Annotated in this window: 52 protein-coding genes, 1 pseudogene and 1 riboswitch (2 of these 54 only partly in view); of the genes and pseudogenes, 35 read left to right on the top strand and 18 right to left on the bottom strand. The window is 68.5% G+C overall.

Annotated features, from left to right (window positions below):
- The 6 genes from OMP39_RS11710 to OMP39_RS11685 all read right to left on the bottom strand — a co-directional run.
- Positions 1 to 248 carry the beginning of a phosphoglycerate kinase gene (locus tag OMP39_RS11710; protein ID WP_264894552.1) on the bottom strand. 946 nt of this gene lie to the left of the window's left edge, so 248 of the gene's 1,194 nt are visible here — the first part of the coding sequence; the start codon lies at positions 246 to 248; its stop codon lies beyond the left edge, outside the window.
- A 114-nt stretch (positions 249 to 362) separates the two neighbouring features.
- Positions 363 to 692 carry an AzlD domain-containing protein gene (locus OMP39_RS11705; protein WP_264891899.1) on the bottom strand — a complete coding sequence of 110 codons (330 nt, stop codon included), beginning with the start codon at positions 690 to 692 and terminating at the stop codon, positions 363 to 365.
- Positions 689 to 1,429: an AzlC family ABC transporter permease gene (locus OMP39_RS11700; protein ID WP_264891898.1), complete on the bottom strand. Its 741-nt coding sequence runs from the start codon at positions 1,427 to 1,429 to the stop codon at positions 689 to 691. Before OMP39_RS11700 ends, OMP39_RS11705 begins: the two co-directional genes overlap by 4 nt.
- Positions 1,430 to 1,547: 118 nt before the next feature.
- The gene (locus OMP39_RS11695; RefSeq protein ID WP_264891897.1) at positions 1,548 to 2,582 is read right to left on the bottom strand and encodes an SLAC1 anion channel family protein; all 1,035 of its coding nucleotides are present in this window, start codon (positions 2,580 to 2,582) and stop codon (positions 1,548 to 1,550) included.
- Positions 2,582 to 2,935 carry a hypothetical protein gene (locus OMP39_RS11690; protein WP_264891896.1) on the bottom strand — a complete coding sequence of 118 codons (354 nt, stop codon included), beginning with the start codon at positions 2,933 to 2,935 and terminating at the stop codon, positions 2,582 to 2,584. The genes OMP39_RS11695 and OMP39_RS11690 overlap by 1 nt, the downstream gene beginning before the upstream one ends.
- 20 nt (positions 2,936 to 2,955) lie before the next feature.
- The gene (locus OMP39_RS11685; protein ID WP_264894638.1) at positions 2,956 to 3,372 is read right to left on the bottom strand and encodes an NAD(P)/FAD-dependent oxidoreductase; all 417 of its coding nucleotides are present in this window, start codon (positions 3,370 to 3,372) and stop codon (positions 2,956 to 2,958) included.
- A 10-nt stretch (positions 3,373 to 3,382) separates the two neighbouring features.
- Between OMP39_RS11685 and OMP39_RS11680 the strand changes: the two are divergent.
- Positions 3,383 to 4,282 (top strand): annotated as a pseudogene (locus OMP39_RS11680) (sigma-54 interaction domain-containing protein); the annotation flags it as partial.
- Between the two features lie 36 nt (positions 4,283 to 4,318).
- Here OMP39_RS11680 and metF read toward each other — a convergent pair.
- From metF to ahcY, 3 genes are read right to left on the bottom strand one after another with little or no spacing between them, the layout of a single operon-like run.
- Positions 4,319 to 5,176, bottom strand: coding sequence for a methylenetetrahydrofolate reductase [NAD(P)H] (gene metF / locus OMP39_RS11675; protein WP_264891895.1), 858 nt, complete (start codon positions 5,174 to 5,176; stop codon positions 4,319 to 4,321).
- Positions 5,173 to 5,976 carry a TlyA family RNA methyltransferase gene (locus OMP39_RS11670; protein WP_264891894.1) on the bottom strand — a complete coding sequence of 268 codons (804 nt, stop codon included), beginning with the start codon at positions 5,974 to 5,976 and terminating at the stop codon, positions 5,173 to 5,175. The genes metF and OMP39_RS11670 overlap by 4 nt, the downstream gene beginning before the upstream one ends.
- A 44-nt stretch (positions 5,977 to 6,020) precedes the next feature.
- Complete coding sequence (gene ahcY / locus OMP39_RS11665) at positions 6,021 to 7,454, bottom strand: adenosylhomocysteinase (RefSeq protein ID WP_264891893.1); 1,434 nt, start codon at positions 7,452 to 7,454, stop codon at positions 6,021 to 6,023.
- Positions 7,455 to 7,479: 25 nt separating this feature from the next.
- Positions 7,480 to 7,591, bottom strand: a riboswitch (S-adenosyl-L-homocysteine riboswitch).
- Positions 7,592 to 7,809: 218 nt separating this feature from the next.
- Between ahcY and OMP39_RS11660 the strand changes: the two genes are divergently transcribed.
- Both OMP39_RS11660 and OMP39_RS11655 read left to right on the top strand, forming a co-directional pair.
- Entirely contained in the window at positions 7,810 to 9,423 is a 1,614-nt protein-coding gene (locus tag OMP39_RS11660; RefSeq protein WP_264891892.1) for a peptide chain release factor 3, read from the top strand.
- Positions 9,424 to 9,435: 12 nt separating this feature from the next.
- A complete protein-coding gene (locus tag OMP39_RS11655; protein WP_264891891.1) occupies positions 9,436 to 10,212 on the top strand; it encodes an HAD family hydrolase in 777 nt (258 codons plus the stop codon).
- 158 nt (positions 10,213 to 10,370) lie between these two features.
- Here OMP39_RS11655 and metK read toward each other — a convergent pair whose 3' ends face one another.
- Positions 10,371 to 11,549, bottom strand: coding sequence for a methionine adenosyltransferase (gene metK / locus OMP39_RS11650; protein ID WP_264891890.1), 1,179 nt, complete (start codon positions 11,547 to 11,549; stop codon positions 10,371 to 10,373).
- 178 nt (positions 11,550 to 11,727) lie between these two features.
- Between metK and OMP39_RS11645 the strand changes: the two genes are divergently transcribed.
- From OMP39_RS11645 to OMP39_RS11620, 6 genes are all read left to right on the top strand, one after another.
- Positions 11,728 to 12,603: a lysophospholipid acyltransferase family protein gene (locus OMP39_RS11645; RefSeq protein WP_264891889.1), complete on the top strand. Its 876-nt coding sequence runs from the start codon at positions 11,728 to 11,730 to the stop codon at positions 12,601 to 12,603.
- Positions 12,604 to 12,698: 95 nt separating this feature from the next.
- Positions 12,699 to 13,583, top strand: a complete 885-nt coding sequence (locus OMP39_RS11640; protein ID WP_264891888.1) for an LpxL/LpxP family acyltransferase — start codon at positions 12,699 to 12,701, stop codon at positions 13,581 to 13,583.
- Positions 13,584 to 13,654: 71 nt separating this feature from the next.
- Complete coding sequence (dapF, locus tag OMP39_RS11635) at positions 13,655 to 14,506, top strand: diaminopimelate epimerase (protein WP_264891887.1); 852 nt, start codon at positions 13,655 to 13,657, stop codon at positions 14,504 to 14,506.
- 40 nt (positions 14,507 to 14,546) lie between these two features.
- Entirely contained in the window at positions 14,547 to 15,224 is a 678-nt protein-coding gene (locus OMP39_RS11630) for a DUF484 family protein (protein WP_264891886.1), read from the top strand.
- A 16-nt stretch (positions 15,225 to 15,240) separates the two neighbouring features.
- Entirely contained in the window at positions 15,241 to 16,161 is a 921-nt protein-coding gene (gene xerC / locus OMP39_RS11625) for a tyrosine recombinase XerC (RefSeq protein WP_264891885.1), read from the top strand.
- Positions 16,162 to 16,176: 15 nt separating this feature from the next.
- A complete protein-coding gene (locus OMP39_RS11620; protein WP_264891884.1) occupies positions 16,177 to 17,358 on the top strand; it encodes a class I SAM-dependent rRNA methyltransferase in 1,182 nt (393 codons plus the stop codon).
- A 57-nt stretch (positions 17,359 to 17,415) separates the two neighbouring features.
- Here OMP39_RS11620 and lysA read toward each other — a convergent pair whose 3' ends face one another.
- Together lysA and lptM are read right to left on the bottom strand one after the other, a co-directional pair.
- Positions 17,416 to 18,690, bottom strand: a complete 1,275-nt coding sequence (gene lysA, locus OMP39_RS11615; protein WP_264891883.1) for a diaminopimelate decarboxylase — start codon at positions 18,688 to 18,690, stop codon at positions 17,416 to 17,418.
- Positions 18,687 to 18,872 (bottom strand): LPS translocon maturation chaperone LptM, encoded by a 186-nt coding sequence (gene lptM, locus OMP39_RS11610; protein ID WP_264891882.1) that lies wholly within the window; start codon positions 18,870 to 18,872, stop codon positions 18,687 to 18,689. Before lptM ends, lysA begins: the two co-directional genes overlap by 4 nt.
- Positions 18,873 to 18,897: 25 nt before the next feature.
- On the opposite strand from lptM, the gene cyaY reads away from it, so the two are divergent.
- Entirely contained in the window at positions 18,898 to 19,254 is a 357-nt protein-coding gene (cyaY, locus tag OMP39_RS11605; protein WP_264891881.1) for an iron donor protein CyaY, read from the top strand.
- Between the two features lie 85 nt (positions 19,255 to 19,339).
- Here cyaY and OMP39_RS11600 read toward each other — a convergent pair whose 3' ends face one another.
- On the bottom strand, positions 19,340 to 21,697 hold the full coding sequence (locus tag OMP39_RS11600; protein WP_425340630.1) for a penicillin-binding protein 1A: 2,358 nt from the start codon (positions 21,695 to 21,697) through the stop codon (positions 19,340 to 19,342).
- A 258-nt stretch (positions 21,698 to 21,955) separates the two neighbouring features.
- On the opposite strand from OMP39_RS11600, the gene OMP39_RS11595 reads away from it, so the two are divergent.
- From OMP39_RS11595 to OMP39_RS11510, 18 genes are all read left to right on the top strand, one after another.
- Entirely contained in the window at positions 21,956 to 23,035 is a 1,080-nt protein-coding gene (locus OMP39_RS11595; RefSeq protein ID WP_264891880.1) for a pilus assembly protein PilM, read from the top strand.
- Positions 23,032 to 23,655 (top strand): PilN domain-containing protein, encoded by a 624-nt coding sequence (locus OMP39_RS11590; RefSeq protein WP_264891879.1) that lies wholly within the window; start codon positions 23,032 to 23,034, stop codon positions 23,653 to 23,655. The genes OMP39_RS11595 and OMP39_RS11590 overlap by 4 nt, the downstream gene beginning before the upstream one ends.
- Positions 23,656 to 23,667: 12 nt before the next feature.
- Positions 23,668 to 24,378, top strand: coding sequence for a type IV pilus inner membrane component PilO (locus tag OMP39_RS11585; RefSeq protein ID WP_264891878.1), 711 nt, complete (start codon positions 23,668 to 23,670; stop codon positions 24,376 to 24,378).
- A gap of 2 nt (positions 24,379 to 24,380) precedes the next feature.
- Positions 24,381 to 24,914, top strand: coding sequence for a pilus assembly protein PilP (locus OMP39_RS11580; protein ID WP_395142539.1), 534 nt, complete (start codon positions 24,381 to 24,383; stop codon positions 24,912 to 24,914).
- Positions 24,911 to 27,073, top strand: coding sequence for a type IV pilus secretin PilQ (locus tag OMP39_RS11575; protein ID WP_425340629.1), 2,163 nt, complete (start codon positions 24,911 to 24,913; stop codon positions 27,071 to 27,073). Before OMP39_RS11580 ends, OMP39_RS11575 begins: the two co-directional genes overlap by 4 nt.
- 255 nt (positions 27,074 to 27,328) lie before the next feature.
- Entirely contained in the window at positions 27,329 to 28,222 is an 894-nt protein-coding gene (locus tag OMP39_RS11570) for an Ig-like domain-containing protein (protein ID WP_264891876.1), read from the top strand.
- 51 nt (positions 28,223 to 28,273) lie between these two features.
- A complete protein-coding gene (locus OMP39_RS11565; protein ID WP_264894547.1) occupies positions 28,274 to 28,831 on the top strand; it encodes a shikimate kinase in 558 nt (185 codons plus the stop codon).
- 176 nt (positions 28,832 to 29,007) lie between these two features.
- Complete coding sequence (gene aroB / locus OMP39_RS11560) at positions 29,008 to 30,123, top strand: 3-dehydroquinate synthase (protein WP_264891875.1); 1,116 nt, start codon at positions 29,008 to 29,010, stop codon at positions 30,121 to 30,123.
- 5 nt (positions 30,124 to 30,128) lie between these two features.
- Positions 30,129 to 31,238, top strand: a complete 1,110-nt coding sequence (locus OMP39_RS11555) for a deoxyguanosinetriphosphate triphosphohydrolase (RefSeq protein WP_264891874.1) — start codon at positions 30,129 to 30,131, stop codon at positions 31,236 to 31,238.
- Positions 31,239 to 31,297: 59 nt separating this feature from the next.
- Positions 31,298 to 32,011: a transposase gene (locus OMP39_RS11550; protein ID WP_264891873.1), complete on the top strand. Its 714-nt coding sequence runs from the start codon at positions 31,298 to 31,300 to the stop codon at positions 32,009 to 32,011.
- 154 nt (positions 32,012 to 32,165) lie between these two features.
- Entirely contained in the window at positions 32,166 to 36,920 is a 4,755-nt protein-coding gene (locus OMP39_RS11545; protein ID WP_264891872.1) for a glutamate synthase-related protein, read from the top strand.
- A 90-nt stretch (positions 36,921 to 37,010) separates the two neighbouring features.
- Complete coding sequence (locus OMP39_RS11540) at positions 37,011 to 38,477, top strand: glutamate synthase subunit beta (protein ID WP_264891871.1); 1,467 nt, start codon at positions 37,011 to 37,013, stop codon at positions 38,475 to 38,477.
- A gap of 206 nt (positions 38,478 to 38,683) precedes the next feature.
- On the top strand, positions 38,684 to 39,514 hold the full coding sequence (locus OMP39_RS11535) for an ABC transporter ATP-binding protein (protein WP_264891870.1): 831 nt from the start codon (positions 38,684 to 38,686) through the stop codon (positions 39,512 to 39,514).
- A 4-nt stretch (positions 39,515 to 39,518) separates the two neighbouring features.
- Positions 39,519 to 40,301: a lipid asymmetry maintenance ABC transporter permease subunit MlaE gene (gene mlaE, locus OMP39_RS11530; RefSeq protein ID WP_264894545.1), complete on the top strand. Its 783-nt coding sequence runs from the start codon at positions 39,519 to 39,521 to the stop codon at positions 40,299 to 40,301.
- A gap of 35 nt (positions 40,302 to 40,336) precedes the next feature.
- Complete coding sequence (gene mlaD, locus OMP39_RS11525) at positions 40,337 to 40,825, top strand: outer membrane lipid asymmetry maintenance protein MlaD (protein ID WP_264891869.1); 489 nt, start codon at positions 40,337 to 40,339, stop codon at positions 40,823 to 40,825.
- Positions 40,825 to 41,613 carry an MlaA family lipoprotein gene (locus tag OMP39_RS11520; protein ID WP_264891868.1) on the top strand — a complete coding sequence of 263 codons (789 nt, stop codon included), beginning with the start codon at positions 40,825 to 40,827 and terminating at the stop codon, positions 41,611 to 41,613. The genes mlaD and OMP39_RS11520 overlap by 1 nt, the downstream gene beginning before the upstream one ends.
- Positions 41,614 to 41,808: 195 nt before the next feature.
- On the top strand, positions 41,809 to 42,468 hold the full coding sequence (locus tag OMP39_RS11515; RefSeq protein ID WP_264891867.1) for an MlaC/ttg2D family ABC transporter substrate-binding protein: 660 nt from the start codon (positions 41,809 to 41,811) through the stop codon (positions 42,466 to 42,468).
- An 11-nt stretch (positions 42,469 to 42,479) separates the two neighbouring features.
- Positions 42,480 to 42,755: an STAS domain-containing protein gene (locus OMP39_RS11510; RefSeq protein ID WP_264891866.1), complete on the top strand. Its 276-nt coding sequence runs from the start codon at positions 42,480 to 42,482 to the stop codon at positions 42,753 to 42,755.
- Between the two features lie 9 nt (positions 42,756 to 42,764).
- On the opposite strand, the gene OMP39_RS11505 is transcribed toward OMP39_RS11510, so the two are convergent.
- The gene (locus OMP39_RS11505; RefSeq protein WP_264891865.1) at positions 42,765 to 43,619 is read right to left on the bottom strand and encodes a MurR/RpiR family transcriptional regulator; all 855 of its coding nucleotides are present in this window, start codon (positions 43,617 to 43,619) and stop codon (positions 42,765 to 42,767) included.
- A 50-nt stretch (positions 43,620 to 43,669) separates the two neighbouring features.
- Entirely contained in the window at positions 43,670 to 45,115 is a 1,446-nt protein-coding gene (gene zwf / locus OMP39_RS11500; protein ID WP_264891864.1) for a glucose-6-phosphate dehydrogenase, read from the bottom strand.
- 281 nt (positions 45,116 to 45,396) lie between these two features.
- Here zwf and tal point away from each other — a divergent pair, with 281 nt between their 5' ends.
- The 3 genes from tal to OMP39_RS11485 all read left to right on the top strand — a co-directional run bounded on the left by tal (position 45,397) and on the right by OMP39_RS11485 (position 48,686).
- Positions 45,397 to 46,344: a transaldolase gene (tal, locus tag OMP39_RS11495; protein ID WP_264891863.1), complete on the top strand. Its 948-nt coding sequence runs from the start codon at positions 45,397 to 45,399 to the stop codon at positions 46,342 to 46,344.
- Positions 46,345 to 46,446: 102 nt separating this feature from the next.
- On the top strand, positions 46,447 to 48,057 hold the full coding sequence (pgi, locus tag OMP39_RS11490; RefSeq protein WP_264891862.1) for a glucose-6-phosphate isomerase: 1,611 nt from the start codon (positions 46,447 to 46,449) through the stop codon (positions 48,055 to 48,057).
- A complete protein-coding gene (locus OMP39_RS11485) occupies positions 48,054 to 48,686 on the top strand; it encodes an HAD family hydrolase (protein ID WP_264891861.1) in 633 nt (210 codons plus the stop codon). Before pgi ends, OMP39_RS11485 begins: the two co-directional genes overlap by 4 nt.
- Positions 48,687 to 48,708: 22 nt before the next feature.
- On the opposite strand, the gene OMP39_RS11480 is transcribed toward OMP39_RS11485, so the two are convergent.
- The gene (locus OMP39_RS11480; protein WP_264891860.1) at positions 48,709 to 49,905 is read right to left on the bottom strand and encodes a M20 aminoacylase family protein; all 1,197 of its coding nucleotides are present in this window, start codon (positions 49,903 to 49,905) and stop codon (positions 48,709 to 48,711) included.
- Positions 49,906 to 50,218: 313 nt separating this feature from the next.
- Here OMP39_RS11480 and OMP39_RS11475 point away from each other — a divergent pair, with 313 nt between their 5' ends.
- The 3 genes from OMP39_RS11475 to OMP39_RS11465 are packed head-to-tail and all read left to right on the top strand — an operon-like array spanning position 50,219 to position 53,802.
- The gene (locus OMP39_RS11475; protein ID WP_264891859.1) at positions 50,219 to 52,294 is read left to right on the top strand and encodes a molybdopterin-containing oxidoreductase family protein; all 2,076 of its coding nucleotides are present in this window, start codon (positions 50,219 to 50,221) and stop codon (positions 52,292 to 52,294) included.
- An 18-nt stretch (positions 52,295 to 52,312) separates the two neighbouring features.
- Positions 52,313 to 53,425: an aminopeptidase gene (locus OMP39_RS11470; RefSeq protein WP_264891858.1), complete on the top strand. Its 1,113-nt coding sequence runs from the start codon at positions 52,313 to 52,315 to the stop codon at positions 53,423 to 53,425.
- Positions 53,426 to 53,451: 26 nt separating this feature from the next.
- A complete protein-coding gene (locus OMP39_RS11465; protein WP_264891857.1) occupies positions 53,452 to 53,802 on the top strand; it encodes a polyhydroxyalkanoic acid system family protein in 351 nt (116 codons plus the stop codon).
- Between the two features lie 23 nt (positions 53,803 to 53,825).
- Here OMP39_RS11465 and OMP39_RS11460 read toward each other — a convergent pair whose 3' ends face one another.
- Both OMP39_RS11460 and OMP39_RS11455 read right to left on the bottom strand, forming a co-directional pair.
- The gene (locus OMP39_RS11460; protein ID WP_264891856.1) at positions 53,826 to 54,080 is read right to left on the bottom strand and encodes an acyl-CoA-binding protein; all 255 of its coding nucleotides are present in this window, start codon (positions 54,078 to 54,080) and stop codon (positions 53,826 to 53,828) included.
- A 143-nt stretch (positions 54,081 to 54,223) separates the two neighbouring features.
- Positions 54,224 to 55,159 (bottom strand): helix-turn-helix domain-containing protein, encoded by a 936-nt coding sequence (locus OMP39_RS11455; RefSeq protein WP_264891855.1) that lies wholly within the window; start codon positions 55,157 to 55,159, stop codon positions 54,224 to 54,226.
- A gap of 165 nt (positions 55,160 to 55,324) precedes the next feature.
- Here OMP39_RS11455 and pobA point away from each other — a divergent pair, with 165 nt between their 5' ends.
- Positions 55,325 to 56,212: the 5' portion of a 4-hydroxybenzoate 3-monooxygenase gene (gene pobA, locus OMP39_RS11450; RefSeq protein ID WP_264891854.1), read on the top strand. It continues 294 nt past the right edge of the window; the window shows 888 of its 1,182 coding nt (coding positions 1-888); its start codon is at positions 55,325 to 55,327; its stop codon lies off the right edge, out of view.

The raw sequence follows: 56,212 nt of genomic DNA, 5'->3' as shown, positions 1-56,212 counted from the left end.
GCCACCGGGGCGAGCGAATCCTCGGGCTTGAACTCGCCCTCCGTGGGGCGGCCCAGGTGCGAGGTGACCATGACGGCCGCGCCCGCGTCCAGTGCCATGCGGATGCAGGGTACGGAGGCGCGGATGCGGGTGTCTTCGGTGATGCGGCCCTGATCGTCCTGGGGCACGTTCAGGTCGGCGCGGATGAACACGCGTTGACCGCGGACCTTGCCCTGGGCGATGAGATCGGAAAAGCGCAGGATGTTCATGATGTCGTCGAGGATGGCCAAAGTGAGAAGCCGTCGCCGACGAGCGCGGGCTCGCCGGCACCGCCCGACATTGTGCCGTGCCCGGACGTGAGGTCCGTCACGCGCGGTTGACCGTCACCAGCCCGCGATGAGGCGCAGCGGCAGGAACACCGCCATGCCGGTGACGATGGTGCCCAGGATGCCGCGTCGCCAGAAGTAGTAGGCCGCGGCCGCGACGATCGCCGGCAGCCGGGCATCCTGCCAGGTCGGCAGGAAATGCCCTTGTGTGAGCAGCACCTCGGGCGCGATCACGGCGGCCAGCGCCGCCAGCGGCGCATAGCGCAGTCCGCGCTTGAGCCAGCCGGGCAGCGGCAGGTCCTGCTCAGGCAGCAGGAAGAAGCTGCGCGTGACGACGGTGATGACCGCCAGGCCGAGGATCGTGACCAACGCCTCCCAGGGGCTCACGGGACCTCCTTCGCACTCGCGCGGGCGCGCACCCGATCCGCGGCTTCCATGGCGAGGCCCGTGGCGACCGCGGCGGCGATCGCCACGAGGATGTTCAGGCGCAGCGGCAGCGCATAGGCGGCCACCGCCGCCGCGCAGGCGACGGCCGCGGCCACCCAGGTGGCGCGGTCTTGCAGCAGCGAGCAGGCGATGCCCAGCAACGCCAGCACGCCGGCGAAACCCAGGCCCCAATGGGTCGGAATGGCGTTGGCCAAGCCGATGCCGATCATCGACGACACCTGCCAGCCCAACCAGTTGGTGGCGACGCCGCCCCAGTAGTAGGGGATCTGGTCGGGGTGCGGCTCGCCGTCTGGAAAGCGCTTCATGAACAGCACGTAATTGAGGTCGCCGCTGAAGTAGCCCAGCACGCAGCGTTGCCACCGTGGGAAACGCGCGAAGTACGGCCGCCACATCGCGCTGAAGATGACGAAGCGCAGGTTCACGCAGAAGGCGGTGGCCCACACCACCCAGATCGGCGCACCGCTCGTCATGAGCGGCAGCGCCGCCAGCTGTGCACTGCCGGCGAAGACCAGCAGCGACATGGCCACGGCGAGCGGCACCCCCAGTCCGCTCTTGACCATGGCGACGCCCGTCACCAGCCCCCAGGCAGCAATGCCGAGGGCGACATGGATCATGTCGACGGCCCCCCGCTTGAATTCGGGGTGGCGCAGCAGGGCAGAGGCGGCGTGATACATCATGCAGAGGGCCGCCATTGTGGCGGGCCCCGGCCATCGCGTCGATTCTGCGGGATCGCGTTCAGCTTGCCGTCAGCGCGGCCGCCCGCCTGCGCCCGGCCGCACTCAGGGCGAGCCGCGGTCAGGCCCTGCCGCTGGGGACGTCGGCGCCCAGGACCGGGGCCGCGGGCGCAGGTTCGGGCACGAGCAGCGTGCCCTGGCGCAAGCCGCGCGCCGTGCCGAGCACGAGACCGGCGATGACGAGGCTCGTCAGCGAGAGCGCCACGACCCCGAGCAGCTGCATCCCGCCGTGGCCCGCCTCGGAAAGACGCAAGGTGAGCCCCGAGAAGGCGGCGAGCGGGAAGGACATGGCCCAGTGGGGAACGCCGAAGGGCAGGGACGCGATACGCCGCACCTGCGTGGCGGCCCACAGCAGGAACACGAGCGCCATGCCCCAGGCGGCCCACACCACCAGCACCGGCGCGCCGAACTGCATCAAGGACAGGGCCCCCACGGCAGGCGGCGCGACATGGATGAACGCCGTGGGCAACAGACGCTCGGGCCACAGCCCGGTGGTGGCCTTGCGCACCATGATGAGTACCAGCACCACCGGCCAGAACACGAGCCCGATGCCGAACTGCGCGGCCGACCACTCGGGATGGCCGAGGGGCACGCCGGCCAACGGGGCGAGCACGTTGCCGACGATGGGGATGAACAGCGCGGGCGTGATGGCCGGCCAGACGAGGCCACCGGGTTGGTTGCCCTTCCACCACCGCGCGGTGACGGCCACGGTCACAGCCAGCTGGGCCAGGCTCGAGACCCACCACAGCGCCCGCGCGCCTTCGCTCGCGCCCCGATGCGCCACCCACAGCGTCGCCAGCAGCATCCCCGAGATGGGGATCGTGGCCCAGAAGGCGTGCCGGACGGGGTGATGGAGGTCCTCTCGCACCGCGTCCGGGTGCCGTTGCCAGCGCACGATGCTCAGGAGGGCCAGCAGCATGAACGCGAGGGCGGCGACCAGGGCGAGCAAGGCGGACACGCCCGCCGCCAACTCGCCCAGCGCATGCCGGGCCCCCCACCAGGCGAGTGCAAGTCCGCTCAGGCCCATCACGGCGGCGAACCATCCGGGCATCAGAAAACGCAGCGGCTGCGCCGCGTGGGGTGGGCGAGACGTCATCAGGACGGTTCTTTCCAGGGACAAGCGGTGCCTCGCAAGGCCAACAGCGGCCAGGCGTAGGCGAGCATGATCGCGCCGCCGGCCACAGCGATGGCGGCGAGGTTGGCCCAGTCTACCCAATAGCGCAGCTCACCGAACGAGGAGCGCGTGAGCGAGGGCAGCGTCGCGAACACCGCGATGGCGGCGAGCAATGCGAGTCCCGCGGCCGGGGCCAGGGCCTGTCGCCACTGTGCCCGCCTGAACACGGCGGTCCCGATCACCGCCAGCCACAGTCCCACGGCCGCCAGCACGAGGGGCGCCGCCGCGCGTGCCAGTTCCCAGACGATGTTCAAAGTCAACCAGAGTTCATACATGGTCTCGTCTCCGTCCGCGATCACACGCGGCCCTTCAGCACCGCGACATAGGCCGGCTTGAGCAGCCGGTACTTGAGCAGCCAGGCCATGTAGCTGTCCTGCAGCGGTTCGATCATGGGCAGGGAGGGCGTGAGCTTGCCCTCGTAGTTGAACTCGATGAGCATGGCCGAGCCTTCGCGCGTGATCATGGGGCACGAGGTGTAGCCGTCGAAGCTCGCGTCGGGAGCGCGCCCGGCGATGACTTGCACGAGGTTGTGCGCCACCAACGGAGCGCTCTTCTTGACGGTAGCGGCCGTCTTGCCGCGCGGTGTGCCGTTGATGTCCCCGATGCCGAAGACGTTCGGAAAGCGCCGGTGCTGCAGCGTGGCCTTGTCCACCTCGAGCCAACCGCCGGGAGCGAAGGGGCCTTCCTTCCACGACAGGTCGCTCTTTTTCACTGCGTCGGGGGCGCGCGTCGGTCCCTCGCGGGCGAGCGTGCTGTTGCTCGGGGAGTCGGGCACCGGCAAGGAGCTGGTCGCCCGCGCCGTGCACGAGGCCAGTGACCGGGCCGCTTCGCCCCTCGTGGTCGTCGACTGCGCGAGCTTGCCCGAGACCCTGTTCGAGAGCGAGTTGTTCGGCCACGAGCGCGGCGCCTTCACCGGTGCCTCCGCCAGCAAGCGCGGCCTGGTGGAGGCCGCCGACGGCGGCACGCTGTTCCTCGATGAGGTGGGCGACATCCCGCTCACCTTGCAGGTCAAGCTGCTGCGACTGCTCGAAAGCGGCACCTACCGGCGCGTGGGCAGCACCGACCTGCGCCGGGCCGACGTGCGCGTCGTCTCTGCCACGCACCGCGATTTGCGCGCGATGATCGCGCAGGGCCGATTCCGGGAAGACCTCTACTACCGCCTCAGCACGTTCCCGATCCGACTGCCCAGCCTGCGAGAGCGGGTCGAGGACATCCCCTTGCTGGCCGAGACGCTGCTGGCGCGCGTGTCGGGCCGGTCGCGCCGCCTGGCCCTGTCCGCCGACGCCTTGCGGCGCCTGATGAACTACCCCTTTCCCGGCAACGTGAGGGAGCTGCGCAACGTCCTCGAACGCGCCGCACTCTTGTGCGACGACCAGACGATCGAGGCCGAGCACATCGAGCAGTCGCTGGCCGACGTGGGCGGCACGGGGGAGCGCGCCACCCCGTCGACGGCGGGCGGCCCGGCCAAGAGCAAAGAGCCGCTCCTCAAGGAGATCGAGCTCTCCGTCCTGCGCGAGCGCCTGGCCCACCACCGTGGCACTCGCGCGCAGCTCGCCCGCGAGCTCGGGTTGAGCGAGCGCTCGCTGTACCGGAAGCTGCGCGCCCTCAAGAGCGCCGGGTGAACGAAGCCGCCCCGGGTGCCCGGTGCCTCGGCTGCGTCAGGCCAGTCCCAGTCGTCGGCAGATCTCGAGCGTCGCGCCGGCTTGGTTCATCGTGTAGAAGTGAAGCCCCGGCACGCCCGCGGCCCGCAGGCGCTCGCACAGCTGGGTGACCACGTCCAGGCCGAACGCCTGGATCGAGGCCTTGTCGTCGCCGAAGGACATCAGCCGCGTGCGGATCCACCGCGGCACCTCCGCACCGCAGGCGTCCGAGAAGCGCAGCAGCTGGGCCGAACTGGTGATCGGCATGATGCCCGGCACGATGGGGATGTCCACGCCCCGCGCGTGCACTTCGTCAACGAAGCGGAAATAGGCGTCCGGGTTGAAGAAGTACTGCGTGATGGCCGCATCGGCACCAGCCCGGACCTTGGTGACGAAGGCGTCGAGGTCGGCCTCCGGCGAGCGGGCTTGCGGGTGCATTTCCGGGTAGGCGGCCACCTCGATGTGGAAGTGGTTGCCGGTCTCCTCGCGGATGAAGGCGACCAGATCGCTGGCATAGCGGAATTCACCGAAGCCGCCGTAGCCTGAAGGCAGATCGCCGCGCAAGGCGACGATGCGCCGCACGCCGGCCGCGCGAAACTGCTGGAGCTTCTCGCGGATGCTGTCCTTGCTGGCGCCGATGCAGGAAAAGTGCGGTGCCGCGTCCACCCCTTCGGCCAGGATCGCACGCACGGTCTGCAGGGTGCCCTCTTGCGTCGACCCCCCGGCGCCGTACGTGACCGAGCAGTACTGGGGTTTCAGCGCATAGAGCTGCTGGCGCACCGCGGCGAGCTTGTCGACGCCTTCCGGCGTCTTGGGTGGAAAGAACTCGAAGCTCACGGCCAGCGAGCAGGCGGAGGTGTGGTGAGGAGTGCTCATGTCTCGTGTGTGTGCAAGCCCTGTCCGGTGTCGGACGGGGCGGGTCGGGCCGTGGCCCAGACGAAGAACTCGCGGTTGCCGTCGCCGCCGGTGATGGGGCTTTCGAAATAGTCGCGCACGGTCCAGCCCACTTCGGTGCAGGCGGCCCGGATGCGCTGCTCGATGGCCGCCCACTGCGCCGGGTCCTTCACCAGCCCGCCCTTGCCGACGTGGGCGCGCCCTGCCTCGAACTGCGGCTTGACGAGCAAGAGCACGTCGCCTTCCGGTGCCAGCCATGGGGCCACGGCGGGCAGCACCCGTGCGAGCGAGATGAAGGAGAGGTCGCCCACGACCAGGTCGAAGTGCTCGCCCTGGTGCCGCTGCCCGAAAGGACTGGCCGCCAGATCCTTGGCGTTGACCCCTTCGTACGCAATGACCCGCGGATCGCTGCGCAGCTTCTCGTGCAACTGGCCGTGGCCGACGTCCACGCCCACCACGACGGCCGCCCCTTGCTGGAGCAGCACGTCGGTGAAGCCCCCGGTGCTCTGGCCGAGGTCCAGGCAGCGTCGGCCCGCCACCTCGACTGTCGTGTGGCGCAGCGCCCCTTCGAGCTTGAGGCCGCCGCGGGACACATACCGCAGTTCCGCGTCGTCCACCAGCTCCAGTTCCGCGCTCTCGGGCAGCTCGTCGCCTGCCTTGCGGGGCACCTGCCAGCCGTGGGCGGCGAGCCAGCGCACGGCCCCGCGCTCGATGAGCCGCTGTGCGGCCGAACGCGTCGGCGCGAGGCCGCGTAGCACGAGGAGCTGGTCGACTCGGGGCATGGCTGCACCCGGGCGGCAGCGACGCCGCCCGGTCGGCGGGTGGATCAGTACCTGTACGTGTCGGGCTTGTACGGCCCTTCCTTCGGCACGCCGATGTAGGCGGCCTGCTCGTCGGTCAGTTCGGTCAGCATCGCGCCGAGCTTCTTCAGTTGCAGTCGCGCCACCTTCTCGTCCAGGTGCTTGGGCAGCGTGTAGACCTTGCCCACCTCGTACGCATCGCGGTGCGTGAAGAGCTCGATCTGCGCGATCGTCTGGTTCGCGAACGAGCTGCTCATCACGTAGCTCGGGTGGCCGGTGGCGCAGCCCAGGTTCACCAGGCGGCCCTTGGCGAGCAGGATGATGCGCTTGCCGTCGGGGAAGATCACGTGGTCCACCTGCGGCTTGATCTCTTCCCACTTGCACTTGGCCTCGAGCGCGGCGACGTCGATCTCGTTGTCGAAGTGGCCGATGTTGCAGACGATGGCCTGGTCCTTCATCAGGGCCATGTGCTCGAACGTGATCACGCCCTTGTTGCCCGTGGCGGTGACGAAGATGTCGGCCTTGTCGGCGGCGTAGTCCATCGTCACGACGCGGTAGCCTTCCATCGCGGCCTGCAGCGCGCAGATCGGGTCGATCTCGGTCACCCACACCTGGGCCGAGAGCGCGCGCAGCGCCTGGGCCGAGCCCTTGCCCACGTCGCCGTAGCCGCACACCACGGCGATCTTGCCGGCGATCATCACGTCGGTCGCGCGCTTGATGCCGTCCACCAGCGATTCCCGGCACCCGTAGAGGTTGTCGAACTTGCTCTTGGTGACCGAGTCGTTGACGTTGATGGCGCGGAACATCAGCTCCCCGCGGGCCGACATCTGCTTGAGCCGGTTGACGCCGGTGGTGGTTTCTTCGGTGACGCCGATGATGTGCGCGCTCTTGCGCGAGTACCAGGTCGGGTCCTCCGCGAGCTTGGCCTCGATGGCGGCAAACAGGATGCGCTCCTCTTCGCTGCCCGGGTTCGCGAGCACCGAGCGGTCCTTCTCGGCCTTCTTGCCCAGGTGCATCAAGAGCGTCGCGTCGCCTCCGTCGTCCAGAATCATGTTCGGGCCTTCGTGCTCGCTGCCCTTGGGGCCGAACTCGAAGATGCGATGCGTGTAGTCCCAGTAGTCGGCCAGGCTTTCGCCCTTGTAGGCGAAAACGGGCGTGCCGGCGGCGGCGATCGCGGCGGCGGCGTGGTCCTGCGTCGAGAAGATGTTGCACGAGGCCCAGCGCACCCGCGCCCCCAAGGCCTGCAGCGTTTCGATGAGCACCGCCGTCTGGATGGTCATGTGCAGCGAGCCGGCGATGCGCGCGCCCTTCAGTGGCTGGCTGGCGGCGTACTCCTCGCGGATCGCCATGAGCCCGGGCATTTCCGTTTCGGCGATGCGGATTTCCTTGCGGCCCCAGTCGGCGAGGGCCAGGTCGGCGACGATGAAGTCCTGGGTGGCGGTGTCGAGTACGGCGCTCATTCGCGCCCTCCTTTCCATGAAAGTCAGTACGCGAGCGCCGTTGCCTAGGAGCCGGCCCCCGCCACGAAGTGCCCAAGGTACCGGCCGCTTCGAGCCTGGCGCGGGCAGGCACCCGCGTTGCAACGCTCCTCGAAGCAAGAGGCCGCCATTCTACCCGGCCGCTTTCGAGGACTCAACGAAGCGACCGTGGCCGGCGCGCGCGCCCGGGCCTTCGGACCAGCGAGAGCCGCCGCGGTTTTCCTCACGCGCCAGAGGCCCCGGGGCGACGGGGGCTGGGCCCGGATGTCGGACAATGTCGGGTTTTCCTGCCCCTTCTGCGGGCGCCGGGCCCTCCGGCGCCCGCCGACTGCCTGCCATGAGCTTTCGCGCCGAAACCCAACGCCGCCGCACCTTCGCGATCATCTCGCACCCCGACGCGGGCAAGACCACGCTGACCGAGAAGCTGCTGCTCTTTTCCGGCGCCATCCACATCGCCGGCAGCGTCAAGGCGCGCAAGGCCTCGCGTCACGCCACCTCAGACTGGATGGAGATCGAGAAGCAGCGCGGCATTTCGGTGGCGAGCTCGGTGATGCAGATGCTCTACCGGGATCACGTCATCAACCTGCTCGACACGCCCGGCCACCGCGACTTCTCGGAGGACACCTACCGCGTGCTGACGGCGGTGGACTCGGCGCTCATGGTGATCGACGCGGCCAACGGCGTGGAGCCCCAGACGCGGCGGCTGATCGAGGTCTGCCGCCAGCGCGACACGCCGATCATCACCTTCATCAACAAGATGGACCGCGAGGGGCGCGACCCCATCGCGCTGCTCGACGAGATCGAGGCCGAACTGGGCATGCCCTGCGTGCCGATGACCTGGCCGGTGGGGCAGGGCAAGGCCTTCGGCGGCATCGTGGACCTGCGTGCCAAGCACATGCGCCTTTTCCGCGCCGGCGAGGACCGCGTGACCGAGCAGGAGATCGTGCCGCTATCCGAGGCGCAGGCGCTGCGCGAGCGCTTCGGGCACGACTTCGAGCTGGCCGAGCAGAACATCGAGCTGCTCACCGAGGCCGCGCCGGCCTTCGACCGTGAGGCCTTCCTCGCCGCCCGGCAGACGCCGGTCTTCTTCGGCTCGGCGGTGAACAACTTCGGCGTGCAGGAGGTGCTGGACGCGTTGGTCGATCTCGCGCCGTCGCCCGCGCCGCGCAACGCAGGCGTGCGCATCGTGCAGCCCGACGACGAGCACTTCTCGGGCGTCGTGTTCAAGGTGCAGGCCAACATGGACCCGTCGCACCGCGACCGCATCGCCTTCGTGCGCGTCTACTCCGGCCGCTACACGCAGGGCATGAAGCTCAAGGTGCAGCGTACCGGCAAGGAACTGCGCCCCACGAGCGTCGTCACCTTCCTGTCGCAGCGGCGCGAGGCCGTCGACGAGGCGTATGCCGGCGACATCATCGGTTTCACCACGCACGGGGGCGTGCAGCTGGGCGACACCATTACCGAGGGCCACGCCTCGCAGGCGGGGCTGCAATACACCGGGCTACCGTTCTTCGCGCCCGAGCTCTTCCAGGCCGTGGAACTGGCCAATCCGATGAAGAGCAAGCAGCTGCAGGCGGGTTTGCTGCAACTGGGTGAGGAGGGCGCGATCCAGGTGTTCCGTCCGCAAGAAGGCGGGCCGATGCTGCTGGGCGCCGTCGGCCAGCTGCAGTTCGAGGTGGTGCAGCACCGCTTGAAGGCCGAGTACGGCGTCGAGGTGCGGCTCATGCCCTCGCGCTTCGTCGGCGCCCGCTGGATCACCGCCGACTCGCCGGAGGAGCTCAAGAAGTTCACCGACGCCAACGCCAGCAAGCTGGCGCTCGACGCCGCCGACACGCTGGCCTACCTGCTGACCTCGCCCTACGACCTGCGGCTCACCCAGGAGCGCTTCCCGAAGATCCACTTCCACCCGTTGCGCGAGCACGCCGGGCTGGTCTTGGAAAAGGTGGCGTGAGCTTCGGCGCCGATGCGACCCTTGCGCGAGTGGCCCCTGCAGGCGCGCCGTCGGATCCGCGGTGTGTTCACCGACATCGACGACACGCTCACGCGCGACGGCGAGATCGAGCCCCCGGCGCTCGACGCTCTGGCATCGCTGCAAGCCGCCGGTGTCACCGTCATCGCGGTCACCGGGCGGCCGCTCGGCTGGTCCGAGCCGTTCGCCCGCCGCTGGCCGGTCGCGGCCATCGTCCCCGAGAACGGTGCGATGGCGGTGCTGCCCGACGGCAGCCGCCGCTATGTGCAGCCGCAGGGCGAGCGAGCCCGCAACGCCGAGCGACTGCGCGAGGTCGCCGCGCGCATCCTGCGCGAGGTGCCGGGCGCCACGCTGGCGCGAGACAGCGCCGGCCGCGAGACTGACATCGCCATCGACCACAGCGAGTTCTCGCATCTGCCACCCCAGGCCATCGAGCAGGTCGTGGCCTTGATGCGCAGCGAGGGGATGCAGGCCACGGTCAGCTCCATCCACGTCAACGGCTGGTTCGGCGACCACGACAAGTGGCGCGGCGCCTGCTGGGTGGCGCGGGAACTGCTGGGGGCCGACCTGGCCGCCGAGGTCGACCGTTGGGCGTACGTCGGCGACTCCACCAACGATCAGCTGATGTTCCGCCACTTCCCGCACAGCATAGGCGTGGCCAATATCGCGCGCTTCCTTGCGCAGCTGGAGCACCGGCCCCGCTACGTCACAGAGGGCGAACGGGGCGCGGGCTTTGCCGAGGTGGCTCGGGCGCTGCTGGAGGCGCGCTGAGGGGGCGCCTCGTAGTGCCACCCGGCCTCTATTGGAGGCCGGCCGCTGCGCGCAGTGCCTGGGCCTTGTGGCTGCGGCCGGCCGTTCCGGCCTTCACATCGCTGCGCGATGTGAGCCTGCGCCGCAAGGCGGCCGACCCGCGGGCGCGGGTGCCGGTCTTACAGCCCGGCCGCTGCGCGCAGCGCGGCCGCCTTGTCGGTGCGCTCCCAGGTGAACTCCGGTTCTTCGCGGCCGAAGTGGCCGTAGGCGGCGGTCTTCGAGTAGATGGGCCGCAGGAGGTCGAGCATCTGGATGATGCCCTTGGGGCGCAGATCGAAGAACTCGTTGACCAGGGCGGCGATCTTCTCGTCCGGGATCACGCCCGTGCCCTCGGTGTACACCGTGACGTTGATCGGGCGCGCGACGCCGATGGCGTAGCTCACCTGGATCTGGCACTGCCGGGCCAGCCCGGCGGCGACGATGTTCTTGGCGACGTAGCGCGCGGCGTACGCCGCCGAGCGGTCCACCTTGGTCGGGTCCTTGCCGGAGAAGGCGCCGCCGCCGTGCGGGCAGGCCCCGCCGTAGGTGTCCACGATGATCTTGCGTCCGGTCAGGCCGCAGTCCCCCTGCGGCCCGCCGATGACGAAGCGGCCCGTCGGGTTGATCAGGTAGCGGGTGTTGTGCAGCCACTCCTTGGGCAACACCGGCTTGATGATCTCCTCGATGCAGGCCTCGATGAACTCGGGCTTCATGTGCTTGCCGTCGCTCATCTCCGGGCTGTGCTGGCTCGAGAGCACCACGGTGTCGATCGAGTGCGGCCGCCCGTCCACATAGCGCATCGTGATCTGGCTCTTCGCATCGGGCCGCAAGAAGGGCAGGCGGCCGTCCTTGCGCAGCTGCGCCTGGCGCTCGACGATGCGGTGGGCATAGTAGATCGGCGCCGGCATCAGTTCGGGCGTTTCGTCGCAGGCGTATCCGAACATCAGTCCCTGATCGCCGGCGCCCGTGTTGAGATAGTCATCGGACGCGTGGTCGACGCCCTGGGCGATGTCGTTGCTCTGCTTGTCGTAGGCCACGAGCACGGCGCAGCCCTTGTAGTCGATGCCGTACTCGGTGTTGTCGTAGCCGATGCGCTTGATGGTGTCGCGGGCGATCTGGATGTAGTCGACGTGCGCATTCGTCGTGATCTCCCCCGCCAGCAGCACGAGGCCCGTGTTGCACAAGGTCTCGGCAGCCACTCGCGAGCGCGGATCCTGCTCGAAGATCGCGTCCAGGATGGCGTCGGAGATCTGGTCGGCCACCTTGTCGGGGTGGCCTTCGGACACGGATTCGGACGTGAAGAGGAAGTCGTTCGCCACTTGAGAAACTCCAGAGTTGTGGAACCGTGCCGCGTTTGCCGACTCGGTGGTTCTGGAGGTGCGGCGAACGCTTTAGCGGTATCGGATGATCCGGTCACCCCAGACGCTCGCTATGCTTCGCGCCTGCGTCGCCCCGCAAGTTGTTCCTTAAACCGGCGACGCGCGAATTATAGACGTCATGCTCGTGACCCTTTTCAAGTGTGCCGGGCGCCTGCCCCTGGCATGGCTGCAAGCCGTGGGTGCCGCGCTCGGGTGGTTGGTGTGGTGGGCTTCGCCCACCTACCGTCGACGCTTTCGCGACCACGTGGCGCAGGCCGGCGTGCCCTGGGGCCAGGCGCGCGAGGCGGTGGCTGCGGCCGGCCGCATGGCGCTGGAGCTGCCCTGGCTGTGGATGCGACCGGCCGACGAGCCGTTGGGGCCCCGGGTGCGCTGGGACGGCGCCGAACACATCGAGCACGCGCTTGCTCGCGGGCGGGGTGTGGTGTTCCTCACGCCGCACCTCGGATGCTTCGAAGTGACGGCGCAGGCGTACGCCGAGCGCTTCGGCGCCGCCCACGGGCCGATCACCGTGCTGTATCGGCCCCCACGCAAGGCGGCGCTGCGGCCCCTCGCAGAGGAGGCCCGGCGCCGACCGGGGTTGACCACCGCGCCGGCCACCTTGGCCGGCGTGCGTCAGATGATCCGGGCCTTGCGTGCCGGGCAGGCGGTCGGCCTGCTGCCCGACCAGGTGCCACCCGAAGGGTTGGGCGTGTGGAGCCCCTTCTTCGGAAGGCCGGCCTACACCATGACGCTGGCCGCGCGGCTGGCGCAGCAAACCGGCGCGCAAGTCCTGCTCGCCTGGGGCGAGCGGCTGCCAGGCGGGCAGGGCTACGTGGTTCACGTCAGCGAGTTCCAAGATCCCTTGCCGGCCGACGATCAGGGAGAATCGGCGGCCGCGAGCATCAACCACGCCATGGAACGACTGATCCGCCAAGCCCCCGGCCAGTACCTGTGGGGGTATCACCGCTACAAGGCCCCTCGCCGCGAGGCGGCGCTGCTGGGGAAGGACGCGTGAACCCCTTCGCACGGCCGCCCCGAGGAGGGCGCGAGACTTCACTCGCAACGGGGACACCGCAGGGGCCGGAGGACCGACCCGTCAGTGCTGTTTCCTTGAACGCTGCTGCATCCCGTCTGGCCGTGGGCGTGCTGTGGTTGCTGCATTGGCTGCCCTTGCCGGTGCTGGCTGCCCTGGGCAACGGGCTCGGGCGCGCGCTGTACCGCGTCGCCGGCTCCCGCCGGCGCATCGCCTTGCGCAACCTGGAGCTGTGCTTTCCCGGGCGCACGGCGTCCGAGCGCGAGGCGCTGGCGCGCGAGCACTTCCGCTGGCTCGCGCGCAGCCTGCTGGAGCGCTCGCTGTTGTGGTGGAGCAGCGAGGCCCGGTTGCGACGGCTCATCCACGTCGAAGGCGATGTGGGTCTGGCCGACCGCAGCGACAAGCCGGTGATGTGGCTCGTGCCGCACTTCGTCGGGCTCGACGTGGCTGGCGTGGCCGAGCAGCTGCATGTGCGCAAACACGCCGCATCCATCTACCAGGCGCAGAGCAACAAGGTGTTCGACGAGGTGATCCGCCGCGGGCGGCTGCGCTTCGGGCGCGCCGAGATCTTCGCGCGGCAGGAGTCTTCGCGGCCGCTCATCCGCTGCATCCGCCAGGGCCGGCCCTTCTTCAACCTGCCGGACATGGACTTCGGCATGCAAGATGCCGCCTTCGTGCCCTTCTTCGGGGTGCCGGCCGCCACGCTGTTGGCGCCCTCGCGCATGGCGCGGGCACTGGACATGGTGGTGCAGCCCGTCGTGGCCGAGATCCTGCCCCGCGGACGCGGCTACCGCGTGCGTTTCCTGCCGCCCTGGTCGGGGTTCCCGAGCGACGATCCGATGGCCGATGCCTTGGCGATGAACCGCTGGATCGAGTCCGAGATCGAACGCAACCCGGCGCAGTACCTGTGGGTGCACAAGCGGTTCAAGACCCGGCCGCCCGGCGAGCCGGGGCTGTACTGAGCGACGACTCTGGTTGCCGTGGACACGGCTGCCGCAGGGCGACCGCCGGGCCCTGCGGCGATAATCGCCGCATGAAGCTGCGGTTCACCAAGATGCAAGGCGCGGGCAACGATTTCGTCGTGCTCGACGCCACCCGCGCCCCGATCGAGCTCACGCCGCAGCAGTACCAGCGGCTGGCCGACCGGCGCTTCGGCGTCGGCGCGGACCAGATCCTCATCGTCGGCCCGGCGCCGTCGCCGCAGGTGGACTTCAGCTACCGCATCGTCAACGCCGACGGCAGCGAGGTCGAGCAGTGCGGCAACGGCGCTCGCTGCTTCGTGAAGTTCGTGCACGACCGCGGGCTCACCGACAAACGCCGCATCCGCGTGCAGACGCTGTCGGGAGTGATCGAACCCAGCCTGCAGCCCGACGGCCGCGTCACGGTCGACATGGGTCCGCCCGCCTTCGCGCCCGAGCGCGTGCCTTTCGATGCGGCGGGCCTCCAACCCCGCCTCGAGGGCGAGGGCGAACTGTGGCCCCTGGAGGTCGACGGCACCCCGGTGTGGGTGGCCGTGGCCTCGATGGGCAATCCGCACGCCGTGCAACGGGTGGACGACGTGCAATCGGCCCCCGTGGAGCGCCTCGGGCCGCTGATCGAGGGGCACCCTCGCTTTCCGCGCCGCGTCAACGCCGGCTTCATGCAGATCGTCTCGCGCACTCACATCCGACTGCGGGTGTACGAGCGCGGTTCGGGCGAGACTTTGGCCTGCGGCACCGGTGCCTGCGCCGCCGTGGCCGCGGGCATCCGCCTCGGCTGGCTCGACCGGCGCGTGGACGTGGACACCCGCGGGGGCCGGCTCTCGATCGAATGGTCGGGCGGCGGCACTTCGGTCTTCATGACGGGGCCGGCCGTCACCGTGTTCGAGGGCGAGATCGAGCTGTGAGACGACGCTCGCCCATTCTTTCCTTCCTCTTGCTTCAGCCATGAACGTCCAAGGCATCACCGAAGAAGACATCGCCAACTACCTGGCCAACACCCCGGGCTTCTTCGAGCGCCATGCCGAGTTGCTCGCCTCCATCCAGCTCACCAGTCCTCACGGGCATCGGGCCGTCTCGCTACAGGAGCGGCAGATGGAAATGCTGCGCGAGAAGATCAAGGGCCTGGAGCTCAAGATCGTCGAGATGATCCGACACGGGCAGGAGAACACGGCCATCGCCGACCGCCTGCACCGCTGGACGCGCAGCATCATGCTCACCACCGACCCGGTGCGCATTCCCGAGGTGATCGTCGAGGAGCTGAAGAGCCAGTTCCTCATCCCGCAGGCGGCCATCCGCGTGTGGGGCGTGGCGCCGCAGTACGCGGATCGCGAATTCGCGCAAGGCGTGAAGGACGACACCAAGTCCTTCGTCACCAGCCTCACGCTGCCGTACTGCGGCATCAACTCCGGGTTCGAGCCGGTCTCGTGGCTCGCCGATCCGGGCACGGTGATGTCGCTCGCGCTGGTGCCGTTGCGCCACCCTTCGGTGCCCGCAGCGTTCGGGCTGCTCGTGCTCGGCTCGCCCGACCCGACGCGCTACACCGCGGACATGGGCACCGACTTCCTCGTGCGCGTCGGCGAGTTGGCCAGCGCGGGCCTGTCGCGTCTGCTGGCGCAGGCCTGAGCGGCCGCTTCCTCCTGTGGACGCGCGCATCGAGGCCTACCTGGAGCACCTGCGGGTGCAGCGCCGCATGGCGGCGCTGACCCTCCAGACCTACGCGCGCGATCTGAGCACGCTGGACGAGCTGGCCCGGCGCGACGCAGTGCCGCTCGACGCGGTGCAGATCCACCACGTGCGCCGGTGGTCTGCCACCTTGCACGGCCAGGGCCGCTCGGGCCGCACGATCGCACGGGTGCTGAGCAGTTGGCGCGGGCTGTACCGGTGGATGGGGCGCGAGGGCTGGGTGTCGCAGAACCCGGTGGAAGGCGTGAGGGCACCGAAGGCACCCAAGCCGCTGCCCAAGGCCTTGTCCGTCGATCAGTCCATGCGCTTGGCCGACCATCGCGCCCCCGAGGTCCACGACCCGGCGCTCGAAGTGCGCGATGCCTGCATCGTCGAACTGCTGTACGGCTGCGGACTGCGCATCGGCGAACTGGTGGCGCTGGACGCGACGCCCGGCGAGCAGGCCCGCGGTTGGATCGACCTGCAGGCCGCCGAGGCGCACGTGTGGGGCAAGGGCAGCAAGCGCCGCAGCGTGCCGATCGGCCGTGCCGCCGTGCGCGCCCTGCAAGCGTGGCTCGCCGAGCGGCCCCGCTTCGTGCGCGATGACCCTCGCGCACTGTTTCTGGGCCGGCTCGGCACGCGGCTCACGCCCCAGCAGGTGAGGGCGCGCCTGAAGCGCCGCGCCATCGAGGCCGGCTTGCCGACCCACGTGCATCCGCACATGCTGCGCCACTCGTTCGCCTCGCACCTGCTGCAGTCCAGCGGCGACTTGCGGGCTGTGCAAGAACTGCTCGGGCACGCCAGCATCGCCACCACACAGGTCTACACGAAGCTGGACTTCCAGCATCTCGCCAAGGTCTACGACGCCGCCCATCCCCGCGCGAAGAAGGCCCGCTGAACCGACGTTCCTCTCATGAAAGTCATCACATTGCGCGAAGGCAAGGAGCGCTCGCTCCTGCGCCGGCATCCCTGGGTGTTCCAGGGCAGCATCGACAAGGGCAAGGCCGACCCCGGCGAGACTGTGCGCGTCGTCGCGCACGACGGGCGGTTCCTGGCCTGGGCCGCGTACAGCCCCACCTCGATGATCCGTGTTCGGGCCTGGAGCTTCGAGGAGGCCGAGCGCATCGACGCCGCGTTCTTCGAGCGGCGCTTGCGCGCGGCCCTCGCGGCGCGGGCGCGCATGCCGATCGCCAGCGATGGCGTGCGCCTGGTCCACGGCGAGGCCGACGGCCTGCCCGGGCTCATCGTGGATCGCTATGGCGACGTCCTGAGCGCGCAGTTCCTGTCCGCCGGGACGGACCGCTGGAAGCCGGTGATCGCCGACCTGCTGATGACGTTGACCGCGGCCCGGGGACTGTACGAGCGGTCGGACTCGGGGGTGCGCGCCCTCGAAGGCTTGCCTGCGGCGACCGGTTGGCTGCGCGGAGGCGGCGAGACGACGGTGACGATCCGCGAGCACGAATGGCGTCTGACGCTGGACGTGGCCGAAGGTCACAAGACGGGCTTCTATCTCGACCAGCGCGACAACCGCAAGTTCTTCGCCGAGACGGTGCGGCATTTCGGCCTTGAGAGAGTGCTCAACTGCTATTGCTACACGGGGGGCTTCAGCGTCGCCGCCTTGGCGGGTGGCGCCCGGCAGGTCACGAGCATCGACTCCTCGGCTCCGGCGCTCGCCCGCGCCCAGGCGCACGTCGAGCTCAACGGCTTCGAGGCCGCCCGTCACGAGGCGCTCGATGCCGACGTGAACGAGAGCCTGCGGCGCCTTCTGAAAGAGGGCCGCCGCTTCGACGCCATCGTGCTGGACCCGCCCAAGTTCGCGCCGACGGCCGCGCACGCCGAGCGCGCCGCCCGGGCCTACAAGGACATCAACCGCCTGGCCCTGAAGCTGCTCGAGCCCGGCGGCCTCTTGTTCACCTTCTCGTGCTCCGGCGGCATCGGCACCGAGCTGTTCCACAAGATCGTGGCCGGCGCAGGCATCGACGCGGGCGTCGACGGCTTCATCCATGCCCGGCTCGGCGCCGCCTGCGACCACCCCATGACGCTCGACTTCCCCGAAGGCGAGTACCTCAAGGGGCTGGTCGTCTTGAAGCGCTGACGTCGGCGCGCCGGTCGCTGAGGGAGGCGGGCCCTGCGGCGCCCGCCCGGGGCGGCGCTATGGCGTGGGCAGCAAACGTTCGCCGCGGAAGAGCTCGGCCGGCGTTTCCCGCTCTCGGATCAGGTGCGCTTGGCCGTCGGCGATCATCACCTCGGCGGGGCGGCCGCGCGTGTTGTAGTTGCTCGCCATGCTCATGCCGTAGGCGCCGGCCGACAGGATCGCGAGCCGGTCCCCCTGACGCACTGCCAGGTCGCGGTCCCGGGCCAGCCAGTCGCCCGACTCGCACACCGGGCCCACCACGTCGTAGCGGACGGGCGCTTCGTCTCTCAGGCGGCATGCGGCGGTTGCCATGTAGGCCTCGTACATCGCCGGTCGCATGAGGTCGTTCATCGCGGCGTCCACGATGCAGAAGTTGCGTTGCGCGCCCGGCTTGAGGTAGAGCACCTCGGTCACCAGCACACCGGCATTGCCCACCAAGGAGCGTCCCGGCTCGAAGATCACCTCCCGGTGACCGTGCCCGCGCGCCTCGATCCTGGCGAGCAACTGGGCGATCATCGCGTCCGCGCCCGGAGGCTCCTCATCGGTGTAGCGGATTCCCAGCCCGCCGCCGAGGTCGAGATGGTGAATCGGCACACCCGCGGCTTCGACCTCCTCGACCAGGTCGAGCACGCGTTCCAGCGCGTCCAGATAGGGCGAGGTCTGCGTGATCTGCGAGCCGATGTGGCAGTCGATGCCCACCACTTCCAGCCCCGGCAGCGCGGCGGCCCGACGGTAGGCCGCCACCGCACGGTCGTGCGCGATGCCGAACTTGTTGCCCTTGAGGCCGGTGGAAATGTAGGGGTGGGTCTTGGCGTCCACGTCCGGATTCACGCGCAGACTCACCGGCGCGCGGCGCCCGAGCGAGACGGCCACCTCCGACAGCACCTCCAATTCGGCTTCGCTCTCCACGTTGAAGCAGCGCACGCCCGCCGCAAGTGCCCGGCGCATTTCCCCGCGCGTCTTGCCGACTCCGGAGAACACCACCTTCCCGGCATCGCCCCCGGCGGCCAGCACGCGCTCGAGCTCGCCGCCCGAGACGATGTCGAACCCGCAGCCGGCCTGCGCGAAGGTCTGCAGCACCGCGAGGTTCGAATTCGCCTTCATGGCGTAGCACACGAGGTGCTTGCGGCCCGCCAGCGCACGCTGATAGGGCGCAAGCGCCGCGAGCATGGCCGCCTGCGAGTACACGTACAGCGGCGTGCCGAAGCGGTCGGCGAGCGCGTCCAGGGGCACCCCGTCGAGGTGCAAGGCTGCGTCGCGGTAGGCGACGAAAGGCGATCCGGGCAAGGTCATCGGGAGGCAGCGGGTGCGGGGGCAGGGGCCGACGCCGCCTGCGCAGGCGGCGAGGAGGTGGAGGCAGCAGCAGTCCCGGGCGATGGCAGGTACAAGGGGCCCTTCTGACCGCAACCGCCCAGGCCCACGGCCAGAAGGGTCGTGGCAGCCAGGACTAGAATCGTCGACGCGCGAGACAGCATCCCGCGATTGTAGGTTGTGCCACCCATGACACTGACCCCCACTCCCTTGAGCGACAGCGAGTACCACGCCAAGGCGATGGCCGTGCTGGCCGCCGTCGAGGCACGCGCCGACGAGCTGCTGCAGCAAGACGGTCTGGACATCGACACCAGCCGCACCGGGGGGCTGCTGGAGCTGACGTTTCCGGACCGCAGCAAGATCGTGATCAACACCCAGCCGCCGCTGCACGAGATCTGGCTGGCGGCGCGCTCCGGGGGCTACCACTACAAGTACGTCGACGGGCGCTGGCGCGACACGCGCACCGGCGAGGACTTCTTCGACGTGCTCTCGCGCTGCGCGAGCGAGCACGCGGGCCGGCGCGTGGCGTTCGGCGCGCCGGCCTGAGAGCGGGCCAAGCCAGGCCGCCCGCGCCTGCCTGCCTTCGCAGCCCGGGCCTTCGCGCCCCGGCCAGCGCGGCGCCCGGCCGCGGTCAGTTCTTGAACAGATCGAGGATGCTGCGGCGCTCGTCTTCGCTGGGAGTGGCCGGCACCTTGTCCTCCAACCCCAGGCTCGCGACGCCCGCGCCGCGGGTGAACTCCTCGTAGAACCACTCGCCGCCCAGGTTCACGACGCCCTCGGGCGGGGTGTACTCCTGGACCGGCACGCCCTTGAGCGCCTGCTGCATGTAGTCGATCCACACCGGCAGGGCCAGGCCGCCACCCGTCTCGCGGTCGCCCAGCTTGCGCGGGGTGTCGTAGCCGATCCACACCACGCCCACCACATTGGGCTGATAGCCTGCGAACCACGCATCCATCGAGTCGTTGGTCGTGCCCGTCTTGCCGTAGAGGTCGGGCCGCTTCAACGTGGCCTGGGCCTTCGCCGCGGTGCCTGAGCGGGTGATCTCCTGCAAGAGGCTGCTCATCACGAAGGCGTTGCGCGCGTCGATGGCGCGCATCGACTCGTCCGGCATGCGAGCCTCGCGCTGCGTGAGCACCTGGCCGCGCGCATCGGTGATGCGGGTGATGAGATAAGGCGCCACGCGGTAGCCCCCGTTCGCGAACACCGCATAGGCCGAGGCCATCTGCAGCGGCGTCACGGAGCCCGCCCCGAGCGCCATGGTCAGATAGGCGGGGTGCTTGTCGGCCTCGAAGCCGAAGCGCGTGATCCACTCCTGCGCGTAATTGGGCCCGATGGCCTGCAGCAGGCGGATCGACACCATGTTCTTCGACTTGGCCAGCGCCCGGCGCAGCGACATCGGCCCGTCGAAGGTGCCGTCGTAGTTCTTCGGTTCCCAGGGCTGGCTGCCGGTGGTGTCGGCACCGAAGAAGAGGGGTGCGTCATTGATGACGGTGGCCGGGGTGAAGCCCTTCTCCAGCGAAGCCGAGTAGATGAAGGGCTTGAAGCTGGAGCCCGGCTGCCGCCACGCCTGCGTCACGTGGTTGAACTTGTTCTTCGCGTAGTCGAAGCCCCCCACCATGGCCCGGATGGCGCCCGTGCGCGGGTCGAGCGCAACGAAGGCCCCCTCGACCTCGGGCAGCTGAGTGATGGCCCAAGTGTCCTTGTCGATGCGGATGACGCGGATCACTGCGCCGCGGCGGATCTGCACCTTCGGGTTGGCCTTTTCGCTCAGGCCGGACTGCGCCGGCTTCAGCCCGGTGCCGGTGATCGTCACCGTCTGCCCGTCTTGCAGCATGGCGACGACCTTCTTCGGGCTCACTTCGAGCGCGACCGCGGCCCGCACCTCGTCGTTGTCCGGGTGGTCCACCAAGGCTTCGGCCACGCGGGCGTCGATCTCGTCCGGGTCCTTAGGCAGGTCGATATAGGCCTCCGGTCCGCGGTAGAACTGCCGCCGCTCGTAGTCCATGATGCCCTTGCGCAACGCACGGTACGCGACCATCTGCTCGTCGGACTGGACGGTGGTGTAGACGTTCAAGCCCCGGGTATAGGCGTCCTCGCCGTACTGGTTGTAGACCAGCTGGCGCGCCGTCTCGGCGATGTACTCGGCGTGCACCGGCACGGGCGTGTTGCGCCGGTAGTGCAGCACCTGGGCTTTCGCCTGCGCGTGCTGTTGCGGCGTGATGAACCCGTTGTCCAACATCCGGTCGAGGATGTACTGCTGGCGGATCTGCGCCCGCTTGGGGTTGACGATCGGGTTGTAGGCCGAAGGCGCTTTGGGGAGCCCCGCCAGCATGGCGGCCTCGGCAATGGAGATCTCCTTTAGGGGCTTGCCGAAGTAGATCTCGCTCGCCGCGGCAAAGCCGTAAGCCCGCTGGCCGAGGTAGATCTGATTCATGTACAGCTCGAGGATCTGATCCTTGGACAGCAAGCTCTCGATCTTGAGCGCGAGCAAGATCTCGTAGATCTTGCGCGTGAAGGTCTTCTCGCTCGACAGGTAGAAGTTGCGAGCGACCTGCATCGTGATCGTCGAGGCGCCCTGGCTGCGGGCCTCGCCCACGTTGGCCAAGCCGGCGCGGATGATCCCCACGTAGTCCACGCCGCGGTGCTCGTAGAAGCGCGCGTCCTCGATGGCAAGCACCGCCTGCTGCATCACCTTGGGGATCTGTTCGATCGGCACGAACCGCCGCCGCTCCTCGCCGAACTCGCCGATCAGCTCACCGTCGGCGGCATACACCCGCATCGGCTGCTTCGGACGGTAGTCCATCAAGCCGTCGAGCTCAGGCAAGTTGGGATACGCCACCGCCAGCGCGATGGCGACGAGCATGAAGGCGGACAACGCCCCGGCCAGGGCCAAGCCGAAGAGCCAGCCCACCGCCCGGCCTGCAGCACGCGTCCAAGAGGACGCGGAGCCCGCGGAGCGCGCTCGCGCGGGACGCTCGGATTCAGACATGAGATTCCCAGGAATAGGAGTGGATTATAGGAAGCCCGATTCCCCCGTCCGGGCGCCCGCCGGCCGGGTTTGAAACGTCCTGTTTCGAATTGCGCCGAGCCGTCAGGGTCACCCCTGATCGCCGTGTTTTAAGCGCGTCACAGCCGCCGAAACAAACGCCCAAACCGTGAAAAAATCTTTGTTGCACAAGGGGCTTACTGCTAGCATTGAAGTAACTTATTAACAATCCGGCGCACTTCTTTGCGCGTGGGGGACGGTGTGGGCTTCCTTGATGCTTTGTTCGGCCGACAGCACGCGCCGCTGCTCGGGCTCGACATCAGCTCGTCCAGCGCCAAGCTGGTCGAGCTCAATCAGAACTCCGCTGGCGAGTATGTGGTCGAGCGGTTTGCATCCGAGCCGTTCGAAAAGGGCTGGATCGTCGACGGGCAGATCGAGAAGTTCGACGAGGTGGCCGACGCCGTGCGTCGGGTGGTCGTCAAGAGCGGCACCCGCACCAAGCACGTCGCGATGGCGATGCCGCAGTCGGCCGTCATCACCAAGAAAATCATACTGCCTGCCGGGCTGCGCGAAGAGGAGCTGGAGGTCCAGGTCGAGACCGAGGCCAACCAGTACATCCCCTTCTCCCTGGACGAAGTGAGTCTGGACTTCTGCGTCATCGGGCCGAGTCCCAATTCCCCGGGCGACGTCGAGGTCCTCATCGCGGCCTCCCGGAAGGACCGGGTCCAGGATCGCCAGGGGCTGGCCGAGGCGGCCGGCCTGAAGCCGGTCGTGCTGGACATCGAATCCCACGCCTCCCGTCTGGCGGTCGGACGTCTGGTCGCCAACCTTCCCAGCGGTGGAAAGGATTCTCTGGTCGCTCTCTTCGAGATCGGAGCCGAGACGACCAGCCTCAAGGTGTTGCGGGACGACGAACTGCTCTACGACCGTGACCAGGCTTTCGGCGGCGCGCAGCTCACCCAGCTCATCTCCCGGCAGTACGGCTTCTCCTTCGAGGAGGCCGAGCAGAAGAAGCTGTCCGGCGACCTGCCCGAGGACTACGAGCAGTCCCTGCTCGTTCCCTTCGTCGACAGCCTCGCACAGGAGGTCGGGCGTGCGCTCCAGTTCTTCTTCACCAGCACGCCGCACCACAAGGTGCATTACGTGATGCTCGCGGGCGGCAGCGCTGCCCTGCCGGGGCTCAAGGAGCGCGTGACCGAGCTGACGGGCTTCGCCTCGATGATCGTCAATCCCTTCGAAGGCATGAAGCTCGGCTCGAGCGTGCGCGAGAGCAAGCTGCGCCGCGAAGCGCCTTCGTACCTCACCGCCTGCGGGTTGGCGATGCGGAGATTCCTGCAATGATCCTGATCAACCTGCTTCCCCACCGGGAAGAAAAGCGGCGCCGCCGCAAGCAGGCGTTCTTCATGGCGCTTGGGTTGTCCGCCGTCGGCGGGCTGGCCGTTGTCGGCGCCTGGTATCTCGTCCTCCAGCAGCAGATCGCCAACCAGCAGGAGCGCAACGCCTACTTGAGTGCCGAGATCCGCAAGCTCGACGAGGAGATCAAGGACATCGCCAACCTGCGCGCCGAGATCGACCTGTTGAAGGCCCGGCAGCGCGCGGTCGAGGACCTGCAGACCGACCGCAACGTCCCCGTGCACCTGTTCAACGAGTTGGTCAAGCAGACGCCGGAGGGCGTCTACCTGCGCGAGATCCGCCAGGACGCGGGGTCGGTGATGCTGGTGGGCGTCGCGCAGACGAACGAGCGGGTGTCGGAGCTGCTGCGCAACACGGCCTACCACTCGGAGTGGCTGGAGCGCCCCGAACTGGTCGAGATCAAGGCGGCCAACGTGCAGACGGGGGCGCGAGAGACGAAGCGCCTCTTCGAGTTCTCGATGCGCGTGTCGGTCAAGCGGCCCCAGCAGGAGCCCCAGGCCCCGGCCGGCAAGGTGCGCGAGGCCGGTGCGCCGGCGCGGCAATCGTGATGGAGTGGGTGCATGGCTAAGGGCTCCCTCAACGTGAATCTGAGCGAACTGTCGGACGAGATCGCCTCGCAGTTCCGTGGCCTGGACCCGAACGAACCGGGCCAGTGGCCGGTCTTGCCCCGGGCCGCCGCCTGGCTTGCCACGGCGATCTTCGTCGTCGTGCTGGGTTGGTTCCTCGTGCTGTCTGCCGAAGCCGACAACCTGGAGTCCGAACGGCAGCGCGAGCCCGCGCTGAAGGACGAGTACCGCAGCAAGCTGGCGCAGGCGATCAACCTCGGAGAGCTGCGCAAGCAGCGCCAGCAGGTGCAGGAGTACGTGACCCAGCTCGAGAAGCAGCTGCCCGGCAAGGCCGAGATGGACGCGCTGCTGTCCGACATCAACCAGGCAGGCATCGGCCGCGGGCTCCAGTTCGAGCTGTTCCGTCCGGGTCAGGTGGTGGTCAAGGACTACTACGCCGAACTGCCCATCGCGATCAAGGTCTCGGGGCGCTACCACGACATGGGTGCATTCGCCGCGGACATCGCCAACCTCTCGCGCATCGTCACGCTGCACGGGCTGACGATCACGGTGCCTCGGGAGGGCAACAACGCCGCCGCGGCGAGCAGCGGCTCCCTGGTGATGGAGGCGACGGCCCGCACGTACCGCTACCTGGACCAGACGGAACGCGACGCGCAGAAGGCTGCCGCACAGAAGGACAAGGCCAAGAGCGGAGGCAATAAATGAGGATGACGACGCGGCCGGTGGCCGCCGCCATGCTCGTCACGCTGCTCGGCCTCGCCGGCTGCGGCAGCGACATCGACGAGCTCCAAGCCTGGATGGAGCAGCAAAAGCGCGAGGTGCGGCCAAGCGTCAAGCCGCTCGACCCTCCCAAGAAGTTCGACCCGCAGCCCTATGTCGCGGCGGGTAATGTCGACCCCTTCAGCACCCAGAAGCTCACCGTCGCGCTCAAGCAGGAGGCGCGCCAGCCCAATTCGCTGCTGGCCGCGGAGATCAACCGGCGCAAGGAGCCGCTGGAGGCCTACCCGCTCGACAGCATGAGCATGGTCGGCAGCCTGCAAAAGCAAGGGCGCCAGTACGCATTGCTCAAAGTCGACAACCTGCTCTACCAGGTGAAGGTGGGCGACTACGTCGGACAGAACTACGGCCGGGTCACCAAGATCACCGAGACGGAAATCACCCTCCGCGAAATCGTGCAGGACGCTGCGGGCGAATGGATCGAGCGCATGACCAGCCTGCAGCTTCAGGAGAAAGCGCGATGAAGAGCATGCATGAGAACACGATGATGAACACCATGAGAACCGCCGCGCTCGGCCTGTCGATCTTCGTCGCACCGCTCGTCGCCTGGGCGCAAAACGCGATCCAGTCCATCAACAGCACCCAGCAGGCCGGCTCCGAGGTGGTCCGCATCGAACTGGCCCAGCCGCTGGCTGCCGTGCCGTCGGGCTTCACGGTGCAGACGCCCCCGCGCATCGCGATCGACCTGCAAGGCGTGGACAACGCGCTCGGCCGCTCCTCGGTGGAGATCAACCAGGGCAATCTGCGCTCGGTGAACGTCGCCCAGGCCGGTGGCCGGACCCGTCTGGTGCTCAATCTCAAGCAGCCGGCCAACTACACGGCACAGCTCCAGGGCAACGCGCTGCTGCTGGTCTTGCAGCCGTCCGCGCAAGCCGCCGCCACGCCGAGCCCCAGCGAGCCCGTGCATTTCGCCGAGAGCCTCAACCGCACCCCGCTCGCCCTGCGCGACATCGATTTCCGCCGCGGCCAGGACGAGGCCGGACGCGTGGTCGTCGAACTGCCGAACAACCAGGTCGGCGTGGACATCCGCCAGCAAGGCAAGAGCCTGGTGGTCGAGTTTCTGCGGTCCACGCTGCCCGAGCCACTGCGCCGCCGTCTCGACGTGACGGACTTCGGCACCCCCGTGCAGACGATCACCACCTCCCAGGTGGGTGACCGGGTGCGCATGGTGGTCGAGCCCCGCGGCAATTGGGAGCACAGTGCCTACCAGAGCGATACGCAGTTCGTGCTGGAGGTGCGCCCGCAGAAGCAAGACCCGAACAAGCTGGTGCAGGGCCCCGGCTACCAGGGCGAGAAGCTCTCGCTCAACTTCCAGAACATCGAGGTCCGCTCTCTGCTGCAGGTGATCGCCGACTTCACCGACTTCAACATCGTGACCAGCGACTCGGTGACGGGTAACGTGACGCTGCGCTTGAAGGACGTGCCGTGGGATCAGGCGCTGGACATCATCCTGCAGGCCAAGGGCCTGGGCATGCGCAAGTCGGGCAACGTGCTGTGGATCGCTCCGAAGGACGAGATCACGGCGAAGGAGAAGCTCGATCTCGAAGCCAAGGCGCAGGTGGCCCAGCTCGAGCCGCTGCGCACGCAATCGTTCCAGCTCAACTACACGAAGGCGGAGGAGGTCGCGAAGGGCCTCATGGGGCAGACGATGGGGGCGGGCTCGTCCACCAGCAATGCGAAGCCCATCCTCACGCCGCGCGGCTCCGTGATCTTCGAGACGCGCACCAACCAGATCTTCGTGACGGATATCCCGTCCAAGCTGGAGGAGATCCAGCAGCTCATCGCGAAGATCGACATTCCCGTGCGCCAGGTGATGATCGAGGCGCGCATCGTCGAGGCGGCCGACACCTTCGGGCGACAGCTCGGCGTGAAGCTCGGGGCTTCCGACCTTCGCGGTCTGCGCGGCGGCACGCCGGGATGGGGCGTGGGCGGCAGCAACCGTGTCGCGGTGACCGGCAATTACCTCGGGGTCGGCGAGCAGACGCGTCAGGCCGAGCTCACCGAGGAGAGCTACATCCCCAACACCTACTTCGTGAACCTGCCGGCCAACAACATCAGCGGCCGCAACCCGGCATCGTTCGCGCTGTCGCTGTTCAGCTCCACGGCCAACCGGTTCCTGAACCTCGAGCTGTCCGCTCTCGAGGCCGAAGGGAAGGGCCGTATCGTCTCGAGCCCGCGCGTCATCACCGCTGACCAGGTCAAGGCGCTGATCGAGCAGGGCACCGAGTACCCGTACCAGACGGCCACGTCCAGCGGGGCGACGGCCATCGCCTTCCGCAAGGCCAACCTCAAGCTCGAGGTCACGCCGCAGATCACGCCGGAGGGGAACATCATCCTCGACGTGGACATCAACAAGGACAGCCGGGGCGAGACCACGCCTGCGGGCATCGCGATCAACACCAAGCACGTGAAGACCCAGGTACTGGTGGAGAACGGCGGCACGGTGGTGATCGGCGGCATCTTCGAGCAGGTCGACCGAGACGAGGTCTCCAAGGTCCCCCTGCTCGGCGACGTCCCGGTGCTTGGCCACCTCTTCAAGACGCGCGGCAAGGTTGCGGACAAAACCGAGTTGCTGGTGTTCCTGACGCCGCGCGTGATCTCGGAGCGGACGGCGGCGCGCTGAGCGAATACGTGCCGCGGATCGCAAACGAAGTTTGAGAACGGTCGGTTGTAGTTTTGCTGAGGGAGAGGGTCAATGAAACGGTTTCGTGCCTGCCTAGCGGTGTTGACGCTTGCCATTCTCGCGGCATGCGGAGGAGGCGGGGGCAGTGCTGGCGCGCCGATCTTCGGTGACGGAAGCGGGTCGTCCGGGGGAGGCTCTGCAGGAGGTGGCTCAACCGGAGGCGGGGGAGGTGCTGTCTCCGACGTCAGCACGGGTGTGCCGAGCCAGAAGTCCATCTCTATCTCGGCGGAGAAGTACGCGCTGGACTGGTCTCAAGACGGGGCTCAGACCACGGTGTCGGTCAGGGTGACGGACACGGCCGGGAACCCGGTCCCAGAAGGGACCGTTGTCCAGTTCTCCACCGAGGGCGGGCAGATCCAGAAATCGTGCCAGCTCACGGGGGTGACGGTGAACGGTTCGACGATTTCTCAGTGCAGCGTCACGTTCAGTACGCAGAACCGCCGCCCTGCGGACGGCTATGTTTCCATCCTTGCATGGCTCGAGGGAGAAGAGGCTTACGTGGATCTCAATGGCAACGGCCGTTACGATGCGGGCGAGCCTTTCTGGGACAGCGGGCGACTCTTCCGAGACGATAACGAGAGCCTGGCTTACGAATTCGGCGTGGACGAACTGAATGTCGGCACGTCGCTCACCGGTGCCATGGGGCTCGGGACCGCGGCTTGCGATCCGCCCACGGGCTATGGCAGCTACCTGAACCTGCAGTCGATCCCTCTTTCCGAGCCGAATACTTGTGATGGCAAGTGGGGCAAGACGCTCATCCGAACCTGGATGATGCTGCCCGTTTCCGACCCCCGGGCGCTTCGCGTGGCTCCGGCCTCGTCCCCAACGGGCGACCCCGGAACCTTTGTCCGCGTGTATTCGGAGTTTGGAACGAATCCCACCGCTGCACCGGCGGGCACAACGGTGAGCGTGCAGGGAGCCCCCACGGGGTGCACGGTCCAAGTCTCACCCGCTGAGGTGAGTGTCGGTGCCGTGGGACCCACTTACCACCGGTTGACGCCAAGCGGCACGGGCTGTTCGGGTGCGAGCCTCACCGTGGTGGCCAAATTTGGTAGTTATGAGGCCAACACCGGCGTTGTCCTGCCCTGAGCGTCGGTTCTTTCGGCCTACGGAGGGCGCGTGACTTCCCAGCCAGGCGCGATGGTGCTAACTCTCGTTGGCATGCCGGGCAGCGGGAAGTCGACCGTCGGACGCCAGCTCGCCCGTCGGCTCGGCTTCCCCCTCGTTGACACCGACGCGCTCATCGAACGCCGGTTGCGCCAGACGATCAAGTCCTACTTCGAGGCGCATGGCGAGGAGTCCTTCCGAGATGTGGAGTCTCAGGTGCTGGGCGAGGTCATGCGCGATGGCGGAAATGCCGTCGTCTCGACGGGGGGAGGGGCCGTGCTCCGTGCTGTGAATCGGCAGATCCTTCGCCAAGGCTCCACCGTCTTCTATTTGCAGTCCTCTCCCGAGGAGCTCTTCCGCCGTCTTCGTCATGACACGCAGCGCCCCCTGCTGCAAGTCGCCAATCCGCTGGCGAAGCTGCGCGAGTTGTACGCGCAGCGCGATCCTTTGTATCGAGAGACGGCGCATTTCATCATCGAGACCGGGCGACCTTCGGTCACGACGCTGGTCAACATGATCCTGATGCAACTGGAACTGGCCGGCATCCTCGATGCGCGGCGGGTGCCGTCGTCCGTCGTCCTGCCGCGGTGAGCGGCCGATGCCCGGGCTGCTCCTTGCTCCGGGACGCCAGTTCGGCTTTGCCTTGCGCCGCCCGTCCCGGCCTCGCGGGGGGACCGGGGGCCCTGGCGAAGCAAGGCGGGGTCGCTTCGCACGGCCCATCCCCGGGAACGTTCCGAGGGGCCACGGGGCCCCGTTACACTTGGCTCATGAGTCTCCTCGCTTCCACGGCCCGCCCCTCGGAGGCGGGCACCGTTCACATCGCGCTGGGCGATCGCAGCTACGACATCCACATCGGCCCGGGCCTGTTGGGTGCCCCGTCCGTCTGGGCAACGGTGCCTCAGGCGCATTCGGCCGTCATCGTGACGAACGAAACGGTCGGCCCCTTGTATGCGGAGCGCCTCGCTCATGCCCTCGGCACGCGTTTCCGGCGGGTGCTGCAGGTGAGTCTGCCGGACGGCGAAGCGTACAAGACCTGGGAGTCGCTCAACCGGGTGTTCGACGGGCTGCTCGCCGCTGGATGCGACCGCAAGACGGTGCTGTTCGCCCTGGGCGGCGGAGTGATCGGCGACCTCACCGGATTCGCAGCCGCGTGCTACATGCGCGGTGTGCCGTTCGTGCAGGTACCCACGACGCTGCTGGCGCAGGTGGATTCGTCCGTGGGTGGCAAGACGGCCATCAACCACCCCCGGGGCAAGAACATGATCGGTGCCTTCTACCAGCCGGTTCAGGTGGTGGCCGATCTCGACACGCTCGATACGCTTGCGGCGCGGGAACTCTCGGCCGGGCTTGCGGAGGTGATCAAGTACGGTCCTATCGCGGACGCGGCGTTCCTGGATTGGGTCGAAGCCCATCTGGACGCGCTGCTTGCGATGGACAAAGAGGCTCTGGCGCATGCCGTGCGCCGCTCGTGCGAGATCAAGGCCTGGGTGGTGGGGCAGGACGAGCGTGAAGGCGGGCTGCGGGCGATCCTCAACTTCGGCCATACCTTCGGACATGCCATCGAGGCGGGCCTCGGGTACGGGGAGTGGTTGCACGGCGAGGCCGTGGGCTGCGGCATGGTCATGGCGAGCGATCTGTCGGTGCGGCTCGGGCTCATGCCGCCGTCATTCCTCCAGCGGATGGTGCGGCTGGTGGAACGCGCGCGCCTGCCGGTGCGGGGCCCCAAGCTGGGGACGGACCGCTACCTCGATCTCATGCGCGTGGACAAGAAGGCCGAAGGCGGCGAGATCCGGTTCGTGGTGATCGAGGCCCTCGGTCGCGCCGGTGTGCGCGCCGCGCCGGACGAGGTGGTCGCCGAGGTGATCGAGGCCCACACGGGTTGACGCCCATGCTTGCGCCCTACGCCAGCGACCCGAGTGCGAGCCGGGGGCGCCGGTATCCCGAGGCCCCGGCCCCGACGCGCAACGAGTACCAGCGCGATCGCGACCGCATCGTGCACAGCACGGCATTCCGACGTCTCGTGTACAAGACGCAGGTGTTCCTCAACCACGAGGGCGACCTGTTTCGCACGCGCTTGACGCATTCGCTGGAGGTGGCGCAACTGGCGCGCTCCATTGCGCGCTCATTGGGTCTGCACGAGGACCTGGTGGAAGCCATCGCCCTGGCCCATGACCTCGGGCACACGCCGTTCGGACACGCCGGTCAGGACGCGTTGCACCAGTGCATGCGTGAGTACGGGGGCTTCGAGCACAACCTGCAGAGCCTGCGGGTGGTGGACGAACTCGAGGAGCGCTATCCCGCATTCAACGGGCTGAACCTGACGTTCGAGACGCGGGAGGGAATCCTCAAGCACTGCTCGCGCGCGGACGCGCAGCGCCTGGGCGACGTGGGCCGGCGCTTTCTGGAGCGCGCGCAGCCGAGCCTGGAGGCCCAGCTGTGCAACCTCGCGGACGAGATCGCCTACAACGCGCACGACGTGGACGACGGTGTGCGTTCGGGGCTGCTGACGATGGAGCAACTGGAGGCGGTGCCGATTTTCGTGCGCTACCGGGATGACGCGCTGCGCGAGCATCCGGGGCTGGGAGGGCGACGGCTGCTGTTCGAAACCATCCGACGGATGCTTTCCGGGCAGGTCTACGACGTGATCGACGCCACCCGGGCGGCCCTGGCCGAACACCAGCCCGGCTCGGCGGACGCGGCGCGCCGCTGCCCTCCGCTGGTACGGTTCTCGCACCCGATGGCGGCCGAACTCCAGGTGCTGAAGCGGTTCCTCCGGACCCATCTCTACCGCCACCCGCAGGTCGTCGAAACGACCGGCCGCGGGCAACGTGTGGTCCGGGAGCTCTTCGCCGCCTACCGGGACGATCCGTCCCAAATGCCCCCGGACTATGCGGCCGCCGAGGACTTGCCGCGCGCCATCGCCGACTACATCGCGGGCATGACCGACCGGTTCGCAATCCGGGAGCACGAGCGCCTGACCGGCCTGCGCCTGTTCTGAGAGCCTCAGCGCGCGGCACTCACCCGGCATAATGGGGTCAGAAAACATTTTCTCATCCCATGGCCCGACTTGCCCGCTTGGCCGCGCCCGGCCTGCCCCACGCCGTCGTGCAGCGGGGGCACAACCGGCAGCCCGTCTTCCTCGACGAAGAGGACTACCGTCTCTACCTGACCGCCCTGCGCGAGGCGGTGCTCCCCCTGCGCACGGCCCTCCATGCCTACGTGCTCCTGCCGGGGGAGGTGTGGATGCTGCTCACGCCCAGCCAGCCCGATGGCTTGAGCCGGACGATGCAAGCCGTGGGGCGGCGCTACGCCGCCGCCTTCAACCGCCGGCACGCGCGCACCGGCACCTTGTGGGACGGCCGGTTTCGAGCGGGGGTGGTGGAGCCGGCGCGCTTGGTGACGGCCATGCTGGCGGTGGAAACCCTTCCGCAGCGCAGAGGGCTGGTCGGCCAAATCGACGCCTGGCGCTGGAGCAGTCTCGCCCACCACCTCGGCCGCCGGCACGACACCCTCATCCATGACGCCGCCCCGTTCTGGGCCCTGGGCAACACGCCTTTCGACCGCGAGGCGGCCTACGCGCGCCGCCTGGAGGAAGGGGTGTCCGGGGCCGAGGCAGAGGCGTTGGAGTCCTGTGCGCTCAAAGGGTGGGCCTGGGGAAGCGCAGCCTTCGTCGCCGAGGTGGAGCGCACCACCGAGCGGCGGGCCCAGCCGCGACCGCGGGGCCGGCCACGCAAGCAAGCCGGCGAGGCACCAGGACAGCCGTCCCGCTAGACGGCGGACCGCCCGAAGTCAACGTGTCCCTATTTGTTCACGCACAGAGATGGTGCCGAAAACAAAGGAGTGTCTGACCCCAATTAATAATTGTTGACGCGGTGGAGTCAGCGGCTATCCTCGCGTAATCCCTAACTTTGACATGGAGCGCGCCATGGAGAAGGCCGTGCAGGGGGTCGCTGCCCCCGAAGAGATCCAAGCGCTGGCCGAGCAGGGCCTGTACAACCCCTCACTGGAAAAAGATGCGTGCGGCGTGGGCTTCGTCGCGCACATCAAGGGGCAGAAGGCTCACAGCATCGTGGAGCAGGGTCTCAAGATCCTGGAGAACCTCGACCACCGCGGCGCGGTCGGCGCCGACAAGCTGATGGGCGATGGCGCGGGCATCCTGATCCAGATCCCCGACGAGTTCTACCGCGCCGAGATGGCCAAGCAGGGCGTGGAACTGCCGCCCCCTGGCGAGTACGGCGTGGGCATGATCTTCCTGCCCAAGGAGCACGCCTCGCGCCTGGCCTGCGAGCAGGAGCTCGAGCGGGCGGTCAAGGCCGAGGGCCAGGTGCTGCTCGGTTGGCGCGACGTGCCGGTGGACCGCGAGATGCCCATGTCGCCCGCGGTGCGCGAGAAGGAGCCGGTGATCCGACAGATCTTCATCGGCCGCGGCCCGGACATCATCGTGCCCGACGCGCTGGAGCGCAAACTCTACGTCATCCGCAAGACGGCCTCGGCCGCGATCCAGAAGCTCAAGCTCACGCACAGCCGCGAGTACTACGTGCCGAGCATGAGCTGCCGCACCGTGATCTACAAGGGCCTGCTGCTGGCGCACCAAGTGGGCCAGTACTACAAGGACTTGCAGGACCCCCGGGTCGTCTCGGCCCTCGCGCTCGTGCATCAGCGCTTCTCGACCAACACCTTCCCGGAGTGGCCGCTCGCCCACCCGTACCGCATGGTTGCGCACAACGGCGAGATCAACACCGTCAAGGGCAACTTCAACTGGATGCGCGCCCGCGAGGGGGTGATGAAGTCGCCGGTGCTCGGGGACGACCTGCCCAAGCTCTACCCGATCAGCTTCGAGGGCCAGTCCGACACCGCCACGTTCGACAACGCGCTCGAGCTGCTGGTCATGGCCGGCTACCCGCTGGCGCACGCGGCGATGATGATGATCCCGGAAGCCTGGGAGCAGCACACGCTGATGGACGAGCGCCGCCGCGCGTTCTACGAGTACCACGCCGCCATGCTGGAGCCGTGGGACGGCCCCGCGGCGATGGTGTTCACCGACGGCAAGCAGATCGGCGCGACGCTGGACCGCAACGGCCTGCGCCCGGCGCGCTACATCGTCACCGACGACGATCTGGTCGTGATGGCGTCCGAATCGGGCGTGCTGCCGATTCCCGAAAGCAAGATCGTCAAGAAGTGGCGTCTGCAGCCCGGCAAGATGTTCCTGATCGACCTGGAACAGGGCCGCATCGTCGACGACGAGGAGTTGAAGAACCTTTACGCCTCGGCCAAGCCCTACCGGCAGTGGATCGAGAACGTGCGCATCAAGCTCGACTCGATTCCCGCGCAGGCCCAAGGCCCCGGCCAGTTCCCCGAATCGCTGCTCGACCGCCAGCAGGCCTTCGGCTACACGCAGGAGGACATCAAGTTCCTGCTGTCGCCGATGGCGCAGGCGGGCGAGGAGGGCGTGGGCTCGATGGGCAACGACTCGCCGCTCGCGGTGCTGTCGGACAAGAACAAGCCCCTGTACAACTACTTCAAGCAACTGTTCGCGCAGGTCACCAACCCGCCGATCGACCCGATCCGCGAGGCGATCGTGATGTCGCTCGTGTCCTTCATCGGACCGAAGCCCAACCTGCTCGACATCAACGCCGTGAACCCGCCGATGCGGCTGGAGGTCTCGCAGCCCATCCTCGACTTCGAGGACATGGCACGACTGCGCCAGATCGAGAAGCATACGGGCGGCAAGTTCAAGAGCTACGAACTCGACATCACCTACCCGCTCGGGTGGGGGCGTGAAGGGGTCGAGGCCAAGCTCGCGTCGCTGTGCGCCGAGGCGGTCGACGCGATCAAGGGTGGCCACAACGTCCTGATCATCACCGACCGCTACATGGACCGCCACCACGTGGCGATCCCGGCGTTGCTGGCGCTGTCGGCCGTGCACCAGCACCTCGTGCGCGAGGGCCTGCGCACGACCGCGGGCTTGGTCGTCGAAACGGGTTCTGCGCGCGAGGTGCACCACTTCGCGGTGCTCGCCGGCTACGGGGCCGAGGCCGTGCACCCGTACCTCGCGATGGAGACGCTCGTCGCGATGCACAAGGACCTGCCGGGCGAGCTCTCGCCCGAGAAGGCCATCTACAACTACATCAAGGCGATCGGCAAGGGCCTGTCGAAGATCATGTCCAAGATGGGCATCAGCACGTACATGTCGTACTGCGGCGCCCAGATCTTCGAGGCGATCGGCTTGAGCCGCGACCTCATCGAGAAGTACTTCCGTGGCACGGCCTCGCAGGTCGGTGGCATCGGCGTGTTCGAGGTGGCCGAAGAGGCCATCCGCATGCACCTGGCCGCCTTCGGCGACGACCCGATCCTGCAGACGATGCTGGACGTGGGCGGCGAGTATGCGTGGCGGGTGCGCGGCGAGGAGCACATGTGGACGCCGGATGCGATCGCCAAGCTCCAGCATGCGGCCCGGGGCGGCCGCTTCGACACCTACAAGGAGTACGCCCAGATCATCAACGACCAGTCGCGCCGTCACATGACGCTGCGCGGGTTGTTCGAGTTCAAGGTCGATCCGAGCCGCGCCATTCCGCTCGACGAGGTCGAGCCGGCGTCCGAGATCGTCAAGCGCTTCGCCACGGGCGCGATGTCGCTGGGCTCCATCTCGACCGAGGCGCACACGACGCTCGCGCTGGCGATGAACCGGATCGGCGGCAAGTCCAACACCGGCGAGGGTGGTGAGGACCCGGCGCGCTATCGCAACGAGCTCAAGGGCATCAAGATCCAGGCGGGCACGAAGGTGTCCGACGTGCTGGGCGCCAAGGTGATCGAGGCCGATTACGTGATGCAGGAGGGCGACTCCCTGCGCTCGAAGATCAAGCAGGTCGCCTCCGGCCGCTTCGGCGTGACCACCGAGTACCTCGTCTCGGCCGACCAGATCCAGATCAAGATGGCCCAGGGCGCGAAGCCCGGCGAGGGCGGTCAGCTGCCCGGCGGCAAGGTGTCGGAGTACATCGGCTTCCTGCGCTACTCGGTGCCGGGAGTGGGCCTCATCAGCCCCCCGCCGCACCACGACATCTACTCGATCGAGGACCTCGCCCAGCTGATCCACGACCTGAAGAACGTGAACCCGCGTGCCGACGTGTCGGTGAAGCTGGTGTCGGAAGTGGGCGTGGGCACGATCGCGGCGGGCGTCGCCAAGGCCAAGGCGGATCACGTCGTGATCGCCGGCCACGACGGCGGCACGGGTGCCTCGCCCTGGTCGTCGATCAAGCACGCGGGCACGCCCTGGGAGCTGGGCCTGGCCGAGACGCAGCAAACGCTCGTGCTCAACCGACTGCGCGGCCGCATCCGGGTGCAGGTGGACGGGCAGATGAAGACGGGCCGCGACGTCGTCATCGGCGCGCTGTTGGGCGCCGACGAGTTCGGCTTCGCCACGGCGCCGCTGGTGGCCGAAGGCTGCATCATGATGCGCAAGTGCCACCTGAACACCTGCCCGGTGGGCGTGGCCACCCAGGACCCGGTGCTGCGCCGCAAGTTCCAGGGCAAGCCCGAGCACGTCGTCAACTACTTCTTCTTCGTCGCCGAGGAGGCGCGCCAGATCATGGCGCAGCTGGGCATCCGCAAGTTCGACGACCTGATCGGACGCACCGACCTGCTCGACATGAAGAAGGGGCTGTCGCACTGGAAGGCCAAAGGGCTGGACTTCACCCGGGTCTTCCACCAGCCGCAGGTCCCGGCCGAGGTGCCGCGCTATCACGTGGAATCGCAGGACCACGGGCTGGACAAGGCGCTGGACCTGCGGCTGATCGAGCGCTCGAACCCCGCGCTCGAAAAGGGCGAGAAGGTGCAGTTCATCGAGGCGGTGCGCAACGTGAACCGCACGGTGGGCGCGATGCTCTCGGGCGAGCTCGTGCGCCGTCACGCCGAGGGCCTGCCGGACGACACCATCCGCATCCAGATGGAGGGCACCGGCGGCCAGAGCTTCGGCGCCTTCCTGGCACGGGGCATCACGCTGTACCTCATCGGCGACGCCAACGACTACACCGGCAAGGGCTTGTCGGGCGGCCGCGTGGTGGTGCGCCCGAGCATCGACTTCCGCGGGGACGCGACGCAGAACATCATCGTGGGCAACACGGTGCTCTACGGCGCCACCAGCGGCGAAGCGTTCTTCCGCGGTGTGGCGGGCGAGCGTTTCGCGGTGCGCCTGTCGGGCGCCACCGCGGTGGTGGAGGGCACGGGCGACCACGGCTGCGAGTACATGACCGGTGGCACCGTGGTGGTGCTGGGCAAGACCGGCCGCAACTTCGCGGCGGGCATGTCCGGCGGCATCGCCTACGTCTATGACGAGGACGGCCAGTTCGCCAAGCGCTGCAACACCGCGATGGTCGCGTTGGAGCGGGTGCTGCCCGCCAAGGAGCAGGAAGCCACCGTCGATCGCGCGATCTGGCACAAGGGCCAGACCGACGAGGCCTTGCTGCGCAAGCTGATCGAGGACCACCACCGTTGGACGGGCTCCTTGCGCGCGCGCGAGATCCTCGACCAGTGGGAGACGGCGCGCGCCAAGTTCGTCAAGGTGTTCCCGCACGAATACAAGCGTGCGCTGGGCGAGCTGAACGCGAGCAAGGAAGCCGAGGCCACGATCGCCAAGGCCAAGGGGTCGGAGAAGGCGGCGGCCAAGTCGAAGGCCAAGGCCTGAGGCCCGGACCGGGCTGCCCTGGTCGCGCCGCCCCCGCAGCGGGGGGCGCCGGCCGGGGCCTGGATACAAGGACGCGAGGAGTAGCGAGAAATGGGTAAGGTCACGGGCTTCCTGGAGTACGACCGCATCGAAGAGGCGTACGAGCCGGTCGACAAGCGCCTGAAGCACTACAAGGAATTCGTCATCGGCCTCAAGGAAGACGAGGCGCGGGTGCAGGGTGCGCGTTGCATGGACTGCGGCATTCCGTTCTGCAACAACGGCTGCCCGGTCAACAACATCATCCCGGACTTCAACGACCTGGTGTACCGCAACCAGTGGCGCCAGGCGATCGAGGTCCTCCACTCGACCAACAACTTCCCGGAGTTCACCGGGCGCATCTGCCCGGCGCCGTGCGAGGCGGCATGCACGCTCAATTTCAACGACGAGCCGGTCGGCATCAAGTCGATCGAGCGCGCCATCATCGATCGTGCCTGGGCCGAGGGGTGGGTGGCGCCGCAGCCGCCCAAGGCCAAGACCGGCAAGAAGGTGGCGGTCATCGGCTCCGGGCCCGCGGGGCTGGCGGCGGCGCAGCAGCTCGCGCGCGTGGGCCACGACGTGACGGTCTTCGAGAAGAACGACCGGGTCGGCGGCCTGCTGCGCTACGGCATCCCCGATTTCAAGATGGAGAAGTCGCTGATCGACCGCCGTATCCGGCAGATGGAGGCTGAGGGCGTGACCTTCCGCACCGGCGTGCTGGTGGGCAAGCTGCCCGAGGGCTCCAAGGTCACCAACCTGGCCAAGGAGACGGTGACGCCGCAGCAGTTGATGAAGGAGTTCGATGCGGTGCTGCTCGCCGGCGGCGCCGAGCAGCCGCGCGACCTGCCGGCGCCGGGGCGCGACTTGCAGGGCATCCATTTCGCGATGGAGTTTCTGCCTCAGCAGAACCGCGTCAACGCCGGCGACAAGCTCAAGGACCAGATCCTGGCCACCGGCAAGCACGTCGTCGTGATCGGCGGCGGCGACACGGGCAGCGACTGCGTCGGTACCTCCAACCGCCATGGCGCCAAGAGCGTCGTGCAGTTCGAGTTGATGCCCATGCCCCCCGAGCAGGAGGACAAGCTGCTGACGTGGCCGTACTGGCCCTACAAGCTGCGCACCTCGTCGAGCCACGAGGAGGGCTGCCAGCGCGAGTTCGCGATCGCGACGAAGGAGTTCATCGGCGAGAACGGCCGCGTCAAGGGGATCAAGACGTCGCGCGTCGAGTGGAAGGACGGCAAGATGACCGAGGTGCCCGGCTCCGAGCAGGTCATCCCTGCCGACCTGGTGCTGCTCGCGATGGGCTTCGTGAGCCCGGTGGCGTCGGTGTTGGAGTCGTTCGGCGTCGAGAAGGACGCCCGTGGCAACGCCAAGGCCGGCACGGAATTCGTTGGCGGCTACCGCACCAACGTGGACAAGGTGTTTGCCGCCGGGGACATGCGGCGCGGGCAGTCGCTCGTGGTCTGGGCGATCCGCGAAGGGCGCCAGGCCGCGCGCGCGATCGACGAATACCTGATGGGGGCCAGCGATCTGCCCCGCTGAGGCTGCGCCCTGATGCGCCACGAAGGCGGCCCGAGGGCCGCCTTCTTGGTTTTTGGGGCCGGTGCGGTGTGGGCCGGGCGCCACGCGGCGCGCGGCGCCGACACCCCCCGGAAGTGGGGCGCGGCCGGGGTGTTGCAGTGTTTTCCCCTATCATCCGCAATCGCCGGCGTGTCCCATGCCGGTTTTTGTTTTCCTGTCCCGCATCCATGGCTGCTGCGATTTCCACCCCCGACGCCTCGGCGCCTCCCCTCGTGGAGTTGCGCGATGTGCGCTTCGGCTACGACGACCGGCGCATCCTCGATGGGGTGAGCCTCGTCGTGCCGCGGGGCAAGATCACGGCGTTGATGGGGGCGTCCGGCGGCGGCAAGACCACGGTGCTGCGACTCATCGGCGCCCAGGTGCGGCCGCAGGAGGGGCAGGTCCTGTTCGACGGGCGCGACCTGGGCACGCTCGATCGGTCCGAGCTCTATGCCGTGCGGCGTCGCATGGGCATGCTCTTTCAGTTCGGTGCGTTGTTCACCGATTTGTCGGTGTTCGAGAACGTGGCTTTTCCGCTGCGTGAGCACACGCGGCTGCCCGAGCCGCTGATCCGCGACCTCGTGCTGATGAAGCTGAACGCGGTGGGCTTGCGCGGCGCGCGCGATCTCATGCCGAGCCAGGTCTCGGGCGGTATGGCGCGACGGGTGGCGCTGGCCCGCGCGATGGCGCTCGACCCGGACCTCATCATGTACGACGAGCCGTTCGCCGGCCTCGATCCGATCTCGATGGGGGTGGCGGCGCGACTCATCCGGCAGCTCAACGAGACCCTGGGCGTGACGAGCGTCGTCGTCTCCCACGACGTGGACGAGACCTTCCTGATCGCGGACCATGTCGTCTTTCTCGCCGAGGGGCGCATCGCCGCCCAAGGCACGCCCGCCGAGATGCGCGCTTCGACCGACCCGCTGGTGCGCCAGTTCGTCGACGCCCAGGCCGACGGGCCGGTGCGCTTTCATTACCCCGCCGCGGAGCCGGCGGATGACTTCGGAATGAGGTGGTGACGTGCTGGCGTGGCTGAATCCGGCCCGCGTCGGGGCGGCGGTGCGGGGCAAGCTGACCGATATCGGGCATGCGACCCGGCTGTTTCTGCGTCTGCTCGGGTCGTTGCCCGCCGCACTGGCCCGGGCGCGGCTGGTCGTCGACCAGGTCCACTTCCTCGGCAATTACTCGCTCGCGATCATTGCCGTCTCGGGCCTGTTCGTCGGTTTCGTGCTCGGGCTGCAGGGCTACTACACGCTCCAGCGCTACGGCTCCGAGGAAGCGCTGGGGCTGCTCGTGGCACTCGCGCTGGTGCGCGAACTGGGCCCGGTGGTGAGCGCGCTGCTGTTCGCCGGCCGGGCCGGCACGTCGCTGACGGCCGAGATCGGCCTGATGAAGGCGGGCGAGCAGTTGACCGCGATGGAGATGATGGCGGTGGACCCTTTGCACCGGGTGCTGGCGCCGCGCTTTTGGGCCGGCCTCGTCGCGATGCCCCTGCTGGCAGCCGTGTTCAGTGCGGTCGGCATCATCGGGGGCTGGGTCGTCGGTGTGCTGCTGATCGGTGTGGACCCGGGCAGCTTCTGGTCGCAGATGCAAGGAGGGGTGGACGTCTGGCTGGATGTCGGCAACGGCGTGATCAAGAGCGTCGTGTTCGGCGTCACGGTGACCTTCGTCGCGCTGCTGCAAGGCTATATGTGCAAGCCGACGCCGGAAGGTGTGGCACGGGCGACGACCCGCACGGTGGTGATGGCCTCGCTGGCCGTGCTGGGACTCGACTTCGTGCTGACGGCCATGATGTTCTCGATTTGATCGCCATCGGAAGGTGCCGAGGCGGGGAGTCAACGATGCAGAAGTCGCGTCATGATGTGTGGGTCGGGCTGTTCGTGCTGATCGGCGCGGCGGCACTGGTGTTCCTGGCGCTCAAGGCCGGCAACCTCTTGAACCTCTCGTTCGAGGACACCTACACGGTCGATGCCAGGTTCGACAACATCGGCGGGCTCAAGCCCAAGGCGCCGGTCAAGAGCGCCGGCGTGGTGGTGGGGCGCGTCGCGGCGATCGGCTTCGACGACAAGACCTACCAGGCCACGGTGCGGCTGGAGTTGGAGCGCCGGTACTCGTTCCCCAAGGACAGCTCGGTCAAGATCCTCACGTCCGGCTTGCTGGGCGAGCAGTACATCGGCATCGAGCCCGGGGCCGAGGAAGCGACTCTGGCCGCCGGCGATGTCATCACGCAGACGCAGTCGGCGGTCGTGCTCGAGAACCTCATCAGCCAGTTCCTGTACAACCGTGCGGCCGACGCACCCGCTGCGCCTCAAGGCAACAGGAGCAAGTGATGGGGGGCGAGCGAGCGAGTTCCTCCGCGGTCCGCGTGGCGCGGCGTCTGGCGGCGTTGGTCCTTTGCGCGTGGCTGACCGGGTGTGCCACCACCCACCCCGGCGACCCCTTCGAGCCGATGAACCGCAAGGTCTACGCCTTCAACGAGGCGCTCGACAAGGCGGTCGTCAAACCGGTCGCGCAAACCTACCGGGACGTGGTGCCCCGTCCCGTGCGCACCGGCGTGTCCAACTTCTTCTCCAACATCGGCGACGCCTGGTCCGCCATCAACAGCCTGCTGCAACTCAAGCTGGAGCCCGCCTTGCGCAACACCATGCGCTTCGGGATCAACACGGTGTTCGGGTGGGGCGGGCTGCTGGACATCGCCACCGAGGCGCGCATCGAGCGTCAGGAGGAGGACTTCGGTCAGACGCTGGGGCGCTGGGGCGTGGGTCCGGGCCCCTACATCGTGCTGCCGCTGCTCGGACCTTCGACGCTGCGCGATACCGCGGCGCTGCCGCTGGACATGCGGGCGTCGGCCGCGGGGCTGGTCGGGGATGAGGAGGCCGCCGTCGGCTTGACCGCTTTGCGTATGGTGGAGCGGCGTGCCGCCTTGCTCGATGCCACCCGGCTGTTGGAGCAGGTCGCGCTCGACCCGTATCTCTTCGTGCGCGATGCGTACCTGCAGCGGCGCCGCAATGCGGTGTATGACGGCAATCCGCCAGCGGAAGACGACGAGTACGACGAGGAGTACGACGAGCAAGAGCAGGGCCAGCCGCCGGGCAAGGAGCAGGGCGCTGCGCAGTGAACCGGGCCGCGCCCTGAATCCGTGCCTGGATGCCGGGGTGCTCGCACAGGCGGGGGAGCGCCTGTTGCGGCTGGTCACCGTTGGAACCTCCGCTGCTACCGGCACGTCGAACCAATTCGTGCGGGTGTCGGTCTCAAGAATACGGTGTCAGGTATGGCAGGCGCTCGCCTGCCGGAGCTAGAAAGGACGACAACGATGCTGAATCGCCGAGGATTCGTGGCATGGTGCGCGGGAGCGTTCCTTGCCTTTGCGACCCTGACGGGTCATGCACAGTCGCAGGAGGCGCCCGATGCACTGATCCAGCGCCTGTCCGACGAGGTGCTTCAGACGATCAAGCAGGACAGGGCCGTGCAAGCCGGAAGCCTGCCGCGCATCATGGAGCTCGTCGATGCGAAGATCATGCCGCACGTGAACTTCCGCCGGATGACCGCGCTCACGGTGGGCCGCTACTGGCGCCAGGCGACGCCCGAGCAGCAGCAGCGGCTGCAGGAGGAGTTCAAGCAGCTCTTAATCCGCTCGTATGCGGGAGCCGTCAATCAGGTGCGTGACTACCAGGTGGTGGTCAAGCCGCTGCGGGCGGACCCCGAAGACAAGGAAGTCATCGTGCGTACCGAGGTGCGCGGGGGCAAGGAGCCGGTGCAGCTCGACTACCGGCTGGAAAAGACGCCGAACGGCTGGAAGATCTACGACGTGAACGTGCTGGGGATCTGGCTGGTCGAGAACTACCGCAGCAGTTTCGCGCAGGAGATCGGACAGCATGGCATCGATGGCCTGATCGCGCGCCTGGCCGAGCGCAACAAGAGCGGCGCGGCCGGCAACGGCGCGACGAACGCCAGCGCCAACGGCCGCAGCTGACCGGAGGTGCGATGTTGCTGTTGCCTGCCACGGTGACGGTGCACGAGGCCAACGACACCCTGCAGATGCTCACGCAGGCGCTGCGGCGCGAGGCCGGGGCACGGTTGGTGGTCGATGCCAGCGCGCTCGCGCAGTTCGACTCGTCGGTGCTGGCCGTGCTGCTCGAGTGCGCGCGCCAGGTCAAGGCAGCCGGCAAGCGGCTGGAGGTCTTGCACCTGCCGGTGAAGTTGCGCGCGCTGGCCGCGCTCTATGGCGTGGCCGAGCTGCTGCCCGAGGCGGTGGCCTGAGGGCCGGGATCAGGCTTCCTCGGTGTAGCGCTTGGCGCGCAGGTTGCGCTTGATCTCCTGCAGCACGGGGCGCAGTTGCTCGCCCAGCCTCAGCGCCACGCCCGTGGTGAGGATGTCGATGATCGTCAGGTGCAGCAGCCGCGAGACCATCGGACTGTAGCGGTCGTAGTCCTCGGGATGGTCCGCCGCCAGAAGGATCTGGGCCTGCTGCGCCAACGGCGAGCCGCTGGCGGTGATGACGATGCTGGTGGCGCCCTTCTTGCGGGCGATCTCGGCGGCGTCGAGCAGGTCGCGGCTGCGGCCGGAGTTGGAGATGATGACCGCGCAATCGCCGGGCTTGAGCATCGTCGCGCTCATGACCTGCACGTGTCCGTCGCTGCAGGCCACCGTGTTCACGCCCAGGCGAAAGAACTTGTGCTGCGCGTCCTGCGCGACGATGCCCGAGTTGCCGACCCCATAGAACTCGATGCGACGACCGGACTTGCCCGCCTGCGCGAGGGCCTCGATGGCGCGTTCGAAGGCGTGGCCGGCGGCATCGTTGCGCAACTTCAGCAGCGCCGACACCGCGTTGTCGATCACCTTGACGATGATGTCCGAGGGCTTGTCATCCTCGTCGACCGCGCGGTGCACGAAGGGGACGCCTTCGTTGACGCTGCCCGCGAGCTTGAGCTTGAAGTCGGCGAGGCCGTCGTAACCGACGCTGCGGCAGAAGCGCACCACGGTGGGCTTGCTGACGTGGGCGCGCTCGGCGAGTTCGGCCACCGGCAGGCTGGCGAAGCTGCGGGGGTCGGCAAGCACGAGTTTGGCCACCCGCTGCTCGGCGGGGGGCAGGGCGGGGATGGAGGCCTTGATACGGTCGAGCATGGCGTCCTCAGCAGGGCGGCATCGGCGGCCGCGTTCTCGTCATGGGGCAATCACTGTTCTTCGGCCCACGCAAAGCCGTCTCGTGCCACCAGCGCGCTGGCGGCGGGCGGTCCCCAGGAGCCGGCCTTATAGGGCCGCGGCCCGCTGGTGTCGAGCGACCACGCCTGGAGGATCGGCTCGACCCAGCGCCAGGCCTGCTCTTGCTCGTCGGAGCGCACGAAGAGGTTCAGTCGGCCGGCGATGACGTCCAGCAGCAGCCGCTCGTACGCGCCCACGCGCTCGGTCGGGAAGGCCTTGTCGAAATCGAGGTCGAGGAACACCGGCGAGAGCAGGTCGTGCTGCAACGCCCCCTTGGCGGCCAGCAGGTGCAGCTCGAGGCCGTCTTCGGGCTGCAGCTTGATCACCAGCTTGTTGGGCTGGGAGACACCGCCGAAGATGTTGTGCGGTGTGGGCCGGAAGTTGACGACGATCTGCGCGTCGCGGGCGGCCAGGCGCTTGCCGGTGCGCAGGTAGAACGGCACGCCCGCCCAGCGCCAGTTCTGCACCTCGGTGCGCAGGGCGACGAAGGTCTCCGTCTGGCTGTCGGCCGGGACCTTCTGCTCGTCGAGATAACCGGGCACCGGCTTGCCGTCGATCGCGCCGGCGCGGTACTGACCGCGCACCACATCGCGCAACACCGACTCCATCGCGAACGGCTTGAGAGATCGCAGCACCTTGAGCTTCTCGTCGCGGATCGCGTCGGCGTCGTTGGAGGCGGGCGGCTCCATCGCGATCATCGTGAGCAGCTGCAGCGCGTGGTTCTGGATCATGTCGCGCAAGGCGCCGGTGCGGTCGTAGAAGTCGCCGCGGGTGCCCACGCCGATGCTCTCGGCCAGCGTGATCTGGATGTTGGCGATGCTCTCGCGGCGCCACAGGGGCTCGAACAGCACGTTGCCGAAGCGCAGCGCCATCAGGTTCTGCACCGAGGGCTTGCCGAGGTAGTGGTCGATGCGGAAGGCCTGCTGCTCGGTGAAGACGGAACGCACGACGCGGTTGATCTCCTGCGCGCTGCGCAGGTCGTGGCCGAGCGGCTTTTCGAGCACGACGCGGATGTGCGGGTCGTTCAGCCCGGCGCGGCCGAGCTGCTCGCAGATCACCGGGAACAGGTACGGACTGGTTGCGAGGTAGAGGACCACCGTGTCGGCGCGGCGCTCCTCCAGCCATTCCTTCAGCCGCGCGTAGTCCTGCGGCTGCGAGAGGTCCATCCGGCGGTAGAACAGCATCTCGGCGAAGCGCGAGAACTCCTCCTCCGTCGGCCGCTTGGGCGTGTCCACGTCCTGGAAGCGCTCGCGCAGCCACGCTCGGTACTGCTCGTCGCTTTGCGTGTCGCGCGCGACGGCCAGGATGCGCCCGTCCGCCGGCAGCTTGCCATGACGGAACGCCTGGAAGAGCGCGGGCATGAGCTTGCGCCAGGTGAGATCGCCGGTGCCGCCGAAGAAGACGAGGTCGAAGGACATGGGTCGAATGGGTAACCGAAGGAAAACCGCACGGCCGGGGCCAGGCACATGCAGACGAGCGCGATGTAATTTTGTTTCAGCCCGATGATGCCGAGAAACACACAGCACGTCAAATGGCCCCCTGGGGTGGTGCAGAGTGGCCCCGGCGTCCCATCGCCCGGTTACCGGCGGGTTTCAAGGGTAATCTTGTTACCAGTTTCCTGGTGGCCGCAGCCCGGCCCGTCTGCAGCCCGCCGGGCCCGGCGCGCGACAATGGGCGCCTTGACTACCCCATCTCATCCATGAGCTCGCTCGACGCACTCAAGCAATCCACCGTCGTCGTCGCCGACACCGGCAACTTCAAGCAATTGGCGAAGTACGCGCCGCGCGATGCGACGACCAATCCGTCCCTCATCCTCAAGGCCGTGCAGCACCCGGACTACGCGCACCTGCTGCACGAGACCGTGGAGGCCCACCGGGGAGAGCCGATGGACCTGGTGGTCGACCAGGTGCTGGTGCGTTTCGGTGTCGAGATCCTGAAGGTCGTGCCCGGTCGCGTCTCCACCGAGGTGGACGCCCGGCTGAGCTTCGATACCGCGGCGACCATCGCGCGCGCGCAGCGCATCATCGATCTGTACGACGCGGCGGGGGTGGCGCGCGACCGGGTGCTCATCAAGATCGCTTCGACCTGGGAAGGCATCCAGGCCGCGCGCGCGCTCGAGCACGAAGGCATCCATTGCAACCTGACGCTGTTGTTCTCGTTCTGCCAGGCCGTGGCGTGCGGGGAGGCGGGGGTGACGCTGATCTCGCCGTTCGTCGGGCGCATCTACGACTGGTACAAGAAGCAGGCCGGCGCTGCCTGGGACGAGCAGGCGATGGCCGGTGTGAACGACCCCGGGGTGCGCTCGGTGACGCGCATCTACGAGTACTACAAGCACTTCGGCATCGAGACCGAGGTGATGGGCGCGAGCTTCCGCAACGTGGGGCAGATCCTGGCGCTGGCCGGGTGCGATCTGCTCACGATCAGCCCGGAGCTGCTCGAGCAGCTGCAGTCGATGGACCAGCCGGTGGTGCGGCGCCTGGACCCCGCGGCTGCGCGTGCGGCGAGCGTCAAGGCGGTCAGCTACAACGAGGCGAGCTTCCGCTACGCCCTCAACGAGGACGCGATGGCCACCGAGAAGCTCGCCGAGGGCATCCGGCTGTTCGCCGCCGACGCTGGCAAGCTGGAGGCGTTGATCCAGGCGGCGTGAACGTGCCCGAGCCGCGACTGGGCGGCCGGGCCCGCCGGCGGCGAAAGCCCGGTGCGCGCTGCCGACGCCGGGCCTGCAACTCAGGGAAGGAGAAGAACAGCGATGACGACAGCGTATCCGCGTTGCGACCGCACGACCGTGTGGGCGGCGCTGCAGGGGCATTTCGAGGCGCACGGGCGCGATTTCGACCTGCGCGAGGCCTTCGGCCGCGACCCGGGCCGTTTCGAGGCGTGGAGCTTCGAGGCGCCCGAGGTGTTTGCCGATCTGTCGAGGAACCTCATCGACGTGGCCACCCTCAAGCTGCTGGTGGCGCTGGCCGAGGAGTGCGGCCTGCCTGAGCGGCGCGACGCGATGCTGCGGGGCGAGCCCATCAATCACACCGAGGGGCGGGCGGTGCTGCACACCGCGTTGCGCGCGCCCCCGGGGGCGGGGCCTCACAGCGCCGAGGTGCACGAGGTGCTCGACCGCATGCTGGAGTTCGCCGAGCGGGTGCGCGATGTGGCGAGCAGCGGCATCCGGCACGTGGTCAACATCGGCATCGGCGGCTCCGACCTCGGGCCGCAGATGGCGGTGCCGGCGCTCGACGCCTTCGTGCATCCGCAGTTGCAGTTCCACTTCGTCTCGAACGTCGACGGGCACGACATCGCGCCGGTGTTGCGCAGGCTCACGCCCGAACAGACGCTCTTCATCGTCGCCTCCAAGACTTTCACGACGCAGGAGACGATGGCGAACGCCCAGGTGGCGCGGGCCTGGTTCCTGGCGCACGGCGGGCGCGACATCGACCGCCATTTCGTCGCCACCACCACCAACGTGAAGGCCGCCGCCGAGTTCGGCATCACGACGACCTTCGGCTTCTGGGACTGGGTGGGCGGGCGTTACTCGCTGTGGTCGGCGATCGGGCTGCCGCTTGCGATCGCCATCGGCGCCGAGCACTTCCGGGCGCTGCTGGCGGGCGCCCATGCGATGGACCGGCACTTCGCCGAGGCGCCGCTCGCGCGCAACCTCCCGGCGGTGCTGGGCCTGCTGGACGTGTGGTATCGCAACTTCCACCGCTTCACCAGCCGCAGCGTCGCGCCGTACCACCAGGGCTTGAAGCGTCTGCCCGCGTACCTGCAACAGCTCGAGATGGAGTCCAACGGCAAGCGCGTGGACCTGCAGGGCGAGCCGCTGCCCTACGCCACCTCGCCGGTCGTGTGGGGCGAGCCGGGCACGAACGGGCAGCATGCGTACTTCCAGATGCTGCACCAGGGCACGGACGTCATTCCGGTGGAGTTCATCCTGGTGCGGCGCCCGACGCACGGCCATGAGGACCTGCATGCCAAGCTGCTGGCCAACGGGCTCGCGCAGGCGCAGGCCCTGATGCGCGGCAAGACCACCGAGGAGGCGATGCTCGAGAAGGCGCCCACCGCCTCGCCTGCGCTCGATGCCGCCACCGTCGCGCGGCACCGCACCTTCCCCGGCAACCGGCCGAGCACGACCTTCGTGCTGGACCAGCTCACGCCGCGCAGCCTGGGCGCCCTGATCGCCATGTACGAGCATCGGGTGTTCACCAGCGGTGCGCTGTGGGGCATCAACAGCTTCGACCAGTGGGGGGTGGAACTGGGCAAGGCGCTGTGCAACGACTTGCTGCCGCGGCTGGCCTCGGGCGACACCGCCGGACTCGACGCTTCCACCGCCGGCCTGATCGGGCGCCTGCGGGGGGCGGGCCGATGAAGGTGGTGTTCGACTTCGGCGGCGTCGTCTTTCGCTGGCGCCCCGAGGTGTTGATGAGGCAGTGTCTGCCGACGCGGGTGCAGTCCCGCGAGGACGCGACGCTGTGGGCGGCGAGGTTCTTCCAGCATGACGCCGGGGATTGGGGCGAGTTCGACCGCGGCGCCGTCGACGCCGACGAACTGGTCGAGCGCGTCGCGCGCCGCACCGGGCTCTCGCGCGAGGAGGTGCAGCGCGTGGTCGATGCGGTGCCCGACGAGCTCGAGCCGATCGCCCCGACCCTGGCGCTGATCGGGCGCATCAAGGAAGCCGGGCACCGGCTGTACTTCCTCTCGAACATGCCCGCGCCGTATGCGGCGGAACTGCGGCGGCGCCACCGCTTCCTGGAGTGGTTCGACGACGGCGTGTTTTCGTCCGAGGTGCGGCTGATCAAGCCGGACCCGTCGATCTTCCAGACCGCGCTGCAGCGCTTTCGGGCGCAGCCTCGGGACTGCGTGTTCCTCGACGACCATCCCCGCAACGTGGAGGTGGCCCGCGAGCTGGGCTGGCAGGCCGTGCACTTCGTCGATGCGGCCCAGGCCGCGTTGGCGTTGGAGGACTTGGGCGTGTTGCGCACCCCGCGCGCCTCCTGAAAGCGTGCGCAGGCCCGGCGATTCAACGGCGGCCGGGGGCCAGCCAGGCTTCGGCCAGCCGCACCCACAGGGTGCCGCCCAGCGGAATGAGGTCGTCGTTGAAGTCGTAGCTGGGGTTGTGCAGCATGCACGGGCCCATGCCATGGCCGCCTTCGCGGTGCGAGCCGTCGCCGTTGCCGATCAGGAAGTAGGCGCCGGGCTTTTCCAGCAGGAAGTAGCTGAAGTCCTCGGCGCCCATCGTGGGCTCGAACTCGAGCACGTTCTCGGCCCCCACGAGGTCCGCCATCACCTGGCGGACGAACTCCGTCTCGGCCGGATGGTTGATGGTGGGCGGGTAGTTGCGGTGGAACTCGAACTCGCATTCGCAGCCGAAGGCCGCGGCGGTGTGGCGCGCGATCTCCTCCATGCGCCGCTCGATCAGATCCAACACCTCGAGCGTGAACGTGCGCACCGTGCCCTGGATCTCGCAGGTGTCGGGCACGACGTTGGTCGCCTCGCCGGCGTGGATCATCGTGACCGAGATGACGCCGGCGTCGATGGGACGCTTGTTGCGCGTGATGATGGTCTGGAAGGCCTGCACCATCTGGCAGGCCACCGGCACCGGGTCCACGCCGTTGTGCGGCATGGCCGCATGGGCGCCTTTGCCGCGGATGACGATGCGGAACTCGTTGCTGGAGGCAAAGCAGGGGCCGGGCTTGATGGCGAACTGACCGACCTTCATGCCGGGCCAGTTGTGCATGCCGAAGACGGCCTCCATCGGGAACTTCTCGAACAGGCCGTCGCGGATCATCTCGCGCGCGCCGCCGCCGCCTTCTTCGGCCGGCTGGAAGATGAGGTACACGGTGCCGTCGAAGTCGCGGTGGTTCGCCAGATGGCGGGCGGCTGCGAGCAGCATTGCGGTGTGGCCGTCATGGCCGCACGCGTGCATCTTGCCCGGGTGGCGGCTCGCGTGCGCGAAGCGGTTGTGCTCAGTGATCGGCAGCGCGTCGATGTCGGCGCGCAGGCCGATGGCGCGCGACGAGGTGCCGTTCCTGACGATGCCGACCACGCCGGTCTTGCCCAGGCCCCGTTCGATCGGGATGCCACAGTCGGTCAAGGCCCGCGCGATGACGTCGGCCGTGCGGACTTCTTCGAAGCAGAGCTCGGGATGGGCGTGGATGTCGCGCCGAAGGGCGGCGAGGCCGGCCTTGTCGGCCAGGATGGATTCGATGAGTTGCATCGGCAGGCTCCGTAGGCGACCCACACGGTCGCAGGGGCCTTCGAGGAAAGGCCCGGCGCGCCGGCGCTCACGGCGCCGGGCGGGATCAGTGTAGCGGCACCTCCCGAGCGGGGTGTGCACGCCCCGACAAGCCCGTGGCGCCCGCCGGTCTACGGTTGTTCTTCATGGTCTTGGGCTCGTGCGCGCGCCCATCGTCGGGCGGCCGTGGAAGAATGGATGCCCGCCCGCACCAGGCCGGCGGGGGCCTGGGGCGGCCTCGGCCTGCCGCGGCAGCCGAGGCACGGGACAGCCACGTGTCGAGAATCGAGGGACCATGGACAGCGCGAACGCGATCGAAAGCGCAAAGGATCAAGCCGGCAGCCGGATCGTCCGGGCCGCGTGCCCGCACGACTGCCCGGACACCTGCGCGATGCGGGTGACGGTGCAAGGCGGGCGCGTCGTGAAGGTGCAGGGCGACCCGGAACATCCCACCACGCACGGCGCTTTGTGTCAGAAGGTCTCGCGCTATGCCGAGCGCACCTACCACCCCGAGCGCGTGCTGAGGCCGCGCAAGCGCATCGGCCCCAAGGGCAGCGGGCGTTTCGTCGAGGTGAGCTGGGACGAGGCGCTGGACGACATCGCGGCAAGGCTGCGTGCCATCGCCGCGCGCGACCCGCAGGCCATCGTGCCCTACAGCTATGCCGGCACGATGGGGCTGGTGCAGGGCGAGAGCATGGCGGCGCGCTTCTTCCACCGGCTCGGGGCCTCGCTGCTGGACCGCACGATCTGCGCGAGCGCGGGCTCCGAGGCGCTGGCGGCGACCTATGGCGGCAAGGTCGGCATGCATGTGGAACACTTCGCCGAAAGCCGCCTGATCCTCATCTGGGGCAGCAATTCGATCGCCTCGAACCTGCATTTCTGGAGCATCGCGCAGGAAGCCAAGCGGCGCGGGGCGAAGCTGGTGTGCATCGACCCCCGGCGCAGCGAGACGGCGGACAAGTGCCACCAGCACCTGCAACTGCTGCCGGGCACCGACGGGGCCCTGGCGCTGGGTCTGATGCACGAGCTGATCCGCCACGATGGGCTGGATCACGACTACATCGAGCGCCACACCGAAGGCTGGCCGGCCCTGCGCGAACGTGCGCTGCAGTGGCCGCCCGAGCGCGTGGCCGCGGTGTGCGGCCTCACCGCCGACGAGGTGCGGGCGCTGGCGCGCGACTACGCGCTCACCCGCCCGGCGGCCATACGCCTCAACTACGGCATGCAGCGCGTGCGCGGCGGCGGCAATGCGGTGCGGCTGATCGCCGTGCTGCCGTGCCTGGTGGGGGCCTGGCGGCATCGGGCGGGGGGCTTGCTGCTGTCCAGTTCCGGCTGGTTTCCGGTGCAGCGGGCCGCCCTGCAGCGGCCCGACTTGCTGGCAGGCCGGCGGCCGCGCACGATCAACATGAGCACGATCGGCGACGACCTGCTCCAAGGTCCCTCGCCCTCGTTCGGGCCCCGGATCGAGGCGCTCGTCGTCTATAACAGCAACCCGGTGGCCGTGGCGCCGGAGTCGCCCAAGGTGGTGCGCGGCTTCTCGCGCGAGGACCTGTTCACCGTGGTGCTGGAGCACTTCATGACCGACACGGCGGACTACGCGGACTACGTGCTGCCTGCCACCACCCAGCTCGAGCACCTGGACGTGCACACCAGCTACGGCCACACCTACGCGCTCATCAACGAGCCGGCGATCGCGCCGCTGGGTGAGGCGCGGCCCAACACCGAGATCTTCCGCCAGCTCGCGGCCCGCATGGGCTTCGACGAGCCGTGCTTCGCCGACAGCGACGAGGCGTTGGCGCGGCAAGCCTTCGCGCGCGAGGACGTGGACTTCGCGCAGCTGCGCGAGGCGGGCTGGGTCAAGCTCGCGCTGCCCCAGGCGCCCTTTGCCGAGGGCGGGTTCCCCACACCCAGCGGCCGCTGCCGCATCGACGCCCCGGGCTTCGGCGTGCCGGACTACGTGCCCAACCACGAAGGCCCGGAGTCGGCGCCCGAGCTCGTCGCGCGCTACCCGCTCGCGATGATCTCGCCGCCGGCACGCAATTTCCTCAACTCGACGTTCGTCAACGTCAAGAGCCTGCGCGACATCGAAGGCCAGCCGCTGCTCGAGATCCATCCGCACGACGCGGCGGCCCGCGGCATCGGGGAGGGCGAGATGGTGCGGGTCTACAACGACCGGGGCGAATACCGGTGCGTGGCGCGTGTGACGGAGCGGGCGCGGCCCGGGGTCGTCAACGGGTTGGGCATCTGGTGGCGCAAGCTGGGGCCGGACGGCACCAACGTCAACGAAGTGACGCACCAGCGGCTCACCGACATCGGCCGCGCGCCGTGCTTCTACGACGTGCGGGTCGAGGTGAGCCGCGTCGCGGGCTGAACGGGGCGACGGATGCACATGGAGCCGAGCCGACCCGCTGCTGCCCGCCGCCGGTGGCGCCGCCTCGGGTGGGCGGCCGTGCTGGTGGCCGCCAGTGCGACCCTGGTCGGGCTGGCCGGCTGTGGCAGCGTGGGGTACTTGGCGCAGTCGGTGCGCGGGCATTTCGCCCTCCTGCACGAGGCCAAACCCGTGCCGCTGTGGCTCGACGATGCCGCCACGCCGCAGCAGCTGCGCGAGCGCCTGGCGCTCAGCCAGCGCATCCGCGACTTCGCCAGCCGGGAGCTGAAGCTGCCGGACAACGGCAGCTACCGCCGCTATGCCGACCTCAAGCGAGCGGCCGCGGTGTGGAACGTGGTGGCGGCACCGCCCCTGAGCCTGCAGCTCAAGACCTGGTGCTTCCCGGTGGTCGGCTGCGTGGGCTACCGCGGCTACTTCGATCGGGAGGCGGCCCTCGCCGAAGCCAAGGCGCTGCAGGCCGAAGGCTACGAGGTGATGGTCTATGGCGTGCCGGCCTACTCGACGCTGGGGTGGTTCGACGATCCGCTGCTCAACACCTTCATCCACTACCCCGAAGGCGAACTGGCGCGGATGATCTTCCACGAACTGGCGCACCAGGTGGCGTATGCGTCCGGCGACACGACTTTCAACGAGTCGTTCGCCACCGCCGTGGAGCGCCTGGGCATCGAGCGCTGGATGGCGAGCCAAGCCAGCGCCGAGGCGCGCGCCGAGTATGCGGCCTACGACGCGCGGCGGCAGGATTTCCGCGCGCTCACGATGCGCTACCGGGACCAACTGCGGGCGCTGTATGCGAGCCCCCTGCCCGAGACGGACAAACGCAGCCGCAAGGCCGCCCTGTTCGCCCAGATGCGCGCCGAACACGAGCGGATGAAGGCCGAGCGCTGGGGCGGGCATTCGGGCTACGATGGGTGGTTCGAGCGTGCCAACAACGCGGCGCTGGGCGTGCTGGGGGCCTACAACGAGCTGGTGCCCGGGTTCGAGCGGCTGTTCGTGGCCGAGGGGCGCGACTTCGAGCGCTTCTACGCGGCGGTGAGGCGCTTGGCACAAGCGCCGCAGGACGAACGCCGTGCGGCCCTGGCGATGCCCAGCGTGGCGGCGGCGCCGGCGCGATGATGCAGCCGGCGGGCGGAGGGAAGGCGATGAGCGAGATCTCGATTCGACGCGAACACCGGCTGGGGTTGCCCCGGGCGCGTGAGCTCGCGGCGAAATGGGCCGAGGATGCCGAGGAGCAGTTCGGGATGAGCTGCCGCGTCGAGCAAGGCACCGAGGCCGACTGCATCCGCTTCGCCCGCCCCGGGGTGGAGGGGACGCTCACCGTGGCCGGCGACCGCTTCGAGCTGTACGTCAAGCTCGGCACGCTGCTCGCGGGCTTTCGCAAGCGCATCGAGACCGAGGTGGAGAAGAACCTCGACGTGCTGCTGGCGCGCGAGGCGCCGCGGCTGGAGGCGTCACGGGCCGAGGCCGAGCGCCGGGCGAAGAAGGAAGGCTGAGGCTGCCGGCGCCGGCGCTCAGATCACTTCAGGGACTCGATGAGGTCGATGTAGTCCTGCATCGCCTGCTCACGGGTGCGGCCCTTGAGCGCTTCCCAGGCGTCGTACTTGGCGCGGCCGACGAAGTCGGTGAAGCCGGGGCGCTCGCCCTGCACGTCCCCGGCGGTCGCCTGCTTGTACAGGGCGTAGATCTTCAGCAGCGTCATGTTGTCCGGCTTTTCGGGCAGCGACTTGGACTCGGCGACGGCTTGTTCGAAACGGGCTTGGAGGTCGGACATGGCAGGCTGTGGCGACGAAGGGTGGAAGAAGGCACCGGCAGAGCCGAAGTGCTTTTCGTACGAACGTTCGTGCGGCAATGCTACACCCTTTGTGGCGGCGGGCGGTGAACCCGACGCCGCCGCGGGTGTTCGCAGCCGCGCGTTCACTCGACGCGGTGAGGGCGGTCGTTCGCGCTCTCCGGCGCCGGGGCGCCCCACTGCCGCCGGGCGGCGGCGCGGAATTCGGTGGGGGCCAGGCCTGTGGCCCGCGTGAAGAAGCGGGTGAAGTACGCGGCATCCGAGAAACCGAGCGACAGCGCGATCTCCTTGACGCTCAGCAAGGTGTAGGCCAGATCGCGCCGCGCCTGCAGCAGCAGCCGCCCGTGCAAGGCCCCCAGGGCGGAGGTGCCGAGCACGCCGCGGCAGATGCGGTTGAGCTGGGTCGGCGTGAGGCCCAGCTGCTCGGCATACCAGGGAATCCGGCGCTCCTCGCGGTAGTGCCGCTCCAGCAGGGCGCGAAAGCGCCGGGCGTGCTGCAGGCCCCGGCCCGAGCCGCCTGCGGCTTGCCCGGCGGCATGCTCGGCCGCGCGGCCCACCCGCACGAGCAACTGGGTGAGGCAGGCGGCCAGCGCGGTCAGGCGCCAGGGGGCATCGCCGGCGAGTTCCTGCGCCAGCACGCCCAGTTGCTGGCGGACGGGCTCGAACCAGAGGCGGTCGGCCTCGCGTGGAAACTGCAGGCAGGCCGGATGGGCCAGCCGCTCGGCCAGGCCCGGGGTGGCTTGCAGCAGCGCGTCGACTTGCTGCTGCACGACGGTCAGGATCACCCCGTCGACGTCGCGCGAGAAACGAAAGCCATGCACGACCAGGGCCGGCACGAAGATCACGCACGGCGCGGCGAAGGGCAGCCGCCGGTCCTCGAACACCGCCTCGCCGTCACCGGCGCCCAGACATAGCAACTGCACGAACACGTCGTGCCGATGGGGTCGGATCTCCCAGTCGTACAGACGGCTGCGCTCTGCGATCGACTCCAGATGCAGGTTCTCCGGGATGAGCGGCTGCTCATGCTCCCCGTACAGCGCGTAGGTGGGAACGGACTTCATGGCGGGACGGGCGGGGCGGGTGCCCCCGGCGCGGCAGCGGGCGCCCGACCTCGGGCGCCACCTGTCGCACGAATGTTCCGATTGTCCAAGCCTTTGTGTTTTCCGTCTATTTGCACGCGGGCCGCAGCCGCCTAATCTCGTTGATACAAGACAAGGAGACATGCCATGAAGAAGGTGCAGGTGGCCATCATCGGCTCCGGACCCTCGGGGCTGCTGCTGGGGCAGCTGTTGTACAAGGCGGGCATCGACAACCTCATCCTCGAGCAGCGCAGCAAGGAGTACGTGCTGGCCCGCATCAGGGCGGGGATCATCGAGCAGATCGCCCAGGACCTTCTGGACGAGGCCGGGGTGGGGGCGCGCATGCACCGCGAGGGGCTGGTGCACCACGGCATCGAGCTGGCCTTCAAGGGCGAGCGCCACCGCATCGACATGCACCGGCTCACCGGCGGCAAGTCGGTGATGGTGTACGGCCAGACGGAAATCACGCACGACCTCATGGACGCGCGCGAGGCCGAGGGCTTGCCCACGGTGTACGAGGCGGCCCACGTCAGCATCCACGATTTCGACGGCGCGCGGCCGCGGGTGCGCTACGAGAAGGACGGCCGCACGCACGAGATCGAGTGCGACTTCATCGCGGGATGCGACGGCTTTCACGGCGTGTGCCGGGCGAGCGTGCCGGCGCAGGCGATCAAGACGTACGAGCGGGTCTACCCCTTCGGATGGCTGGGCATCCTCTCGGACACCCCGCCGGTGTCCGACGAGCTGATCTACACCCATCACGAACGCGGCTTCGCCCTGTGCAGCATGCGCTCGCCCACGCGCAGCCGGCATTACGTGCAGGTGCCGCTCACCGAGAAGGTGGAGGACTGGAGTGACGAGCGGTTCTGGGACGAGCTGCGCGCCCGGCTGGACCCGGTGGCCGCGGAGCGGCTGGTGACCGGGCCGTCGATCGAGAAGAGCATCGCGCCGCTGCGCAGCTTCGTCGCCGAGCCGATGCGCTTCGGGCGGCTGTTCCTGGCCGGCGATGCGGCCCACATCGTGCCGCCCACCGGC

It is taken from the genome of Schlegelella aquatica (assembly GCF_026013905.1).
Classification (GTDB): Bacteria; Pseudomonadota; Gammaproteobacteria; order Burkholderiales; family Burkholderiaceae_C; genus Caldimonas; species Caldimonas aquatica.
This window is presented reverse-complemented; position numbering and strand designations above follow the sequence as displayed.

Bases quoted from the DNA above. Each gene is read 5' to 3' on its own strand.
- OMP39_RS11455 (WP_264891855.1), bottom strand. From the start codon at position 55,159: ATGAAGTCCGTTCCCACCTACGCGCTGTACGGGGAGCATGAGCAGCCG.
- OMP39_RS11470 (WP_264891858.1), top strand. From the start codon at position 52,313: ATGGAGCCGAGCCGACCCGCTGCTGCCCGCCGCCGGTGGCGCCGCCTC.
- pgi (WP_264891862.1), top strand. From the start codon at position 46,447: ATGACGACAGCGTATCCGCGTTGCGACCGCACGACCGTGTGGGCGGCG.
- OMP39_RS11475 (WP_264891859.1), top strand. From the start codon at position 50,219: ATGGACAGCGCGAACGCGATCGAAAGCGCAAAGGATCAAGCCGGCAGC.
- OMP39_RS11600 (WP_425340630.1), bottom strand. From the start codon at position 21,697: ATGTCTGAATCCGAGCGTCCCGCGCGAGCGCGCTCCGCGGGCTCCGCG.
- lptM (WP_264891882.1), bottom strand. From the start codon at position 18,872: ATGCTGTCTCGCGCGTCGACGATTCTAGTCCTGGCTGCCACGACCCTT.
- OMP39_RS11590 (WP_264891879.1), top strand. From the start codon at position 23,032: ATGATCCTGATCAACCTGCTTCCCCACCGGGAAGAAAAGCGGCGCCGC.
- tal (WP_264891863.1), top strand. From the start codon at position 45,397: ATGAGCTCGCTCGACGCACTCAAGCAATCCACCGTCGTCGTCGCCGAC.
- zwf (WP_264891864.1), bottom strand. From the start codon at position 45,115: ATGTCCTTCGACCTCGTCTTCTTCGGCGGCACCGGCGATCTCACCTGG.
- OMP39_RS11520 (WP_264891868.1), top strand. From the start codon at position 40,825: ATGGGGGGCGAGCGAGCGAGTTCCTCCGCGGTCCGCGTGGCGCGGCGT.
- OMP39_RS11485 (WP_264891861.1), top strand. From the start codon at position 48,054: ATGAAGGTGGTGTTCGACTTCGGCGGCGTCGTCTTTCGCTGGCGCCCC.
- OMP39_RS11660 (WP_264891892.1), top strand. From the start codon at position 7,810: ATGAGCTTTCGCGCCGAAACCCAACGCCGCCGCACCTTCGCGATCATC.
- OMP39_RS11510 (WP_264891866.1), top strand. From the start codon at position 42,480: ATGTTGCTGTTGCCTGCCACGGTGACGGTGCACGAGGCCAACGACACC.
- OMP39_RS11620 (WP_264891884.1), top strand. From the start codon at position 16,177: ATGAAAGTCATCACATTGCGCGAAGGCAAGGAGCGCTCGCTCCTGCGC.
- OMP39_RS11655 (WP_264891891.1), top strand. From the start codon at position 9,436: ATGCGACCCTTGCGCGAGTGGCCCCTGCAGGCGCGCCGTCGGATCCGC.
- OMP39_RS11580 (WP_395142539.1), top strand. From the start codon at position 24,381: ATGACGACGCGGCCGGTGGCCGCCGCCATGCTCGTCACGCTGCTCGGC.
- OMP39_RS11535 (WP_264891870.1), top strand. From the start codon at position 38,684: ATGGCTGCTGCGATTTCCACCCCCGACGCCTCGGCGCCTCCCCTCGTG.
- OMP39_RS11575 (WP_425340629.1), top strand. From the start codon at position 24,911: ATGAAGAGCATGCATGAGAACACGATGATGAACACCATGAGAACCGCC.
- OMP39_RS11460 (WP_264891856.1), bottom strand. From the start codon at position 54,080: ATGTCCGACCTCCAAGCCCGTTTCGAACAAGCCGTCGCCGAGTCCAAG.
- ahcY (WP_264891893.1), bottom strand. From the start codon at position 7,454: ATGAGCGCCGTACTCGACACCGCCACCCAGGACTTCATCGTCGCCGAC.
- OMP39_RS11670 (WP_264891894.1), bottom strand. From the start codon at position 5,976: ATGCCCCGAGTCGACCAGCTCCTCGTGCTACGCGGCCTCGCGCCGACG.
- OMP39_RS11695 (WP_264891897.1), bottom strand. From the start codon at position 2,582: ATGACGTCTCGCCCACCCCACGCGGCGCAGCCGCTGCGTTTTCTGATG.
- OMP39_RS11515 (WP_264891867.1), top strand. From the start codon at position 41,809: ATGCTGAATCGCCGAGGATTCGTGGCATGGTGCGCGGGAGCGTTCCTT.
- OMP39_RS11505 (WP_264891865.1), bottom strand. From the start codon at position 43,619: ATGCTCGACCGTATCAAGGCCTCCATCCCCGCCCTGCCCCCCGCCGAG.
- mlaD (WP_264891869.1), top strand. From the start codon at position 40,337: ATGCAGAAGTCGCGTCATGATGTGTGGGTCGGGCTGTTCGTGCTGATC.
- OMP39_RS11545 (WP_264891872.1), top strand. From the start codon at position 32,166: ATGGAGAAGGCCGTGCAGGGGGTCGCTGCCCCCGAAGAGATCCAAGCG.
- OMP39_RS11700 (WP_264891898.1), bottom strand. From the start codon at position 1,429: ATGATGTATCACGCCGCCTCTGCCCTGCTGCGCCACCCCGAATTCAAG.
- OMP39_RS11630 (WP_264891886.1), top strand. From the start codon at position 14,547: ATGAACGTCCAAGGCATCACCGAAGAAGACATCGCCAACTACCTGGCC.
- OMP39_RS11690 (WP_264891896.1), bottom strand. From the start codon at position 2,935: ATGTATGAACTCTGGTTGACTTTGAACATCGTCTGGGAACTGGCACGC.
- OMP39_RS11645 (WP_264891889.1), top strand. From the start codon at position 11,728: ATGCTCGTGACCCTTTTCAAGTGTGCCGGGCGCCTGCCCCTGGCATGG.
- metF (WP_264891895.1), bottom strand. From the start codon at position 5,176: ATGAGCACTCCTCACCACACCTCCGCCTGCTCGCTGGCCGTGAGCTTC.
- OMP39_RS11540 (WP_264891871.1), top strand. From the start codon at position 37,011: ATGGGTAAGGTCACGGGCTTCCTGGAGTACGACCGCATCGAAGAGGCG.
- OMP39_RS11480 (WP_264891860.1), bottom strand. From the start codon at position 49,905: ATGCAACTCATCGAATCCATCCTGGCCGACAAGGCCGGCCTCGCCGCC.
- lysA (WP_264891883.1), bottom strand. From the start codon at position 18,690: ATGACCTTGCCCGGATCGCCTTTCGTCGCCTACCGCGACGCAGCCTTG.
- aroB (WP_264891875.1), top strand. From the start codon at position 29,008: ATGAGTCTCCTCGCTTCCACGGCCCGCCCCTCGGAGGCGGGCACCGTT.
- cyaY (WP_264891881.1), top strand. From the start codon at position 18,898: ATGACACTGACCCCCACTCCCTTGAGCGACAGCGAGTACCACGCCAAG.
- OMP39_RS11550 (WP_264891873.1), top strand. From the start codon at position 31,298: ATGGCCCGACTTGCCCGCTTGGCCGCGCCCGGCCTGCCCCACGCCGTC.
- OMP39_RS11555 (WP_264891874.1), top strand. From the start codon at position 30,129: ATGCTTGCGCCCTACGCCAGCGACCCGAGTGCGAGCCGGGGGCGCCGG.
- OMP39_RS11465 (WP_264891857.1), top strand. From the start codon at position 53,452: ATGAGCGAGATCTCGATTCGACGCGAACACCGGCTGGGGTTGCCCCGG.
- OMP39_RS11565 (WP_264894547.1), top strand. From the start codon at position 28,274: ATGGTGCTAACTCTCGTTGGCATGCCGGGCAGCGGGAAGTCGACCGTC.
- OMP39_RS11585 (WP_264891878.1), top strand. From the start codon at position 23,668: ATGGCTAAGGGCTCCCTCAACGTGAATCTGAGCGAACTGTCGGACGAG.
- dapF (WP_264891887.1), top strand. From the start codon at position 13,655: ATGAAGCTGCGGTTCACCAAGATGCAAGGCGCGGGCAACGATTTCGTC.